The sequence below is a fragment of the Mesorhizobium sp. NZP2298 genome, assembly GCF_013170825.1.
Lineage (GTDB): Bacteria > Pseudomonadota > Alphaproteobacteria > Rhizobiales > Rhizobiaceae > Mesorhizobium.
This window is the reverse complement of record NZ_CP033365.1, coordinates 7,268,017-7,323,987: the sequence shown is the minus strand read 5'-3', so window position 1 is coordinate 7,323,987 and position 55,971 is coordinate 7,268,017. Positions and strand designations below refer to the sequence as shown.

The 55,971-nt window shown below is 60.4% G+C and carries 61 protein-coding genes and 3 tRNA genes (2 of these 64 cut by a window edge); 40 read left to right on the top strand and 24 right to left on the bottom strand.

Annotated elements, in window-relative coordinates:
- The 4 genes in view from EB231_RS34870 to EB231_RS34855 are tightly spaced (at most 29 nt apart) and all read left to right on the top strand, a layout consistent with a single transcriptional unit that may run on beyond the window.
- Window positions 1-362: the final stretch of an AAA family ATPase gene (locus EB231_RS34870; RefSeq protein WP_172352750.1), read on the top strand. 928 nt of this gene lie to the left of the window's left edge; only the last 362 of its 1,290 coding nucleotides appear in the window; its start codon lies beyond the left edge, outside the window; it ends in the stop codon at window positions 360-362.
- 23 nt (window positions 363-385) lie between these two features.
- Complete coding sequence (locus EB231_RS34865; protein ID WP_172352749.1) at window positions 386-1,891, top strand: CpaF family protein; 1,506 nt, start codon at window positions 386-388, stop codon at window positions 1,889-1,891.
- A 29-nt stretch (window positions 1,892-1,920) separates the two neighbouring features.
- The gene (locus tag EB231_RS34860; protein ID WP_172352748.1) at window positions 1,921-2,934 is read left to right on the top strand and encodes a type II secretion system F family protein; all 1,014 of its coding nucleotides are present in this window, start codon (window positions 1,921-1,923) and stop codon (window positions 2,932-2,934) included.
- 9 nt (window positions 2,935-2,943) lie between these two features.
- Window positions 2,944-3,969: a type II secretion system F family protein gene (locus tag EB231_RS34855; RefSeq protein ID WP_172352747.1), complete on the top strand. Its 1,026-nt coding sequence runs from the start codon at window positions 2,944-2,946 to the stop codon at window positions 3,967-3,969.
- An 80-nt stretch (window positions 3,970-4,049) separates the two neighbouring features.
- Here EB231_RS34855 and EB231_RS34850 read toward each other — a convergent pair whose 3' ends face one another.
- Window positions 4,050-4,871, bottom strand: a complete 822-nt coding sequence (locus EB231_RS34850) for a tetratricopeptide repeat protein (RefSeq protein WP_172352746.1) — start codon at window positions 4,869-4,871, stop codon at window positions 4,050-4,052.
- Window positions 4,872-5,002: 131 nt separating this feature from the next.
- Here EB231_RS34850 and EB231_RS34845 point away from each other — a divergent pair, with 131 nt between their 5' ends.
- From EB231_RS34845 to pdeM, 5 genes are all read left to right on the top strand, one after another.
- Complete coding sequence (locus EB231_RS34845) at window positions 5,003-6,367, top strand: leucyl aminopeptidase family protein (protein WP_172352745.1); 1,365 nt, start codon at window positions 5,003-5,005, stop codon at window positions 6,365-6,367.
- Between the two features lie 71 nt (window positions 6,368-6,438).
- Window positions 6,439-6,789 (top strand): MarR family winged helix-turn-helix transcriptional regulator, encoded by a 351-nt coding sequence (locus tag EB231_RS34840; RefSeq protein ID WP_095787293.1) that lies wholly within the window; start codon window positions 6,439-6,441, stop codon window positions 6,787-6,789.
- Between the two features lie 28 nt (window positions 6,790-6,817).
- Window positions 6,818-7,678: a C40 family peptidase gene (locus tag EB231_RS34835; RefSeq protein ID WP_172352744.1), complete on the top strand. Its 861-nt coding sequence runs from the start codon at window positions 6,818-6,820 to the stop codon at window positions 7,676-7,678.
- Between the two features lie 234 nt (window positions 7,679-7,912).
- Window positions 7,913-10,447 carry a ligase-associated DNA damage response DEXH box helicase gene (locus tag EB231_RS34830; protein WP_172353154.1) on the top strand — a complete coding sequence of 845 codons (2,535 nt, stop codon included), beginning with the start codon at window positions 7,913-7,915 and terminating at the stop codon, window positions 10,445-10,447.
- On the top strand, window positions 10,444-11,160 hold the full coding sequence (gene pdeM, locus EB231_RS34825) for a ligase-associated DNA damage response endonuclease PdeM (RefSeq protein ID WP_172352743.1): 717 nt from the start codon (window positions 10,444-10,446) through the stop codon (window positions 11,158-11,160). Before EB231_RS34830 ends, pdeM begins: the two co-directional genes overlap by 4 nt.
- A gap of 3 nt (window positions 11,161-11,163) precedes the next feature.
- On the opposite strand, the gene EB231_RS34820 is transcribed toward pdeM, so the two are convergent.
- Genes EB231_RS34820 through EB231_RS34810 form a run of 3 tightly spaced genes read right to left on the bottom strand, consistent with a single transcriptional unit; the run spans window position 11,164 to window position 15,766 of the window.
- Window positions 11,164-12,099, bottom strand: a complete 936-nt coding sequence (locus EB231_RS34820) for a dimethyl sulfoxide reductase anchor subunit family protein (protein WP_172352742.1) — start codon at window positions 12,097-12,099, stop codon at window positions 11,164-11,166.
- A gap of 5 nt (window positions 12,100-12,104) precedes the next feature.
- Entirely contained in the window at window positions 12,105-12,839 is a 735-nt protein-coding gene (locus tag EB231_RS34815; protein WP_172352741.1) for a 4Fe-4S dicluster domain-containing protein, read from the bottom strand.
- Window positions 12,836-15,766: a molybdopterin oxidoreductase family protein gene (locus tag EB231_RS34810; protein ID WP_172352740.1), complete on the bottom strand. Its 2,931-nt coding sequence runs from the start codon at window positions 15,764-15,766 to the stop codon at window positions 12,836-12,838. Before EB231_RS34810 ends, EB231_RS34815 begins: the two co-directional genes overlap by 4 nt.
- Before the next feature lie 278 nt (window positions 15,767-16,044).
- On the opposite strand from EB231_RS34810, the gene EB231_RS34805 reads away from it, so the two are divergent.
- Window positions 16,045-16,947, top strand: coding sequence for a LysR family transcriptional regulator (locus EB231_RS34805; protein ID WP_172352739.1), 903 nt, complete (start codon window positions 16,045-16,047; stop codon window positions 16,945-16,947).
- An 8-nt stretch (window positions 16,948-16,955) separates the two neighbouring features.
- Here the strand turns inward: EB231_RS34805 and EB231_RS34800 are convergent, their stop codons facing one another.
- The 20 genes from EB231_RS34800 to EB231_RS34705 all read right to left on the bottom strand — a co-directional run bounded on the left by EB231_RS34800 (window position 16,956) and on the right by EB231_RS34705 (window position 33,373).
- Entirely contained in the window at window positions 16,956-18,212 is a 1,257-nt protein-coding gene (locus EB231_RS34800) for an Hsp70 family protein (RefSeq protein ID WP_172352738.1), read from the bottom strand.
- 175 nt (window positions 18,213-18,387) lie between these two features.
- Window positions 18,388-19,179, bottom strand: a complete 792-nt coding sequence (locus tag EB231_RS34795) for a TIGR02186 family protein (RefSeq protein WP_172352737.1) — start codon at window positions 19,177-19,179, stop codon at window positions 18,388-18,390.
- Window positions 19,179-20,102 (bottom strand): sulfite exporter TauE/SafE family protein, encoded by a 924-nt coding sequence (locus EB231_RS34790; protein WP_140775455.1) that lies wholly within the window; start codon window positions 20,100-20,102, stop codon window positions 19,179-19,181. Before EB231_RS34790 ends, EB231_RS34795 begins: the two co-directional genes overlap by 1 nt.
- Before the next feature lie 193 nt (window positions 20,103-20,295).
- The gene (locus EB231_RS34785; RefSeq protein ID WP_172352736.1) at window positions 20,296-24,330 is read right to left on the bottom strand and encodes a peptidoglycan-binding protein; all 4,035 of its coding nucleotides are present in this window, start codon (window positions 24,328-24,330) and stop codon (window positions 20,296-20,298) included.
- 467 nt (window positions 24,331-24,797) lie between these two features.
- Window positions 24,798-24,986 (bottom strand): hypothetical protein, encoded by a 189-nt coding sequence (locus EB231_RS34780; RefSeq protein ID WP_172352735.1) that lies wholly within the window; start codon window positions 24,984-24,986, stop codon window positions 24,798-24,800.
- Window positions 24,983-25,246 carry a hypothetical protein gene (locus EB231_RS34775; protein ID WP_172352734.1) on the bottom strand — a complete coding sequence of 88 codons (264 nt, stop codon included), beginning with the start codon at window positions 25,244-25,246 and terminating at the stop codon, window positions 24,983-24,985. The genes EB231_RS34780 and EB231_RS34775 overlap by 4 nt, the downstream gene beginning before the upstream one ends.
- 171 nt (window positions 25,247-25,417) lie before the next feature.
- On the bottom strand, window positions 25,418-26,215 hold the full coding sequence (locus EB231_RS34770; protein ID WP_172352733.1) for a DNA-methyltransferase: 798 nt from the start codon (window positions 26,213-26,215) through the stop codon (window positions 25,418-25,420).
- Window positions 26,216-26,440: 225 nt separating this feature from the next.
- Window positions 26,441-27,709 carry an integrase gene (locus tag EB231_RS34765; RefSeq protein WP_172352732.1) on the bottom strand — a complete coding sequence of 423 codons (1,269 nt, stop codon included), beginning with the start codon at window positions 27,707-27,709 and terminating at the stop codon, window positions 26,441-26,443.
- On the bottom strand, window positions 27,679-27,984 hold the full coding sequence (locus tag EB231_RS34760) for a hypothetical protein (protein ID WP_246740847.1): 306 nt from the start codon (window positions 27,982-27,984) through the stop codon (window positions 27,679-27,681). The genes EB231_RS34765 and EB231_RS34760 overlap by 31 nt, the downstream gene beginning before the upstream one ends.
- Window positions 27,981-28,337 carry a hypothetical protein gene (locus EB231_RS34755; protein WP_172352731.1) on the bottom strand — a complete coding sequence of 119 codons (357 nt, stop codon included), beginning with the start codon at window positions 28,335-28,337 and terminating at the stop codon, window positions 27,981-27,983. Before EB231_RS34755 ends, EB231_RS34760 begins: the two co-directional genes overlap by 4 nt.
- On the bottom strand, window positions 28,334-28,534 hold the full coding sequence (locus EB231_RS34750) for a hypothetical protein (protein WP_172352730.1): 201 nt from the start codon (window positions 28,532-28,534) through the stop codon (window positions 28,334-28,336). The genes EB231_RS34755 and EB231_RS34750 overlap by 4 nt, the downstream gene beginning before the upstream one ends.
- Window positions 28,534-29,247: a hypothetical protein gene (locus EB231_RS34745; protein ID WP_172352729.1), complete on the bottom strand. Its 714-nt coding sequence runs from the start codon at window positions 29,245-29,247 to the stop codon at window positions 28,534-28,536. Before EB231_RS34745 ends, EB231_RS34750 begins: the two co-directional genes overlap by 1 nt.
- Complete coding sequence (locus EB231_RS34740) at window positions 29,244-29,747, bottom strand: hypothetical protein (RefSeq protein WP_172352728.1); 504 nt, start codon at window positions 29,745-29,747, stop codon at window positions 29,244-29,246. Before EB231_RS34740 ends, EB231_RS34745 begins: the two co-directional genes overlap by 4 nt.
- Window positions 29,740-29,925, bottom strand: a complete 186-nt coding sequence (locus EB231_RS34735; protein ID WP_172352727.1) for a hypothetical protein — start codon at window positions 29,923-29,925, stop codon at window positions 29,740-29,742. The genes EB231_RS34740 and EB231_RS34735 overlap by 8 nt, the downstream gene beginning before the upstream one ends.
- Window positions 29,922-31,037, bottom strand: a complete 1,116-nt coding sequence (locus tag EB231_RS34730) for an RNA ligase (RefSeq protein ID WP_172352726.1) — start codon at window positions 31,035-31,037, stop codon at window positions 29,922-29,924. Before EB231_RS34730 ends, EB231_RS34735 begins: the two co-directional genes overlap by 4 nt.
- The gene (locus EB231_RS34725; RefSeq protein ID WP_172352725.1) at window positions 31,034-31,969 is read right to left on the bottom strand and encodes a phosphatase domain-containing protein; all 936 of its coding nucleotides are present in this window, start codon (window positions 31,967-31,969) and stop codon (window positions 31,034-31,036) included. The genes EB231_RS34730 and EB231_RS34725 overlap by 4 nt, the downstream gene beginning before the upstream one ends.
- Window positions 31,970-31,980: 11 nt before the next feature.
- Complete coding sequence (locus EB231_RS34720) at window positions 31,981-32,181, bottom strand: hypothetical protein (RefSeq protein WP_172352724.1); 201 nt, start codon at window positions 32,179-32,181, stop codon at window positions 31,981-31,983.
- Window positions 32,181-32,366, bottom strand: coding sequence for a hypothetical protein (locus EB231_RS34715; RefSeq protein ID WP_172352723.1), 186 nt, complete (start codon window positions 32,364-32,366; stop codon window positions 32,181-32,183). The genes EB231_RS34720 and EB231_RS34715 overlap by 1 nt, the downstream gene beginning before the upstream one ends.
- Complete coding sequence (locus EB231_RS34710; RefSeq protein WP_172352722.1) at window positions 32,363-32,569, bottom strand: hypothetical protein; 207 nt, start codon at window positions 32,567-32,569, stop codon at window positions 32,363-32,365. Before EB231_RS34710 ends, EB231_RS34715 begins: the two co-directional genes overlap by 4 nt.
- 123 nt (window positions 32,570-32,692) lie before the next feature.
- A complete protein-coding gene (locus EB231_RS34705) occupies window positions 32,693-33,373 on the bottom strand; it encodes a helix-turn-helix domain-containing protein (RefSeq protein ID WP_172352721.1) in 681 nt (226 codons plus the stop codon).
- 488 nt (window positions 33,374-33,861) lie between these two features.
- On the opposite strand from EB231_RS34705, the gene EB231_RS34700 reads away from it, so the two are divergent.
- The 30 genes from EB231_RS34700 to EB231_RS34555 all read left to right on the top strand — a co-directional run.
- A complete protein-coding gene (locus EB231_RS34700) occupies window positions 33,862-34,044 on the top strand; it encodes a hypothetical protein (protein WP_172352720.1) in 183 nt (60 codons plus the stop codon).
- Window positions 34,041-34,250: a hypothetical protein gene (locus EB231_RS34695; RefSeq protein WP_172352719.1), complete on the top strand. Its 210-nt coding sequence runs from the start codon at window positions 34,041-34,043 to the stop codon at window positions 34,248-34,250. Before EB231_RS34700 ends, EB231_RS34695 begins: the two co-directional genes overlap by 4 nt.
- Window positions 34,247-35,158 carry a hypothetical protein gene (locus tag EB231_RS34690; protein ID WP_172352718.1) on the top strand — a complete coding sequence of 304 codons (912 nt, stop codon included), beginning with the start codon at window positions 34,247-34,249 and terminating at the stop codon, window positions 35,156-35,158. The genes EB231_RS34695 and EB231_RS34690 overlap by 4 nt, the downstream gene beginning before the upstream one ends.
- 67 nt (window positions 35,159-35,225) lie before the next feature.
- Window positions 35,226-35,435 (top strand): hypothetical protein, encoded by a 210-nt coding sequence (locus tag EB231_RS34685; protein WP_172352717.1) that lies wholly within the window; start codon window positions 35,226-35,228, stop codon window positions 35,433-35,435.
- Complete coding sequence (locus tag EB231_RS35585; protein ID WP_281411426.1) at window positions 35,432-35,566, top strand: hypothetical protein; 135 nt, start codon at window positions 35,432-35,434, stop codon at window positions 35,564-35,566. The genes EB231_RS34685 and EB231_RS35585 overlap by 4 nt, the downstream gene beginning before the upstream one ends.
- An 83-nt stretch (window positions 35,567-35,649) precedes the next feature.
- The gene (locus EB231_RS34680) at window positions 35,650-36,468 is read left to right on the top strand and encodes an ATP-binding protein (RefSeq protein WP_172352716.1); all 819 of its coding nucleotides are present in this window, start codon (window positions 35,650-35,652) and stop codon (window positions 36,466-36,468) included.
- 44 nt (window positions 36,469-36,512) lie between these two features.
- Window positions 36,513-37,076, top strand: coding sequence for a DUF669 domain-containing protein (locus tag EB231_RS34675; protein WP_172352715.1), 564 nt, complete (start codon window positions 36,513-36,515; stop codon window positions 37,074-37,076).
- A 119-nt stretch (window positions 37,077-37,195) separates the two neighbouring features.
- A complete protein-coding gene (locus tag EB231_RS34670; RefSeq protein WP_172352714.1) occupies window positions 37,196-37,612 on the top strand; it encodes a hypothetical protein in 417 nt (138 codons plus the stop codon).
- Between the two features lie 31 nt (window positions 37,613-37,643).
- Window positions 37,644-38,723 carry a DNA polymerase III subunit beta gene (dnaN, locus tag EB231_RS34665; RefSeq protein ID WP_172352713.1) on the top strand — a complete coding sequence of 360 codons (1,080 nt, stop codon included), beginning with the start codon at window positions 37,644-37,646 and terminating at the stop codon, window positions 38,721-38,723.
- A gap of 437 nt (window positions 38,724-39,160) precedes the next feature.
- Window positions 39,161-39,646 (top strand): hypothetical protein, encoded by a 486-nt coding sequence (locus tag EB231_RS34660; RefSeq protein ID WP_172352712.1) that lies wholly within the window; start codon window positions 39,161-39,163, stop codon window positions 39,644-39,646.
- The gene (locus tag EB231_RS34655; protein WP_172352711.1) at window positions 39,646-40,587 is read left to right on the top strand and encodes an oxidoreductase; all 942 of its coding nucleotides are present in this window, start codon (window positions 39,646-39,648) and stop codon (window positions 40,585-40,587) included. Before EB231_RS34660 ends, EB231_RS34655 begins: the two co-directional genes overlap by 1 nt.
- Window positions 40,584-41,081 (top strand): sigma-70 family RNA polymerase sigma factor, encoded by a 498-nt coding sequence (locus EB231_RS34650; RefSeq protein ID WP_172352710.1) that lies wholly within the window; start codon window positions 40,584-40,586, stop codon window positions 41,079-41,081. Before EB231_RS34655 ends, EB231_RS34650 begins: the two co-directional genes overlap by 4 nt.
- Before the next feature lies 1 nt (window position 41,082).
- Window positions 41,083-42,834, top strand: a complete 1,752-nt coding sequence (locus EB231_RS34645) for a DEAD/DEAH box helicase (protein WP_172352709.1) — start codon at window positions 41,083-41,085, stop codon at window positions 42,832-42,834.
- A 545-nt stretch (window positions 42,835-43,379) separates the two neighbouring features.
- Entirely contained in the window at window positions 43,380-43,607 is a 228-nt protein-coding gene (locus EB231_RS34640; RefSeq protein ID WP_172352708.1) for a hypothetical protein, read from the top strand.
- Window positions 43,604-44,341: a hypothetical protein gene (locus EB231_RS34635; RefSeq protein ID WP_172352707.1), complete on the top strand. Its 738-nt coding sequence runs from the start codon at window positions 43,604-43,606 to the stop codon at window positions 44,339-44,341. Before EB231_RS34640 ends, EB231_RS34635 begins: the two co-directional genes overlap by 4 nt.
- Entirely contained in the window at window positions 44,341-45,123 is a 783-nt protein-coding gene (locus tag EB231_RS34630; protein WP_172352706.1) for a DNA-methyltransferase, read from the top strand. Before EB231_RS34635 ends, EB231_RS34630 begins: the two co-directional genes overlap by 1 nt.
- Window positions 45,120-45,455, top strand: a complete 336-nt coding sequence (locus EB231_RS34625; protein ID WP_172352705.1) for a hypothetical protein — start codon at window positions 45,120-45,122, stop codon at window positions 45,453-45,455. Before EB231_RS34630 ends, EB231_RS34625 begins: the two co-directional genes overlap by 4 nt.
- Window positions 45,442-46,665, top strand: a complete 1,224-nt coding sequence (locus EB231_RS35865; RefSeq protein WP_172352704.1) for a DNA cytosine methyltransferase — start codon at window positions 45,442-45,444, stop codon at window positions 46,663-46,665. Before EB231_RS34625 ends, EB231_RS35865 begins: the two co-directional genes overlap by 14 nt.
- 223 nt (window positions 46,666-46,888) lie before the next feature.
- Window positions 46,889-49,012, top strand: coding sequence for an AAA family ATPase (locus tag EB231_RS34615; RefSeq protein ID WP_172352703.1), 2,124 nt, complete (start codon window positions 46,889-46,891; stop codon window positions 49,010-49,012).
- A gap of 380 nt (window positions 49,013-49,392) precedes the next feature.
- Window positions 49,393-50,058 (top strand): DNA polymerase III subunit epsilon, encoded by a 666-nt coding sequence (gene dnaQ / locus EB231_RS34610; RefSeq protein ID WP_172352702.1) that lies wholly within the window; start codon window positions 49,393-49,395, stop codon window positions 50,056-50,058.
- Window positions 50,055-50,582 carry a VRR-NUC domain-containing protein gene (locus EB231_RS34605; protein ID WP_172352701.1) on the top strand — a complete coding sequence of 176 codons (528 nt, stop codon included), beginning with the start codon at window positions 50,055-50,057 and terminating at the stop codon, window positions 50,580-50,582. Before dnaQ ends, EB231_RS34605 begins: the two co-directional genes overlap by 4 nt.
- Before the next feature lie 47 nt (window positions 50,583-50,629).
- Complete coding sequence (locus EB231_RS34600; protein WP_172352700.1) at window positions 50,630-51,340, top strand: hypothetical protein; 711 nt, start codon at window positions 50,630-50,632, stop codon at window positions 51,338-51,340.
- Window positions 51,341-51,632: 292 nt separating this feature from the next.
- Window positions 51,633-51,709, top strand: a tRNA-Met gene (locus EB231_RS34595).
- 44 nt (window positions 51,710-51,753) lie between these two features.
- Window positions 51,754-51,841 (top strand) — tRNA-Ser (locus EB231_RS34590).
- Between the two features lie 103 nt (window positions 51,842-51,944).
- Window positions 51,945-52,020: transfer RNA gene (locus EB231_RS34585), tRNA-Thr, on the top strand.
- Window positions 52,021-52,053: 33 nt separating this feature from the next.
- Complete coding sequence (locus EB231_RS34580; protein WP_172352699.1) at window positions 52,054-52,323, top strand: DUF2158 domain-containing protein; 270 nt, start codon at window positions 52,054-52,056, stop codon at window positions 52,321-52,323.
- 467 nt (window positions 52,324-52,790) lie between these two features.
- Window positions 52,791-53,438 (top strand): HNH endonuclease signature motif containing protein, encoded by a 648-nt coding sequence (locus EB231_RS34570; RefSeq protein ID WP_172352698.1) that lies wholly within the window; start codon window positions 52,791-52,793, stop codon window positions 53,436-53,438.
- Between the two features lie 6 nt (window positions 53,439-53,444).
- Window positions 53,445-53,876 carry a hypothetical protein gene (locus tag EB231_RS34565; protein WP_172352697.1) on the top strand — a complete coding sequence of 144 codons (432 nt, stop codon included), beginning with the start codon at window positions 53,445-53,447 and terminating at the stop codon, window positions 53,874-53,876.
- The gene (locus tag EB231_RS34560; protein ID WP_172352696.1) at window positions 53,857-55,422 is read left to right on the top strand and encodes a terminase large subunit; all 1,566 of its coding nucleotides are present in this window, start codon (window positions 53,857-53,859) and stop codon (window positions 55,420-55,422) included. Before EB231_RS34565 ends, EB231_RS34560 begins: the two co-directional genes overlap by 20 nt.
- A gap of 16 nt (window positions 55,423-55,438) precedes the next feature.
- Window positions 55,439-55,971, top strand: the 5' end (the start) of a protein-coding gene (locus EB231_RS34555; protein WP_172352695.1) for a phage portal protein. It continues 733 nt past the right edge of the window; the window shows 533 of its 1,266 coding nt (coding positions 1-533); it begins with the start codon at window positions 55,439-55,441; its stop codon lies beyond the right edge, outside the window.

Here is a 55,971-nt window from a genome sequence, read left to right as displayed (position 1 = left end):
AACTGGCCAATCTGCGCAACACCAAGAACCTGGTCGACATGCTGAAGCGGCTTCGTCCCAACGACCCGCCGCCGAAGCTCATCATCAACCAGGCCGGCGTCCCCAAGCGGCCGGAAATCTCGCCGTCCGATTTCGCCGAGCCGCTCGGCCTGACGCCGATGTCGGTCATCGGCTTTGACCCGTTGCTTTTTGGCAATGCAGCCAACAATGGGCGCATGCTCGGCGAGATGGATGCCAAGAATCCGGTTGTGGCCATGATCAATGAGATTGCTCATGTGTTGACCGGCCGCAGCGAGATCAGGACAAAAAAGAAGGTTGGCCTGGGCAGTCTGCTCGGCAAGCTCTCACGCAACAAGAAGTGACGCAGTGGGGTCGGTAGTCGATCATGTTCGGTAAAAGAGGCAACGACGACGGCAACCGGTTCACGCCGGAATTCCGCCAGCCAGCACCTGCGCCGGCCGCGCCGCCGCCCGCGGGTTCAGCGGATACGGCGGTTTTGGCCCGGCCCGCGGCACAGCCGCAGCCAGGCGCACCTGTCGCTCCGCCGGCTCGCCGCGCGGTCGAAGCGCCGCCCATCGCGCCGGAGGCGAAGCGGGGTCGCGAAAAGAGCGAAACCTACTACGACACAAAGAGCCAGGTTTTCTCGGCGCTCATCGACACGATCGACCTCTCGCAGCTCGCCAAGCTCGAACCCGAAAGCGCGCGCGAGGAAATCCGCGACATCGTCAACGATATCATCGCGATCAAGAACTTCGCGATGTCGATTGCCGAGCAGGAGGAACTGCTCGATGACATCTGCAACGACGTGCTTGGTTATGGGCCGCTCGAGCCATTGCTCGCACGCGACGACATCGCCGACATCATGGTCAACGGGTCGAAGAACGTCTATATCGAAGTCAACGGCAAGGTCGAACAGACCGGCATTCGCTTTCGCGACAACCAGCAGCTTCTCAACATCTGCCAGCGTATCGTCAGCCAGGTCGGCCGCCGTGTCGATGAATCCAGCCCGATCTGCGACGCACGCCTTCCCGACGGCTCCCGCGTCAACGTCATCGCGCCTCCGCTCTCCATCGATGGAGCCGCACTGACCATCCGAAAATTCAAGAAGGACAAGCTGACGCTCGATCAGCTGGTCAAGTTCGGCGCCATTTCCCCGCAGGGAGCCGAGGTTCTCAAGATCATCAGCCGCGTTCGCTGCAACATCGTCATCTCGGGCGGCACCGGCTCGGGCAAGACGACGCTGCTCAACTGCCTGACCAACTACATCGACCGTGAGGAGCGCGTCATCACTTGCGAGGACTCGGCCGAACTGCAGCTGCAGCAGCCGCATGTCGTGCGCCTGGAAACCCGCCCGCCCAACCTCGAGGGCGAAGGCGAAGTGACGATGCGCGATCTGGTCAAGAACTGCCTGCGCATGCGGCCCGAGCGCATCATCGTCGGCGAAGTGCGCGGACCCGAAGTGTTCGACCTTCTGCAGGCGATGAACACCGGCCATGACGGTTCGATGGGAACGATCCACTCGAACAGCCCGCGCGAATGCCTGAACCGTATTGAATCCATGATCGCCATGGGCGGTTATTCGCTGCCGCAGAAGACCGTGCGCGAGATCGTCGTCGGCTCCATCGACGTGATCATCCAGGCGGCGCGTCTGCGCGACGGATCGCGCCGCATCACCCACATCACCGAGGTGATCGGTATGGAAGGCGACGTCATCATCACCCAGGATATCGTCCTCTACAACATCAAGGGCGAGGACGCCAACGGCAGGCTGTTGGGCGAGCACGTCTCGACCGGCATCGGCCGCCCGCATTTCTGGGATCGAGCCCGTTACTACGGCGAGGAACAGCGCCTCGCCACTGCGCTCGAGGCGATGGAGAAACGTGCTGACTGACGTATCCGCCGGCGTGAAGGTTCTGGTCGATGTTTGGAATTGACGGCACCGTATTGGCTTTTGTCGTGCTCGCCGGCTTCAGCGCCGGCGCGGTCGCCTATGCGTTCCTGTTCAACCAGATCAGCAATGAGAAACAGGCCGGCAAGCGGCTTGAAACCATCAAGGCCGCGGAGACCGACCGTTCCATCGTCAAGGCCACGCGCGACCGCGCGGCGGATGCGGCCAAGCGCCGTAAATCGGTACAGGATTCGCTGAAGGACCTCGACGAGAAGCAGAGAACCAAGGACAACGCCGTCAAGAAGCCGCCGCTCAAAGCCCAGCTTCGCCAGGCCGGCATGAAGGTTTCGATCGAGCGCTTCTACATCTATTCCGCCATATGCGGCCTCGCGCTGACCGTGGTCGCCTTCATGGCCGGGGCGCCGATGCTTGTCCTGCCAGGCGTGCTGTTGGCCGGTGCGCTCGGCCTGCCGCGCTGGTTCGTCTCATTTCGCCGCGCCCGGCGCGTCAAGGCATTCCTCAACGAATTTCCAAATGCGCTCGACATCATCGTGCGCGCGGTCAAGTCCGGCCTGCCCCTGAATGATGCCGTGCGCCTGATCGCCAACGAATCCCCGGAGCCGGTGAAGACCGAGTTTCGTCGCATCGTCGATTCGCAGCAGATGGGCCTGTCGATCCCCGATGCGACCCTGCGTATGCCCGAAACCATGCCATGCACCGAGGCGAGTTTCTTCGGCATCGTCATCCAGATTCAGTCGCAGGCCGGCGGCAATCTGTCCGAAGCGCTGGGCAACCTCTCGCGCGTGCTTCGTGACCGCAAGAAGATGAAGGCCAAGGTCCAGGCGCTGTCCATGGAGGCGAAGGCGTCGGCCGCCATCATCGGCGCGCTGCCCTTCATCGTCGCCTTCCTGGTCTACCTATCGAGCCCGCTCTACCTGATGCCGCTGTTCAACACCAGTGTTGGCAATCTGATCCTCGGCGTTTCCGCCGTCTGGATGTCGATTGGCATCTTCGTGATGCGCAAGATGATGAACTTTGATGTCTAGGGCCGCGGCATGAGTGAACAAGTCGTCAAGTCTCTGACGGATCCGGCGTTTCTGATCGCGGTGCTGGTCGCCATCGCCGTGTTCGCGACCGTCTTTACACTGCTGCCGGCGCTTGGCGGCAACCAGCTCAAGGCGCGCATGAAGTCGGTCGCGCTGGAGCGCGACGAGCTTCGCGCCAAGCAGCGTGCTCGGCTTGCTAGCGATGCTGATCGCCGCCGCAAAGGCCTGCGCGAGCAACAGTCGGAAGGCATGCGCAACATTGTCGACCGGCTCGACCTGCGGCGCGCCCTGGCCGACGAGAACACCTTGCAGAAGCTCAAGGTCGCCGGCTTTCGCGGGCAGAACCCGCTGACGCGATTTCTCTTCTTTCGTCTCGTGCTGCCTTTTGTCGGCTTCGCGCTGGCCCTGGTCTACATATTCGTGCTTGGAGGGTTACCGGACAAACCATTGGTCGTGCGGCTGTTCGTCTGCGTCCTCGTTGCTTATGGCGGCTTCTACGCACCGGTCGTTTATGTCAACAACCGCGCCACCAAGCGCAAGCAGTCGATTCAGATGGCGTGGCCTGATGCGCTCGACCTGATGCTGATCTGCGTCGAGTCGGGCATGTCGGTGGAAGCCGCGCTGCGCAAGGTTGCCGACGAGATCGGCGCGCAGTCGGTGGCTCTGGCGGAAGAGTTCATCCTCACCAACGCCGAGCTCTCCTATCTGCAGGAACGCAAGCAGGCCTATGAGAATCTTGCCAGCCGCACCGGCCTGGAATCGGTCAAATCGGTCTCGCAGGCGCTCGTCCAGGCCGAACGTTACGGCACGCCCGTGGCGCACGCGTTGCGCGTGCTTGCCGCCGAAAGCCGCGACATGCGCATGAACGCCGCCGAGAAGAAGGCCGCCGCCTTGCCGCCCAAGCTCACCGTGCCGATGATCCTGTTCTTCCTGCCGGTGCTTTTCGCCATCATCCTGGGCCCCGCCGGCATCCAGGTCAGCCAGCGCGGCATCTTTGGCGATCATTCCGGGGCGCCAGCGTCGACCAGTCAGTAAAAGTCCGGCAGGTCCTCGCCCAAAGTCAAAAGCCGCGCTGCATGCAGCGCGGCTTTCAACGTCTGTCGGCGAAATCGTTGTCAGTTGGTTGCCGGCTTCGCCTTGTCCTGATCCTTGAGTTGGCTCCAGGCATTCTGCTGGGCCAGCATCTGCCTGAGATAGGCGACATTGGCCTGTGCCTGTTCGGGCGAAAGCTCCTGCGAGGCGATTTTCTCGGCTTCGTCGAAACGGCCCTGCAGGCCGACGACCAACGCCAGGTTCTGGCGTACACGGCTGTCGGCGCCGGGCTGCTGGGCGGCCGAGCGCATATAGGTCTCGGCGGTACGCAGATCCCCTTCCAGCACATAGGACATGCCGAGATTGGAGAGAACCGAGGGCTCATTCGGCTTGAGTTCGAGGGCTTTGCGGTAGAGCTGGCGCGCGTCGTCCTTCTGGCCGATCTGGTCAAGGATGGCCGCCTCCGCCGACACCAGCCTCCAGTCAGGATATTCCGGTGTCTGCGCGCGGCGCACGGCGTCGAGCGCTGCTTCGAACTGGCCATTGGCGGCCAACGCCTTGCCATAGGCGGCGAGCACGTCGCGGTCCTTGGGGTAGGCGATCGCCAGCTTGCGCATCACGGCAAGCGACTGGTCGGCATCGCCGTCCATCTGTAACGCGGCCGCGAAGTTGGTCGCGATTCGCTTGTCGTTGGGGTTCCTGGCGTAGGACTGGCCAAGGGCGGCCGTCGCACTGTGCAACTCTCCAGCCGACATGGTCGCAAGCGGCTTGCCGCCGGTGCGGCCGATCGAGCCGGTGGTGAGCTTGTCGGTTCCACAGCCGGCGACGCCCGCCGCGAGCGCCAGCATGAGGGCCGTGGTGACGAGCCGTTTTCCCCTGGCATTCACTGTGCGGTCGGTCGGCATCGCTACCCAAGCCTCCATTCATGCGCGCGGCCATTGCGTGGCCATCTTCCCTCCCGCAGAAATATTCTGTTAACCCTAACGGAGAGTTAAGAAACGCCGACTCGGTTTGGGTTCGGCATGGAGAACATCGAATGCCTGTCGAACTCGTCGAGAAGAAATTGGACGGCGCGTTGCCGGTGCACCTGGTGGCCAGGGACGGTCTGGAGGCCGCGGGCCTTGCGCCATCCACGATGGCCTGGGCCAGGGCCAACGGCTTTTCCGGCGAGGCAGGCAGGACGCTGGCGGTGCCCGGCCAAAACGGTGCGCTTGCCGGGGCCTTGTTCGGCATTGGAGACGGCGACGGCGCGTTGGCACTCGGTGTATTGTCCAAAAACCTGCCGGAAGGCGACTGGCATTTCGCCGCGACGCCGAACGAGCCGGAACTCGCGGCAATCGCACTGGCGCTCGGCGGCTATGTCTTTACCCGCTATGGCAAGAAGTCGGGCAAGGCGTTGCGCTTCCGTCTGCCGGCCGGTGTCGACGCAGGGCGTGTTCGCCGTATCGCCGATGGCGTCTTTCTGACACGCGACCTGGTCAACACGCCGACCAGCGACATGGGACCGGACGATCTGGAGAAGGCGGTGCGAACCTTGGCCGGTGTTCATAAGGCCGAAGTCTCTGTCATCAAGGGCGACGACCTGCTCGCCCAGAATTTCCCGATGATCCATGCCGTCGGCCGTGCCTCGACCGGCGCGCCGCGCCTGATCGACATGACATGGGGACCGAAGGCCGCGCCGAAGGTGACGCTGGTCGGCAAGGGTGTCTGTTTCGACACTGGCGGCCTCGACATCAAGCCGTCATCCGGCATGCTGCTGATGAAGAAGGACATGGGCGGCGCTGCCAACGTGCTTGGCCTGGCCTCCATGATCATGGCCGCCGGATTGAACGTGCGGTTGCGGGTGCTGATCCCCGCGGTCGAGAATTCGATCGCCGGCAATGCTTTTCGACCCGGCGACGTGCTGGCGAGCCGCAAGGGCATCACGGTCGAGATCGGCAACACGGACGCCGAAGGGAGGCTCGTGCTGGGCGACGCTCTGGCGCTCGCCGACGACGAGGAACCGCAGCTCCTGGTCGACATGGCCACGCTGACGGGAGCCGCCCGTGTCGCGCTTGGCCCCGATCTGCCGCCCTTCTACACCGGTGACGAGGCGCTGGCCTCGGATCTGGCCGCGGCTTCCGCCGCGGTCGAGGATCCGCTGTGGCGCATGCCGCTGTGGCGGCCTTACGATGCGAAACTGTCATCGAAGATCGCCGACATCAACAATGTCACCACGGACGGGTTCGCCGGCTCGATCACCGCTGCCCTGTTCCTCAAGCGCTTTGTCGAGAAGACCGAGAGCTGGGCGCATTTCGACATATTCGCCTGGAACCCCGCCGACCGCCCGCATGGCCCTGCTGGCGGCGAAGCCCAGGGTATCAGGGCTTTGGAGCGGGTCATTTCCAAGCGTTTCGGCTGAGCCGGCCAACAGAGCCGGCAAATCGCCGAAACTGAAACGGAACCGAAACAATTTGGTGTCATGCTTGTGCGATGTCGATTGCGATGCGCCCGAGCCAGGCCTTGCGACTGTGGCAGCAGGTGATGCTGTCGCAGGTGCGCGACGACGCACCCGACCTGACCATGCGCCAGACGGCGATCCTGTTCACCATCTATCTCGATCCGCCGCCGCATACGGTGCGTGGGCTCGCCGCTCGCCTCAACGTCACCAAGCCGGTCATCACCCGCGCGCTCGACACGATGGGCGCGCTGAAGCTGGTCTCGCGCCATCGCGACGAGCTCGACAAGCGCAATGTCCTGATCAAGCGAACGGTCGAGGGCGCGCTCTTTGTCGAGCGCTTCGGCGATGGTATCATCGCCAGGGCGCTCGAACTGCCCATCTGACCACTAGCCATTTGACCGGATTGCCGATTTGACCGCTCACGATGCCCGCCTTCACGCTTTCCGTTCCGACCTTGCCGACGCAAGGCTGAAGGGCGAGGTCCTCGCCGACCGTTTCGTCGCCGGCCGGCCGGCGCGGATTTCGGCCTCGGTGGCCGATATCCGCAAGGCGCCCAAGCCGGACGCGGGCATCAACACGCAGGCCCTGTTCGGTGACGATGTGCTGGTTTTCGAGGAAGCCGAAGGCTGGGCCTGGATCCAGGCCGAACGCGATAGCTATGTCGGCTACGTCAACGCATCCATGCTGGGCGGACGGGACCACGCGCCCACCCATATCGTCTCGGTGCCCCGCACCTTCCTCTACCCCGGTCCGGATCTGCGCTTTCCGATCGCTGGACGGCTATCAATGGGATCGATGGTGACCGTGGCGGGGAGCGCCGAAACGCGCGGTACGTACTATGCCGTCCTGCCCTCTGGCGAGGCGATCATCGCGGGCCATTTGCGGCCAATCGGCGAAGTCGCCGCCGACTATGTCGCGGTGGCCGAGACCTTTCTTGGAACACCGTATCTTTGGGGTGGCGCGTCCGGCTTCGGCATTGACTGTTCGGGCCTCGTGCAGCTGGCGATGCGCATGGCCGGCCGGGACGTGCTTCGCGATTCCGACATGCAGGCGGCAAGCATCGGCGAGCCGCTCGATCCGGGCCCGGACCATGCCGGATTGCGCCGGGGCGACCTCGTCTTCTGGAAAGGTCATGTCGCGGTCATGACCGATGCCGAGACCATGATCCATGCCAATGGCCACACCATGCTGGTCTCACGCGAAGGGCTGAAGGATGCCATCGCCCGCATCGGTTACCTCTATGGCGGCCCGACGGGGTTTCGGCGGCCGTAAGCTCCTTCCTTCTCCCGTTACTATACGGGGAGAAAGTGCCCGAAGGGCGGATGAGGGGCGGCGCGAGCCTGCAGGTGATCGCGCCAAAGTCAATTTGTGATCGCTGGCGCTGCCCCTTACCTGCCCTGCCGGCATCCTCTCGCCGTATAGCGACGGGAAGGGGAGCGCTCTCCTCGATCCCCTTTTGTTCCGATTTTCCTTGGCGATTGCCCGTGGCCGCGCTACCTCTTGCCCGTGACAGTTGAGCCGCGCCTTGCCGAACAGAATGCCACTGTGGCCCTGCCCGAGCCATTCCTCAGATGGTTCGGCGAGAAAGGCTGGTCGCCGCGCGCCCATCAGATCGAATTGTTGGCGAAGGCTCAAAGCGGGCAATCGGTGCTGCTGATCGCGCCGACCGGGGCTGGCAAGACGCTGGCCGGCTTCCTGCCCTCGCTGACCGAACTGGCCATCAGGCCAAGGCGAAAGCCGGGGCAGGCGCATCGCGGCATACACACGCTCTACATCTCGCCGCTCAAGGCGCTGGCCGTCGACATCGAGCGCAATCTTGGCAAGCCGGTCGAGGAGATCGGGTTGCCGATCAGCATCGAGACGCGCACCGGCGACACGCCGTCGCACAAGCGCCAGCGGCAGAAGCTGGTGCCGCCCGATATTCTGCTGACCACGCCCGAGCAACTGGCGTTGCTGATAGCGGCCGGCGATGCCGGGCGCTTCTTCGAAGACCTGCGCTATGTCGTGCTCGACGAGCTGCATTCGCTGGTGACGTCGAAACGCGGCCATCTGCTGGCGCTCGGCCTGGCGCGGCTGCGCAGCTTTGTGCCTGGCCTGCAGACAATCGGCCTGTCGGCGACGGTGGCCGAACCGGACGAACTGCGACGCTGGCTGGTCAGCCAGAATCCACCCGGCGACATGTCCGAATTGATCGTCGTCACGGGTGGCGCCAAGCCCGAGATCTCCATCCTCGACTCCGAAGAGCGCGTGCCATGGGCAGGGCATTCGGCCCGCTACGCCACGCCGGAGATTTATCGCGAGATCAAGCGCCACAAGACGACGCTGCTGTTCGTCAACACCCGCAGCCAGGCGGAACTGCTGTTCCAGGAATTGTGGCGGGTCAACGAGGACACCTTGCCGATCGCGCTTCATCACGGCTCACTCGATGTCGCCCAGCGCCGGCGCGTAGAGAAGGCGATGGGCGAGAACGCGCTGCGTGCCATCGTCGCCACCTCGACGCTCGATCTCGGCATCGACTGGGGTGATGTCGATCTGGTCGTGCATGTCGGCGCGCCGAAGGGGGCGAGCCGGCTGGCGCAGCGCATCGGCCGCGCCAACCACCGCATGGACGAACCGTCAAAGGCGATCCTCATCCCCGCCAATCGCTTCGAGGTGCTGGAATGCCGGGCCGCTCTCGACGCCAACTATCTCGGTGCACAGGATACACCGCCGCTGGTCGATGGCGGTCTCGATGTGCTGGCCCAACATGTGCTCGGCTGCGCCTGTGGCGCACCCTTCCGCGCCGATGATCTGTTCGAGGAAGTGCGAACGGCGGCACCCTATGCCAGCCTCGATCGGCCGACCTTCGACCGCGTCATCGATTTCGTCGCCACTGGCGGCTACGCGCTGAAGAACTATGAGCGATACGCCCGGATCCGCCTGAACAAGGATGGCCTTTGGCGGGTTTCCAATCCGCGCGTTGCCCAGCAATACAGGCTCAATGTCGGCACCATCATCGAAGTGCCGGCGCTCAACGTGCGTTACGTCAAGGCTGGCAGCAAAGGCTCGGCTACGCGCGGCGGCAGCGTTCTCGGCAAGATCGAGGAGGCCTTCCTCGAAACGCTGACGCATGGCGACACCTTCATGTTCGCTGGCAAGGTGCTGCGCTTCGAAGGCATTCGCGAGAACGAATGCTTTGTGTCGAACGCGCCCGGCAGCGATGCCAAGGTGCCCTACTATGGTGGCGGCAAGTTCCCGCTTTCGACCTATCTCGCCGAACAGGTCCGCATCATGCTTGACGATCCGCAGCGCTGGAAGAAGCTGCCCGAGCAGGTGGCCGACTGGCTGCGATTCCAGGCCGACAAGTCGGTGCTGCCCAAACGCGATGACCTGCTGATCGAGACCTTTCCGCGCGGCAACCGCCATTATCTGGTCGCCTATCCCTTCGAGGGCAGGCTCGCCCACCAGACGCTCGGCATGTTGCTCACCCGCCGCCTCGACAGGGCAGGCGCCAGGCCGCTCGGCTTCGTCGCCACCGACTATGCGCTGGCCATATGGTCGCTGGGTGACATGGGCGCCATGTTCAAGGCTCGAAAACCGTCGCTCGGCGCGCTGTTCGACCAGGACATGCTGGGCGACGATCTCGAAGCCTGGCTGGCCGACAGCTGGCTTCTCAAGCGCACCTTCCGCAACTGCGCGCTGATTTCGGGACTGATCGAGAAACGCCATCCGGGTCAGGAGAAAAGCGGTCGCCAGGTCACCGTGTCGACTGATCTGATCTACGACGTGCTGCGCAGCCATGAGCCCGACCACATCCTGCTGCAGGCGACGCGCGCCGATGCGGCAGCCGGTCTGCTCGATGTCAGCAGACTTGCCGACATGCTCTCGCGCATCCAGGGTCGAATCATGCATAAGAATCTGGAGCAGATTTCGCCACTCGCCGTGCCCATCATGCTCGAGATCGGCAAGATGCCGGTGAACGGCGAAGCCGACGAAACACTGTTGATGGATGCGGCGACATTGGTCGAGGAGGCCATGGGGCCGGAGATGGTCGAGGAATGAATTTTTCGCTTGCACGCGCATCGCTGATTGGCGAGGCCGAGATGATCGGCATCGCCGGCGAGCGCGCGGTCTGCGATCCGCGCGGCGTGCTCTATTTTCCCGAGTTCAGGCTTCTGGCCGTTTCCGACCTGCACTTGGAAAAGGGCTCGTCGCTGGCACGGCGCGGGATGCTGATCCCGCCCTACGACACCGGTGCGACCTTGCTCAGATTGCAGGCGGTCATATCGGACTACCAGCCGTCGATCGTCATCAGCCTGGGCGATAGCTTCCATGATGGCGGTGGCGCCGAGCGCATGCATGCAAGCTTTCGCGAGCGGCTGGAAGCGCTGATGGCAGGCCGTGACTGGTTCTGGGTCGCCGGCAATCATGATCCGGAAGCGCCGGCCGATCTACCCGGTGAAACCGTGCGGGAACTGGCCATAGGTTCGCTGCTGTTCCGGCATGAACCGTCCAAGCTGCGCGTCGAGGGCGAGGTATCAGGCCATCTGCACCCTTGCGCGCGGATCGTGCAACAAGGCCGCTCGGTGCGTAGGCGCTGCTTTGCCGGCGATGGCGGCCGCATGATAATGCCGGCCTTCGGCGCTTATACCGGTTCGCTCAATGTGCTCGACCGCGCCTATGCCGGCCTGTTCCGGCTGGAAACGCTGATGGCTTACATGCTTGGCACCCAGCGCATCTTTGCGATTTCCGGTTCGATGCTGCGGCCTGGCTGACTGTCAACGTCCGTAGTAAAGGGTGACCGTGTGCTTTGCCTCGGCGAAGAATAGCCAGCGCTCGACCAGCATGCCGGCAAACTGGACGATCGCGGCGAGCACCGACGGCGCCGCCGCAAAGGGCCAGGGCAGGGCGAAGGTGGCGATGAGCAGCAGGACGGGCAGAGCGAAGGCCAGCAGCTGCGTGATCCGGCGCAGCTTCGCACTGTGCTTGCGCGCGATGCGGAAGCCCATTTCCTTGAGCAGGTAGTTTTCCTCGGTATGCGGCCATTCCAGCGACCGCACCGTCCCGCCGGCCAGACCGGTCGCGGTGTTGGCGGTGGTTGGGATCTCGAGCCGGTCATTGTAGCGCCACGTCGCGAGTTTCCAGCCCCAGCCGACAAGGCTGGCAAGCATCGACAGCGCAAGCATGGCTCTTGAGCCGATGCCGAAGCCCTGCAGCAGCGCGTTCAACAGAATGCTGCCGGTCATGGTCGCGAAGATCAGATAGGCTGGCAAGGTGTAGCGGCTGTGCCATTGGGCAATCGGCTTCAGTGACGCATAGATCATCCCAGTGGTGCAGACGGTGACGATCGCACCGATGGCGGCCAGCAACCCGGCAATGGCCACCCAGCCATCAGTGTGGCCGAAGAACACCCAGCCTATGCCGAACAGTCCCGCCGGGATGAAGGTGATGATCGACGACACGCCCTCGCGCGACAGCCAGGAACTGCGCCACTGCGAGAACGCCCGCCATGCGCGTTCGGGCCGGCCGAGATGACCGGTCGAGGACAACAATCCCGCCGCGACCAGGCCGAGCGCCAGCGCCAGGCCGATGAGGCCGAGCCAGAAATCGGGCGGGATGATCTGGAGCCCACCGAGCACGCCAAGCAGCGCGAGCAGGCCGTAGCCGGCACCAGTGGCGGTGGTGAAGAAGACAACGGAGAGGGCTGGATGCATGGATGTCAGTTCGAAAGCATGCGGTCGACCCAGCCGAGGAAACCCCCTTCGGCCCGCACCGGCTCCAGCGCGGGAGCGGTGACCGATGCGGCGCGCTGCGTATGCGCGCGCGGGGGCAGATATTTGTTGGTCGGCCGATAGCCGAGTTCCGGCATCAGGTCGACCCCGCCGCGCTCCACCACCAGTTGCGAGACGGCCGAGAGGGGATCGCCGAGATCGCCGAAGTGCCGCGCGCTTGTCGGGCAGGCGGCGACGCAGGCCGGCACGCGGTCTTCCTCAGCCAGATTGTCGTTGTAGATGCGGTCGACGCAGAGCGTGCATTTCTTCATGACGCCGACATCGGTGTCGAATTCGCGCGCGCCATAGGGACAGGCCCAGCTGCACAATTTGCAGCCGATACACTTGTCTTCGTCGATCAGCACGATGCCGTCCGAGGCCCTCTTGTAGGAGGCGCCGGTCGGGCAGACGGTGACACAGGCCGGCGTCTCGCAATGCAGGCAGGAGCGCGGAAAATTGACCGTACGCCCGCCCATCTCGGTGGTGTGCTCATAGCTGTGCACGCGGTTGAACCAGACCCCATCGACATGGCCGCCATAGGGGTCGATGTCGGTCAGCGGCGCCATGTGTCCGCCGGTGTTCCATTCCTTGCAGGCGGTGACGCAGGCCTGGCAGCCGACGCAGGTGTCGAGATCGATGACCAGACCGAGCTTCTTATCCGTATGAGAGGGAAGGCAGGTCATTCCGCGGCCTCTCTTGCCCGGCGAAATTCGGCGCCGAAAGTCAGCTTGTCGGGCGAGGGCTCGAAATGCGGCGGCTGGTGGAAACGCTCAAATTGCGGCTCGGTGAAGCCGGCTTCCTCATCAGCGCATTTGACGATTCGCACGCGAAGATCGAACCATGCCGCCTGGCCGGTGACCGGGTCGGAATTCGAATAACGTTTGCCCTGCGCGTCGGCCGAGGTCTGGTCGCCGATGACGTGGTTGAGCAGGAAGCCGCGATTGCTCTCGGCGGCGTCATCCTTCAGCCCCCAGCTGCCGCGACGCTTGCCGATCGCGTTCCAGGTCCAGACCGTGCTTTCGTTCACCCCGTCGATCAGCTTGATCTGCCCCTTCACCCTGCCATTGATGCTTTCGATCCAGACCCAGTCGTCGTCGACGAGGCCGAGGCCGGCAGCGGTGCGGTGGTGCACGAACAGCCGGTTCTGGCTGGTGATCTGCCGCAGCCAGGCATTTTGCGAGCCCCAGGAATGATACATGTGCATCGGCCGCTGCGTCAGCGCATGCAGCGGATATTTATCGAGGTCGACGGCCGCTTCCTCGAAGGGCATGTACCAGAACGGCAGCGGGTCCATGTAGGTCTCGATGCGCTGACGCTCGCCCTCCGGCGGCTGGACACGGCCATGGCCACGCGCGGCCAGCCGAAAGCGCTGCATCGGCTCGGAATAGAGCTGGAAAACGATCGGATCGGCCTTGGGGATAAAACCCATCTGCACCGCGAAATCGAGATAGGAGCGGTTGGCCATCTTGTAGTAGCGCTGGTCGTTGGCAAAGTCGTGATGCCAGAAGCCGCCATTGTCGATGTAGCGCTGCAACTGATCCGGATTGGCCTCGCCCCTGCCGATCGACGTCCCGTTCTTGCCGCGCCAGCCGGCCAGCGGACCGATGCCGGGCGAGCGCTCGTGGTTGACGATGTAGTCAGCATAGTCGGCATATTTGGCCGCTCCGTCGTCATTGACGAAGCCGGGGAGTCCCAGCCGCGCACCCAACTCGATCAGCACCGACTGGAACGGCCTGACGTCACGGTCCGGCTCGACGACGGGATGGCGGATGGCGTCACCCGGCCCGTCGGCGTGGCTGATCGGCCGGTCGAGCAGGCTGATGCAGTCATGGCGTTCGAGATAGGTGGTGTCGGGTAGCACCAGATCCGCGAACGGGACGGTCTCGGAGTAATAGGCGTCGGAATAGATGATGAAAGGGATCTTGTAGTTGCCCACCTCGTCATGGTCGGTCAGCATGGCAATCGTCTCGACGGTGTTCATCGAGGAATTCCAGGCCATGTTCGACATGTACATCATCAGCGTGTCGATCGGGTAGGGATCGCCGGCCCAGGCATTGCGGATGACGGTGTGCATCAGTCCGTGTGCCGCCAGCGGAGCGTCCCAGGAATAGGCCTTGTCGATGCGAAGCGGCGTGCCGGCCTCATCGACCAGCAGATCGTCCGGCCCACAGACAAAGCCGAGCGGCATGCCGTCGAGCGGCGTCATCGGCTTGACGGTCTTGCCGGCGGGTTTCGGGCCAGGCGGCGCCGATCTGGGGTAGGGCGGCTTGAAGCGGAAGCCGCCGGGAACGTCCACCGTGCCCAGCAGCACCTGCAGCAGGTGGATGGCGCGGCAGGTGTGAAAACCGTTCGAATGGGAGGAGATGCCACGCATGGCATGCATCGACACGGGCCGCCCCTTGATCGTCGCGTGCCGGCGTCCGGCCCAGTCGGTCCAGGCCACCGGCAGTTCGATCGTCTGTTCGAAGGCGACATGGGCGAGTTCGGCGGCGATCCGGCGGATCGTATCGGCGGCAATGCCGCAACGCTCGGCGACCGCATCGGGGGCGTAGCTCTCGTCAAGATATCGGTCGGCGATCAGCTGGAACACCGGCGTGCAGCGGCGTCCGTCGATTTCAAGGCTGCCGGTCAGCGCCGGCTTTGCCTCCGGGTCGATGGCCTTGACGGCGGTCTTCGCCACCCTGTCCCAGGCCAGCGGGTTGCCGTCGGCATCCCTAACGAACAGCCCGTCGTCGGAGGCGCCAGGCTCCTGCACGACGAGGATATGGGCGTTGGTGTAGCGGAGCAAATAATCGAGATCGACGCGGCCAGCCTTCAGCAGTTCGTGGATGAGGGCGAAGACGAACAGGCCGTCGGTGCCGGGCCGGATGCCGATCCAGTCGTCGGCGATCGCATTGTAGCCGGTCCGGCACGGATTGATCGAGACCACCTTGGCGCCGCGCGCCTTGAGTTTGCCGAGGCCGATCTTGATCGGGTTGGAATCATGATCCTCGGCGACGCCGAACAGCATGAAATATCGCGTGTTGTCCCAGTCGGGCTCGCCGAACTCCCAGAACGAGCCGCCGATCGAGTAAAGGCCGCCGGCCGCCATGTTGACTGAACAGAAGCCACCATGGGCGGCGAAATTCGGCGTGCCGAACTGGCTCGCCCACCAGCCGGTGAGAGACTGCGATTGATCGCGGCCGGTGAAGAAGGCGAGTTTCTTCGGATCGTTCCGGCGGATGGCGGACAGCCGTTCGGTGGCGATCGCAAACGCTTCTTCCCACTCGATCTCGCGGAACTCGCCCGAGCCGCGCGGGCCGGTGCGCAGCAATGGCTTCTTCAGCCGGGCCGGGCTGTAGTGCTGCATGATGCCGGAACTGCCCTTGCCGCAGATCACGCCGCGATTGACCGGATGGTCCTTGTTGCCGTTGATGTAGCGGACCTTGCCGTCCTTGATGTGTACGTCGATGCCGCACCGGCAGGCACACATGTAGCAGGTGGTCTTGGCGATGCTGTCCGAAACGCTTGGCGAGGTGTCGACGCCGTCACCCTCATCGGGCGCGCGCGTGTCGGCAAGCGGGCGTTGCGATGGTGCCGAATTCGCGCCGCGCGGCGGACCGTGGATCATGGGCTGGTTGTGCCCGCACGGCCGGCGGCTTTGGCCCGCGTCTTCGGCCCCGGGCCGCGCATGTAATGTTCTTCCGGGTGATAGCGATCGCCGGCCAGCCGCCGCCTTATGCCACGGGCCCAATGGGCAAACAGGGATCTGAACCGCCCGATCATTTTATGCGCTGCGACCTGAAGGCCAATTTTTTCTAACTTCGCCTGAAAAAGTAGAATAAAGCCATCGATCCGTCTAATCAGTTGTTCTTGTAAATTCGATCGATATTGGTTCTTAATGCGTCCATGACCCTGGAGCAGTTGCGCATTTTCGTTGCCGTCGCCGAGCGCGGCCACATGACCAAGGCGGCGGAGCTTTTGGGTATCTCCCAGTCGGCGGCTTCGGCCGCCATCCGCGCGCTCGAAGAGCAGCACGGCGTCCATCTGTTCAACCGCGTCGGCCGCAACATCGAGCTTGCCCAGACGGGCCACCGGTTCCTGCCAGAAGCCAAGGCCGTGCTGGAGCGGGCCGCCGCCGCCCGCAATGTGCTGGAACATGTCTCGCAGACGGTCGCCGGCAGCCTCTCCATCGCCGCCAGCCTGACCATCGCCAGCTACTGGCTGCCGCGCCGGCTGGCGTCCTTCCACGAGGCCTATCCGGCGGTGCGGCTGAGCGTCAGCATCGGCAACACAAGGCAGGTCGAGGCCAGCGTGCTGGACGGAACCGCCGATCTCGGCCTGGTCGAGGGGCGCACCGAGTCCGACATATTGCGCCGCGCCAAGGTCGATACCGACCGGTTGATGCTGGTTGTTGCCGCGTCACATCCCGAGATCGTCGAAACCGCGCCGGGCCGGCCAGACATCAGGGGCCTGCGCTGGATCATCCGCGAGGGCGGCTCGGGCACGCGCGAGGTGCTGGAGGACCTTGCGCGGCGCGAGGGCATTTCGCTTGCCGATTTGCAGATCTTCCTGGTGCTGCCCAGCAACGAAGCCGTCCGCCAGGCGGTGGAGGCGGGTGCCGGCGCCACCATCATCTCGGAACTCGTCGTCGGACGCGCCGTGGCTGAGGGCAGTCTGAGAGCCGTGCCGATTGAACTGCCGAAGCGCGACTTCGCCATGATCACGCACCGCGATCGGCAGGCAAGCCTGGCCCAGATGGCGCTGAAGGCACATCTGGCTACAGAGATGAACGGGTCTGCGCCAGGGTAGGGTTCGGGTCAGCCGAACTTGCGCTGGGCATCCAGCGCCAGGCCAAGCCCGACCGAGCCGAACATGTCGCCGTCGATGACGGAAGCGTGCGGCACCAGCGACAGGATTTCCCGTCTTGCCAGCGGGATCGCGGTCGAGCCGCCGGTCAGGAACACCGCCGTGATGTCGGACGGCCTGACCTGCGCGTCGCGGATGGTCTCGGCCACCGTTGCGGTGACGCGCTCGATGTCCCTGGCGATCGTGGCGTCCAGCCCGTTGCGTGTGATCTCGGCGGCAAACTCCACGTCAGATAGCCTCACCGCGACTTCCGCCGACGACAGGTCGGTCAGCTCGATCTTGGCCTTTTCGACCAATGCCGCCAGCGCGTGCCCGTAGCGGTGCTCGACGATGTGGATGAAGCGGTCGACCAGATCGGCGCGCGCGGCCTCGTAACGGATCTGGCGCAGATGCGTCATCGCCTTGGCGGTGTAGACCAGATTGATGCGCTGCCATGTCGCGAGATCGATGAAATAGCTGGCCGGCAGATTGCGTTTGCCGTCCTTGGTCGGAGTTAGATAGCCGAGCTGCGGCATGACATGGGCGATGCTGAGCAGCCGGTCGAAATCCGTACCGCCGATATGGACACCTCGGCTGGCCAGGATGTCGTCCTTGCGGTCCGGCGATCGGGCGCGCTCGGGCGAGACGCGCACGACCGAAAAATCCGATGTGCCGCCGCCCATGTCGATGATCAGCGCCAGCTCCTCGCGCGTCACCCTCTGCTCATAGTCGAGCGCCGCCGCGATCGGCTCGAACTGGAAGGCGATGTGCTTGAAGCCCTGGGCGTGCGCGGCCTTTTCCAGGTCGCTCTGGGCATTGGCGTCGGCTTGCGCATCGTCATCGACGAATTGCACCGGGCGGCCGAGCACCACGGTCTCCACCTGGTCGCCGCCATCCTCCTCCAGCCTTTTCCTGAGATGCCCGAGGAACAGGCCTATGATCTCCATGAAGCCGATCGAGCGCGCCTTGATGCGTGTCTTTTCATGCGCCAGCGAGCTGCCGAGCACGCTCTTCAGCGAACGCATCAGCCGGCCTTCCACGCTGTCGGTGTAGTTGGCGATCGCTTGGCGGCCAAAGAAGATGCGGCCATCCTCGAAATTGAAGAACACGGCGCTCGGCAGCGTGACCTGGCCGTCCTCAAGCGTGACGAGACGGGGTTGCCCGTTGCGGACCACGCCGACAGTGGAGTTCGAAGTGCCGAAGTCGATACCGGCGAATGCTGGTCGCAAGGCAGCCTCCTGTCATTGGCGCCAGGCAGTGGATCGGCGCTCGCAGGAGAAGCGTGCGCTGCGGTTTCGGGCGACCGAACCACTTTGCCGAATTGAATTGTGCGTGCTTGCCCGGTGGGCGGGGAGGTGCGGTCTATAGCATGAGGCGGGAAAGGGAAACCCCCTTTGGGATGGCTCAGTCCTTGCGGAAGACCAGCCTGCCGAGCCAGCCCGTCAGCATGGCCAGCGATATGGCGAAGACGCCATAGAGGAAGGAGTAGTCGTGGGCGACCCGGAAGATCGACTGTTCGAATCCGGACTTGCGGATTTCGAGCTGGGCCGAACTCTCCTTGATGAACAGGCCGCTCCTGAACAGGAAGGCGCGCGCCTTGTGGGTGCCGACCGGCACATTCGGCGCCAGCCTGACGGTGGCGCGGAACAGGTTCTGCGACAGGAATTGCACACCGCCGACATTTTCGCTGTAGAGGCCGGTCGCGGCCTTGCGTTCGCGTAATGCCGCGGTGAATTCCTCGATCGTCGCCGGACTGTCGCCGGCGTCGGCGGGCTGCATATAGAGGTTGGAGGCGCCGAGCGACAGCTGTCTGTAGCTGTTCGGTTCGGTGATATCCTGCAGCGGCCGCGTCGTTGCCACCGAATAGGACATCGGCACGTTCTCGAAGGTTTCGGAATCGAGATTGACCCACACGCCAAGCACCCGGTCCTTGCGGCGCACCACCACCGGTCGCGGCGGGCCTTCGAGCACGACGATGACATCGTAGCGGTTCTGACGGGCTATAAGCGGGTCGGGGTTTTCCAGCGAGCCGAAGATGGTCAGGTCGGCGCCGGAAAAGCCGGCGGTGATCGAGACATTGTCGGTGGAGAGCCCGATCTGGATGCCTTCCGGCAGCGGCGACTGTGCCTTCGCCGGTGCGGCGGCCGCAAGCAGTGACAGGAGGATGGCGGCTGCGAACGCTTTCGGGCCCGTCATCAGTTGAGGCCCACGCTGGACAGCGAATAGAGATTGGGCGGGGTGACGAAAAGATCGATGGCGAGCCTGATCGCCACGGCCAGCACCAGCAAGGCCAGCAACGCCCTGAGTTGCTCGCCGCGCAGCCTCTGGCCGGCCTTGGCGCCATATTGCGCGCCGGCCACGCCACCCGCCATCAACAGGAAGGCCAGCACGACATCGACCGTCTGGTTGGTGGTGGCATGGACCAGCGTCGTATAGGCCGACGTGAAGATGATCTGGAACAGTGAGGTGCCGATAACGACATTGGTCGGCACCTTGAGCAGATAGATCAGCGCCGGCACCATGATGAAGCCGCCGCCGACGCCCATGATCGACGACAGGAAGCCGATGCCGGCGCCAAGGCCAAGCACAGGGATGACGCTGACGAACAGCTTCGACGCCCTGAAGCGCATCTTCAGCGGCAGCCGGTGAATCCAGTTGTGCTGGCCGGATTTCTTCAGCACCGGGGCGGCACCGCTGCGTGTTGCGCGCAGTGCATTGATGCTCTCGACCAGCATCAGTCCGCCGACCGTGCCGAGCAGCACGACATAAAGCAGCGAGATGAACAGGTCGAGCTGGCCAAGCCGGCGCAGGAAGGCGAAGACGTAGATGCCGGCGGTGGAGCCGACGATGCCGCCGGCCAGAAGCACGCCGCCCAGCTTGAAGTCGAGCGTGCCTCGCTTCATGTGAGAAAGCACGCCGGAGACTGAAGAGGCGATGACCTGGTTGGCGCCCGTGGCAACCGCGATCGCCGGGGGGATGTTGTAGAAAATCAAGAGTGGCGTGATGAGGAACCCGCCACCGACGCCGAACATGCCCGACAGGAAGCCCACCGCCGCCCCCATGGCCAGCAGCACGAAGACGTTGACGGAAATTTCCGCAATCGGGAGATAGATGCCCACCCGTCAGTCTCGATCAGTTTGCCTGTCGGCGAAATACAGCCGCTATGAGCAGTCTCGCACCGAAAAGCCAATTTTTCCTTGCGCCGACGCGGCGGCGGGGTCAAACCCCGTCGCCGCGCCGAAACAAAAAATATCTCAATCAGTTAACAGGCAAATGTATGGCAGTAGCGTCGTGGAAACGACGCTTGTTCTGTTATTTGCGCGCCAGCAGCGCCCGGACCAGTTTCTCATCGACGGCGCCGGTCGCCGGCAGCTTGTTGTCGGTCTGGAAAGCGATGATCGCGTTCTTGGTCTTGTCGCCCATGACGCCGTCGGCGCCGCCGGCGTCATAGCCGTTCTTGTTGAGGATGAGCTGGATGTTCTTGACCGCCTTCTTCATGTCGATGCCGGCGGTCGTCTGCGGCGTACCCTCTTGCCAGGACTCGGGAATGTCGGCCGAATTGGATGCCGCGTTGAGCGGCTTGGCCTTCCACAATTCGGTCGCGGCGCGTGCCCGCTCGAGCTGCTCGGGCCGCAGCGCGTTGGCAATCTCGTCGCGCTTGGCGGCCGCGTCCTTGTCGCCCGTCTTGGCGACGAGCGCGAACCATTTGTAGGATTCCTCGAGGTTCTGCTTCATGCCGACGCCCTTGGCGGCGAGGATGCCGAGATTGAACTGGCTGTCCTTGACGCCGAGGTCGGCTGCCTCCTGGAACCAGTGCGCGGCCGATTCATTGTCGGTCACGCCATCGGCGGCCATGGCGAACAGCACGGCCAGATTGTGCATGGCGCTGGCGTTGCCCTGTTCGGCGGCGAGCTGGTACCAGGTCTTCGACTTCTTGATGTCGCGCGCGACGCCGATGCCTTTTTCGTAGAAATTGCCGATGCGGTATTCGGCCGGCGCGAAACCGAGTTCGGCCGATTTCTCGTACCATTTGGCCGCTGCCGCCATGTCTTCCTTGACGCCGCGCGACTCGGCGTAGCGCGAGCCGATCTCGAACAGCGCCTTGGCGTCGCCATTGGCGGCGGCATCGCGCAATGCGGCTGGGCCGGCATCGGCCGGAATGTCGAACTTGGTCGTGGCTGCCGGTGCATCCGTCGGCGCAACGGCACCGGTGGTGAGTTTGGCCGTGGTCTCATGGACCGCCGTCGGGGCAGCCGCGACCGGCTGGGCATCGGTATCCGTCGCTTGCGCGCCGCCGGTGATGGCGGTCGGAACTGACGCCGTCGCATCCGGGGTCACGGCAACGGGCGCGGCTGGTGCCGGAGCCATCGCGTCGGAGGCGGCAGCGCTCGGGCCGGAAGAGGCGGCCGAAGCCGCGGGCGCCGCAACCGGCGCTGTATCCGCCGTTGCATCCATGTCTGACGGCATCGCCAGGGCGGTCTGCGTCACCATGTCGTCCTTGGTCGCGGACGCGGATGGTTCTGCCTGCCTGACGGCGCGGGCCGGCGCACTGTCCGTTGCCGCCGACTGAACTTCCGCCTTCGGCTGGCTCGTCGTGTCGACGGACGCCGTTTGTACTGGTTTCGCGTCGACGATCGGTGCCGCGTCATTGCCTGCCACCTGGGCGGGATCCGAGAGAAACGCCTTGCCGAGCTGCAGGCCGGCAAGCGCCAGCATGATCGCCGCCGCCGCCATCAGGATCGGCTTGCGCCGCGCCTTGAGCAGGTCGCCGATCCTGAGCGCCTTCACCGGTCCCTTCATCGTTGACTGGCGCTTCAAGGCGTCGGCCTCGGCCGCGGCGGCCTGGGCTGCGCGCCGTGCGGCGGCGATGAAGTCTGATTTCGCGGCGTCGCTTTCGCTGAGCTTGGCCGGCTGACCACGCTCGTCGCGCACCCGCTTCATGATGGCATTGAGGTCCGGCGCACCGGAGCCGGGCTCCAGTGGGCGATTGGCCACTTTCGGGTCGAGGGGCTCGTCGAGATCAACACTCGGGATATCGCTGCTCGGCGTCGAACCGGCCAGCGGCGGAACATCCGCCGCCTTCTTGCCCTTGAAGGCACGTGCCAGCCCGCCGAACATCGATTTGCGGCCTGTCGGCTGGTCCTTCTCGGCGATGGTGTCGGACCCGAGGGCCGCGATGGCGGCAGCCGCGGCGGCTTCCGCGGGCGTGCGCGTACCCAGGTCGCCACGCGCACCGTGCTCGTTGCGCAAGATGGCGGCGGCGCGGCCATCGAGATCGGCCATGTCGCCGGTCAGCGGCGTCGGCTCGTCGATATCCAGGGACGGCGCCTCGACAGCCATCTTGGCGGTCCGCGCGCGGCGCTTGCCGACGGCCTCGTCCTGGCGCGTGTCCAGAAGCTCGCTTACCGCTTCGGGCGGTTCGCTGGTCTCCAGCGAACCAAGCCTGTCGACGATCTTGAGCAATGTGTCGTGGATGGCCTCGAAGGTTCGCGAATTGCGCTCGTCGGAACGCCGCGTCAGTGTTTCCAGCGTCTTCAGGTCCTGGGCGAGGCCGGAAACGGCCGTCGTGTTGGCGCTCGACCCGGCCAGCGAACGCACCGCGTTCTCGGCCGCTTCGCGTGCGGCGCCGAGGATGGAATCGCGGGTGCCGGCCAGCGCCTTCTCGATTTCGTCGAGGCGCGGGCTGATGTCCTCGAATTCCGGCAGTGGGGTGCTCGGCCTGGAAAGATGGGCGGACAGGCCGGCGACCTGCGCTTCCAGGCTGCGGATCAGCGCCGGGTCGATGCCGGCCACCTGGGCCGCCGATGCGTCGAGCCGGCTGGAAATGTCATCGAGCCGGCTTTCCAGTCCACGGATCGCCGCTTCGCCGGCGGGATCGGGCGCGCGCGTCTCCATGCGCGTTGCGAGCGCGGTGAAGCGTGCGTCGATGGCTTCCATGATGCCGGCGCTGTCGACTTGCGGCACGAAGCGCTGGTCGAGCCGGTCGGCAACCTCGTCCAGGCGGCGCTCGAGATCGCGAAACAGCATGTTGCCCTGTTCGATGGCGTCGCCCTGCCGGCGTTCCATCATGCCGGATAGCACGTCGAAGCGCTGCTCGAGCCCCTGGAAGATATAGTCGGCGTCGGGCATGGCAGGCGCCTGGTCGATCTTGTCGGCGATGAGCGTGATCTGCTTGGCCAGCCGTTCCATCGCCTGTTCGGGAAGGTTGGCGCGGCCGGCAAGTTCGTCGACCCGGTTCGATAGCGTGCCCAGCCGATCCATGACCGCGTCGCCAGGGCGATCCTGTGCCACTTCCTCGATCTGCCGGGCGAGCGAGTCGATGCGCTTCTCGATGCGGTCGAAGGCTTCGTGGTCGACCGAATTGGCCTGTGCCGCGACGGTCGAGGCAACGATGGCGCGGGAAATCTCGTCCAGCCGCTCGTCGATCATGGCAAGCGTGTCACCGCCGCGATTGTCCTGCTGGCTGGCGAAGTGATCGACAGCGCCGGCCAGGGTACGGACCTTTTCCTCGAGCGAGCGCAGCGACAGCGATTCGGGCAGGTTGTTGACGGCGTTGCTGATCTGCTCCAGCCGGCCGGTCAGCGCCGCAAGGGCGGGATCGTCGGAACGTTTGCGCTGGTCGGCGTCGACGCGGTCTTCGAAAGCCGCCCAGCGGCGGTCGAATTCGTCCCAGCGGCGGTCGACCTTCTGCACGCTCTCCTCGCGCGCCAGCGTGTCGAGCGCGGCCTTGACCTGCTCGAGCTCGAGCCGCAGCAGATTGACGCTTCTGTCGTCGCTCTTCTCCGACAGCGACTTGATGGCGCCGGAAAGCCGTTCGAACTCGACGCCGAGTTCGGCGCTGCCCTTGCCCGCTGCGCCGGGCTTGGCGTTCGCCTGGAAGGCGCGGTCGATGTCCTTGCGCAGTGCATCGAATTCTCGCTGCAGGCCTGCCGTCATCTGGTGGCGCAGTTCCTCGCGCATGCCGCGCAACTCGCCGGCGATCTTGCCGACCATGGCGACACTGTCTTCCTGGCCGCGCACACGGTCGATGTCGCGGGCGATGGCTTGGTAATTTTGCTCGAATGAAGGGGCTGGCGCCGGGCTCTGCGGGCGTGGTGCCGGTTGCGGATCCTCGTACCAGCGCTGCTGGCCGGTTGGCTGCGCGGCGGGATAGCGCGGGTCCGTGGCGGGATAACGTGGGTCGGCGCCGTATTGGCGGGGAGCCGGACGTGCCGTCACCTCCTCGCGGGTCTGCCCCAATCGCTGCTCCAGCGTCTCCAGCGAGCGGTTCAGTTGCTCGAGCGTGGTCTGCGGCCTGCGCTGCCTGCCGGCGTTGAGTGTATCGAGGTAGGACCGCTTGCTGTTCATCGGTGCGTCCGTCTTTCAGATTGGCCGGCTTGCGGCCGGCTCCCCAAGTCCCTGCCGGAACGAAGGCGACCGCGCTTCCATGCCACGGTGGAAGACAAGCTTCCCGGGGGTTCACCCGCGCTCCGAAAAACCGTGAAAAATTCGATACAGGATAAACACGGGTAGCCGACGCGCCCACATTTCCCTCAACGTGGTAAACAACGCGTTAACTCGGAAACTAATAGAATCAATGGCCGCGTTATTCCGAACGTGGGGGCGTTACGTGTTTCGTTCCGGTTTCGTGCTGGGCCAATCAGGTGGCCTGTAGCCGTCTAGGTAGGCTTTTATCAGCCGCTCTATCGTGGCTGGAACCGCCAAGTCGCCCCTAATGTAGCGGCGGCAAGTGCGGCCATCGATCCCCAATAGCCGCGCTGCGGCTAATTGGGATATCCCTAAGTTCTCAATCGTTGCCCTGAAGGCGGCGGGCGTCATGCCAAGTAGAACCACGCATCGCCTACGCGCACACCCATGACGCTGTCGCCGCGTCCGTTCTTCTTGATGGCGTAGGCGTCGATCGACTTGGAGTCGAGAAGTCGTTGCGCATCGCCCACCAAGGCGTGCATTCCAAGCGGGAATGGATACGCCTTGGCTTCTTCAATGTTCAGCGTCGTTTTCATGACGCACCCGCCATTCCGTAGAATTCGTCAAGCGCACGCTCAGCAGCCGCCTTTGTCTCGAAACCGCCGTACCGCGTAGTGGCACCGGGCAGATGGCGAACACGCGGATACCCCTGCGCCCTGATTTCCGGCATCCAATGGCCAAAAGAGCCATCGTAGTAAACGTCGAACGCCGTACGGGGCAGCGTGCTCACGGAATGAAAGCGTTGCGGATAGCCGTTGCCGCCTGTGTCAATGAACTTTTCTGGAGTCTGGTTCATGGCGAATCTCCTTGTTTCGATGAACCATATATAGGGCGAGCAGCCCTAGGTCGTCAAGCCCTAACTGCAACTATCTTTGTGGCCCAGAACCACCCCGGTAACGCTCAATAACGCGGCTCAATCATATCAAGGGCTTGCGGTCGAACAGGCCGGTTATTGCTTGCGCAATAACTATGCAGCCTCTGCGAATAGGTCTGGCGCGCGATTGTCGTTGGCTGCTTCGATTCGTGCTCGCGCTATGCCTGCATACTCGTCGCTTATTTCGATGCCGATGAACTTGCGACCAAGTTGCGCGGCCATCTTACCAGTTGTCCCGCTTCCGAGAAACGGATCTAGGATGGTGTCGCCAGGATTTGACCATGAGACGATGTGGTCGCGGGCTAGCTGCTCGGGGAACCTGGCGGGATGCTTCGTGTTGTCGTTTGATGCAAAAGGGTGGATATCCCAAACATTTTGCCTTATTGAGTATTCGGGATTAACTCGAAGTCGTGCGTCTTTTTTTACACCATCCTTATTGAACCGACCAAACGAGCTTACCCGGCCAGCGCTTGTGTTTTTATGATCGGCTATGCGGTTGACAGCCTTCGGCTTCCCTTTTGACAGAACGAACATATATTCGTGAGCCTGCCAGTAGGCGAGATTGCTGCCGCAGGCCCCCGTACCTGTCTTTCGGTAAATCATAGTGTCGTGCAGATTGAAGCCACACTCGTCCTTGAAGAACAGCGCTTGCCGAAACGACGTTCCGGTCTCGCTTCCATTGACTGTGGCGTCTCCGACATTCCACACGACAACTCCGCCGACCGCCGTCACGCGATAGATTTCACTGGCTATCGCCTCGAAGTCGAATGCGAATCCGTTATATGTGCGCAGATTGTCGTAAGGCGGGCTGGTGACTGTTAGGTCGACACTATCCGATGGCAACGTCGCTAGCACTTTGGCGCTATCGCCAATTAGCAAATCACATGTCACCGTCGGCTTCCCCTCTGCGCCCAAAACTGTAGTTTAGAGATCCAACCACTTCGCCGCATCTGACGTTTAGGACAACAGCAGAGCAGTGCAGGTTGCTCTTGGTGTTGGCGTCGCGGCACGCTTCATCGATGTCGCTGTGTTCAGCCTCGCAGTACGCGCCAGTCTTCTTGTCAGTCCATGTCACTTGGTACGCCATCACAATTCCTCCGTTTGCCGTAGTTCCATTCACCCGTTCCTCTTCTTCGTCCTGGCATCCGCAAATCGCTCTGACGCCTCGAGCGTAGCGCGGTCGTACACGGCGGCCGTCGTCTTGGTCGACGCATGGCCGGCAACCTTCGCGGCATCGTCTGTAGACGCCCCGCTGGCGCGGCCTTCCGTAATCCCTGACGCTCGCAAGTCGCGCGCCCATATGTTCGCAGGCAGGCCGACAGCCTCTCTGTCCTTCCGCCAGAACTCACCGAAGTAGTTAGACGAATACGGCAAGCCAGTACCGTCTGCGACTATCATCGGCCCCGTCCTTTTCTCGACAGGCCAATGCGCAAGCTCTTCCATCACCATTGGCGCCTTAGCCAGCGGGAAGGTGACGGACAGCCCTGTCTTGGCGCTCGTCTTGGACGGCATGTAGCGTAGCACCAAGTCAGGCCCGACATCTTCCCACCTCAGCCCGAACCATTTTTTAGCCTCGCGCATGGAGGTATGTGGTGACATGACTACGTCGCTTATCAGCGGCGCGTCCATTGGCCACCACTGGCCGATAACGTCCCACAGGCGCAACGTGGTCTCAAACACCATTGCGTACACCAGTGCGCAGGCGGGTCGGTTGTCCGCATGTGCCGCAGCACGCAACGCCACTACCTGGTCAGCGGTAACGATCGACTCGCGGCGCTTCGGATTGGGTATCTTGCGGCTTGCCGTCTTCAGTATCTCGCGCAATTCAGACGCGGCGCGAAACTCTGGCGTGCCAGCCTTTGAACTCATGATTGTAAACGCAATGGCAGCGTCCAGCACGGCACGCATCATCTTAGATGCGGCAAGCTTTTCGCCGCCAGCAGACCAGCGTTCGTGCCAGCGCTTCAGGTCGACGCCACTAACCTCGTCAACGCGCAGTTCACCAAGCTCATATTCAAGGCGTTTGGCGTAGAACTCATAGGGGTGGCGCGAGCCAGGCCGCAGCGCCTTAAACGAGCTGTCCTCGTCGTTGAGGTACTTCTTGATGATCTGGCCGAACGTACCGTCGAATGAGCCTATGTGGCCACGCACGCCTGCCTTCCACGCAAGCGCTTCGGATTGCAACGACTGGCAGCGCGCGATTAGTTGGTCTGGCATGCCGGCTAGCGGCGACAGGTTGATATGCGCGGCCTTCTCGTTGTTCGGAAGATACCACTCTGGCGGGCGCCAATACGGAGTATGCCCAGCACGGCGTTTAATCCACACTAGGCCAGGCGCATCGATGTCGGGACGCACTAGGCCGATCGCTTTTTCTTCGGCTGCCATATCTTCTCCTCGCCGCCAGGCTTCGCCATTGCAAAGCCCGCGGTAATGCCAAAATAGTCCTCATAGAACTTGCGTACCAGTGGCACAGCGCGGCCAGCATGAAGCGGATCCTGAGCCGGGAATCCGCGACGCTCTAGTGTCGGCAGGACCGCGGTCAGCCAGTACTTTGCCGTAGTGCGCCCAACTACTGCAACGGCAATCTCTTTGTCGGTTGCGAATAGCGGGAGCGCGTCAAGAGATTTAAAGGGCAGACGGTTATCATTTGCCGCGCTCACCGCTCTTCTCCCTCATCCTGGGATGCGGCGCGGGCGGCGGCACGGAGATGCGCGACAACCAACTGCGTTGCGGGGCCGCCACCCCAGCCCTCGGTCAGTGGCTCTGTGTCATCATAACCGACCCAGGCTTCGGCTTCTCTAGCAAACGGCTCCAGCGCCTTCTTCACCCGCTCCAGTTCCGCCCTCATCTCCGCTAGGGCTGTGTCCTTGGCGGCGAGGGCGGCGGCGGAATAGCATGGCTCAACGGTGTAGCCAGGCCATTTCGCCACCTCGGTCGGAAAGTTCTTCTGGACCGTCCATTTTGCGCCCTTGGCATTGCTGATGAAGCGCCAAGCTATAGGTTCGTCGCTCATCGTCCACCTCCCTCAGAAGCGAGAGCGGTGCGGCCAGATTCGGTGATGGCTAAGAAATCCCCGTACTTGCCGTCAATCCACCGGGCAAGCCCAAGCTCAACGAGTTTACGCGCCGGAGCGTAGGTTGAAGAAGCCGAGCATGATGTGTCTGCAAGGTCCGCCAGCAATTCAATTTGCGGCTTGGTCAGCTTGGCCATCACCTTCCTCCTTGCGGGGAAGCGGGAAGCGGGCGCCAATGCGTAAACGGAGGGCTTGGCGGGCTCATGACGACGGCAAAGACCCATTCTCCGAACTCGCTATCGAAGCGAGTCGCTAGCACATGACAAGCATGTGGCGCGCTGCCCATTGTCTGCCAGCCGTCCATCTCCCCCACAGGGGTAGAGGAAAGAGCGCTCAGGACGCGGGATCCGTAATCTTGCTGGGCGGCTGCTTTGGCGGCTTCGAACGAGGTGTGAATAGTGGTCTTGCCATCTGGCAGATCGAGGCACACTTGCGCTCCAGAGCGGTAGCAGATGTAGTCGTCTCCAAACCCGCCAGGCGCTCGGGCTTCAACCTGTGACACAGCCTCCCATTCGAGATCGCGCACCTTCACCGCCCCCATATCTCCAGCTTGCGGGGTGGAGAATGCCGCGGCAAGGATCGAATGTGCGTCCTCTACGGCCTTCTCGACGCCATGCGTGGCCTGATACTGGCCGCCGTCGCGATGAATGATCGCCAGCAGTTCGCCGAGCCATTTGTCCGTGCCTGGAGCGGGTACCGATAGAGCGGCGATCGCAGCTTTCAGTTTCGTGATGGTGATAACGACTTCATGCGTGCTGGCTTCTGCCCCTGGCAACGCCTCAGCAACTAGAGCCTCCAGCCAAGTGCACGCCTCGACCATCGCCTCAGATATCTTACCGGAGGGGCTCATGCTGCGTCTCCGTCTGCATATGGTGATGGTTGTGGGGTGGAGAGACGGTCAAGGCGCTCGATTTCAGCGACGATGAGGGCGCCGGCCTTGACGAGATCGCGTCGGCGGGACGTTGGCTTGAACCACGACTTATCCCACGGCCAATAGTGGTCCATGAGGCCGCCAAGGATCGTTCCGAGATTATAGCCGCCAGTTGCGTTCCGGTAATTAGTGAGATTGCTTCCGGCGATCAGCGCATAGATGCCCGCTGCGCGCGCCATCTCGCCGTCTTTGTGCTTGTCATCATGCTCGGGCGTCCAGCCTTCGGACTCCACCTGGCGGCTACGTTCTGTCGCGATATCGGACAGTGCATTCACCACCTCCGCTTCCTGCGAAGCCTTGAGGGAGGCGCGGAGAAACGGCATCAAAGCTTCTGCGAGCTGGCTAGCGCCAAGATTGTGACCGCCATCTACGCGGCGGATTTCTTGAGCGAGCGCGTCGACATCGAGCTTCTCATCCATGGCTGGCATCATTCGCCGCAACCCGCAACCTACGCGCCATGCCAGCCGACCAGACTTCGCCCTTGGCGCCGTAGTAGTTGGCGATGTTACGCGCTGTCTGCGGGTCGATATCGTCGGCAATGATGTTGAAGTTGCCGCCTTCGACGTAAGGGCCAACGCCGTTATAATCGTCGTTCATGATAGTCTCCATGTTGCGTTGTGAAGCGGTCGACATTCCTCAACTTGCGCAGAGGAATTGCAGTTGGCAGCGATACGAGCGCGGATGCACTCGGTTGGCGATTGTCCAGAACGCACCTGAAAGGCTAGCGTGCGCAATGGTCCGTCAAGCTTAAGCGCAACACCAAGCGCGAAATCCTTCTGCGTCATTGATGCGCCTTGGGCGACAATGTCGGTCACTACAGATGCCGTCCGCCGCACGCCGGCCTCTACGCTTGCGTCGTATGCGCTGGCCGCGTCTGCGTCTGGCGCGTCAAGCAGCGGCAAGACATCGTCCAGACCGCCGCTAAGGACTAGTGCCAGGATGTTCTTTTCCTGCAGGATGGAGTCCTTTGCCCTGTGCTTCAAGACATAGTCGTCGCCCTTGGCCTTGACCCATAGTCCGTTGTCGAATTTTACGACGAAGCCTTCCGCGCCTTGGATTGCTCGCGCGTAGGCAAGGAAGTCTGCTGCGTCTGTGTGCTGCGGATTGTGATAGGTGACCAGCGGGACGCCTATCAAGCGAGATAGCGACCATAGCCACGACGCAGGCAGATAGGAGCCGGTCGTGTTGTAGCGGGCAGCCAATAGTGTCAGCGCCGACTTCTCATAGCGAACGACGATGCGATTGTCTGGCGCGGTCCACTCAAATATTGGCGTGATGCCATTGCTCATATTGTAGCGCAGTCCGTCAATCATTGCTGGCGTCAAATGTCGCTCCGCCTTGCGCGCAACATCAGTGCGACCCATGCGCGTCATGAACACTACTTCGCCATTTACGATGGCTGGATGGATCATGGATCCGTCTAACTTCTCCATGATCGTGTGAGGCAGGCTGAAGTCGATGCGGTCAGGCTGCGTTTCTGGCGTCTGGCCGATGTTCATGAACTTGTGAAGAGGACGCGCCAGGATTGATCCGTCTGGCGCAAACTTGAGTCCGCGGCATTCAACTCGAGCCGGATGCGCGAAGGTGTCGTCGCCGGCAAAGACGTAGTCGATGACCTTGTAATCACATTTGTCGGCAATCACGAAGTCATTGCGACCCTCAACGAACGGCAGTACGTCATCGATGTGGTTGATGTGAAAGTGGGTCATGCCGCCACCCGCACATCTACGTGGCGCAGGTCTTCAACCTTGACGTTCTGCAATCCGTCGCCAGCCAGGATATCGCGCAAGGCTGAGCGGAAGCGGTCGTGATGCACTTCGACCAGCGTTTTATCGCCGATCTTGACGTCATTGCGCCACCCGCCTGTCTGGATTTTCAACGCCAGAGGTCGGTCGATAACGACGTAGCGGACAGAAGAACCGACAGGCGCCAATGCCGCGCAGGCCAGTCTATCCCGACGCCGCAGGTTGGTCGCATCAACGATGACGGGCAGCCCACAATCCAGTCGGGCCTTAGCCAAGCGATGCAGCGCCACAAACACGTCTTCGTTGCGCGACTGGTCTTGGATTGAGCCTGTGTAGGCAAGGCGGAGCGCGTCACTGGATAGGACACCATCCTGCCGCTCGCACCACTTCGACTTGCCCGCGCCAGACGGTCCAACCATAAGCGTCAGCAGCGGACCATCCGAAACTGGCGCAATGACTCGGCCTTCTTCTTCCCAGTTTGCGCAAACCTGAAAGCACGGAATGCCTTCCGCGCGCCACATGTCGACCACGCGCTGACGGTCGTCGTAAATCAGGTCAGGCTTGATGTGTTCTTGCGACAGCCAGTAGCGTTTAAGTTCGACGTCCGGTGTGCTGTCTCCGTCGGCGCGCATATGCTGCAAGCGCCAAGGGTCGATGCCGTACGCTGCGAGCCAGGCTTCGGTCTCAGTGCGCACCACGTCGCTACGTGCCGACCAGATGCGCACTGCATGGCCTGCGGCGACGTGCGCCTTAAGCGTGTCGACAACCTCGACGTTCGGCATGTCGTCAACGCACGCCGCGAAGAACGATTTCCAGTCGCGCTTGCCGTTGCGGACGAAGTGCACACGATGGTTGATGTCGGCAAGCGTGCCGTCAAGATCGAATATGACGAACATGTTATCCCCCCTCAAACTGGCAACGCCTGTGCGGCAGGCATCTCAAACCGGTGACCGTTAAACCAGCCAACGATGTGACGCTCGCCGACATCTACGGCATAGAACCCCAAGTCGGTGAGCCGCTCCTGTGCGGACAGCGCAGCGACAGTGCCTGTACGCCAAAGATTGGCAATGCGATCGGCGCTGTTGATGGTTTCGATTATGTTGGCCATTAGGAGAGGCCAACAGCAAGACAGAGAACGCCAGCCACGAAGCAGGCGATGCAGATGCCCATAAGCAGAGCCTGCTCAAACGATACCGCTGGCTCAATCTTGCGGCTCATCTCGCGGCGATACGCTGCGCCGTTGACGAGGATGGAACGGCGCGGGTCGTGGCGTGTGGTGACTTGGAGGTTCATGATTGCACCTGTGTAGCAAGTGCAACGGCCCTTTTTGAGGGTCCAACATCAGCGGAGACGACGCGGCTTTCGGCGTTGTAATGAGTCTGGAGCAGGAAATTGCGGTTGATTAGGTCAACCCAGTCGCCGGTCGTGTGACCCCAGCCGGGCAGCATGTCGAGATCTACCTCGAACTCCATGACGATCTTGGCGCGTTTAAACATTCCCGTAACTCCCTTCAGGAGCCAGGCCGCACGTGGCGGCTACAGGAATCACACTAGGCGTTTTCACAAGTTATGTCAAACAAAAAATGCGCAAACGCCTAGCGCCGCGCATTTTCCTGAAACCTAAAACAAAGACTCTGTGATCTGCGACAGGGCCACGATCCCGGTGATTGTCACTTCTTCCGTGTCACCATTCTTGTAGGCGATCGGCTCTTGAAACTGCGGATCCGTTGAGCGCGGCCAGAGCCAGACCTTGCCGTCCTTGTCAATTACGTACTCTTTCAACGTCGCCTCATACAGCCCGTCCTTGTTCAGCCTCGAGACCAAGACCTTGCTGCCGTTCTTAGGAGAGATGCCATTGGCGATGGTAGACGCCACGATGACGTGCGTTCCTGATGGATAGTACATGTTCATCGACGGCCCGCGAACCACGTAGGCGCTCATGACCAGATTGCGGTATTCTGGCGGTGTGATTACGGGGATTTCGTCCTGATCGTCAGGCGCCCACTCAATCGCTTCCCGCCAGACGCCGGCCTGCACCTCTCCAACGACACGAATCAGGCGCATGTTTTTATTGCCGACCGGGACAACCTCGTCGCCGGTCTGCAGGTATTGAACCGACACGCCGAGAACGCCAGCCAGGGCAACGGCATTATCAAGCGTGATTCCCTGTTCATCGCGCTCCCACCTGGATATAGAAGACTCGTCCGTTGGAATCTGCTTGGCAAGCTGCTTCTGAGTAAGCCCCTTGGCTTTTCTTGCCGCACGAATGCGCGAGCCCACGGTGTCTTCAACGGCGTCCATAAAAATGTTCCCTCGCGAATCAATGGAATGCGCTTACGCCTATTTTGAGCTTGCGTCAACGCCTAGTTTAATTCTTTGTTAACCTGCCAGACGAGACGTTAGTAGAACGTTGCGTGTAGGCGTCTACACAATTCGAACTTGACAAAAAATGTGAAAACGCCTATTCCTTGGATTGCGATTAACGAGTCGGCGCTGGGTCTGGTTCCATCCTTCTCGTAAAAATCTTAGGTAACAAGGACACAGCCCATGAAACGTCAAGAGCGTGCCCGCGCAATGCGGGCAGCGGGGACTTCCTTTGACCGCATAGCCGAGCAAACGGGGCTATCGGTCGGCTACATCCGAAACTTCTGTGGCGATGTCGAGCGCGTAGTGAAAGAGACAGCCGCTACGGTTGTCCGCTACGGCGCGCACAATGGCGGCTGCTCTAGTTTGAGCGGAATGCAGCCAATCAGCATGCCGAGGATCACGACTCTCCATGGGGTGTTGGCATGAAGAAAATAGAACTTGGTGCATTGGTGCGTGTGCAGTTGGAAGGCCGCGTCGTTGCCCGTGATGAAATGGGCGACAATGGCTACTTGGTTGAGCATGGGCCGGAAGGCGACGTGAAGCAGGACTGGATACCGCCCGAAATTATCGAGGCGGTCACGGTGGCAGACGGAGGCGGCATATGATCGGCTCGCGCGTTAGACTAGTCGGCACAACGCTTGACGGCATGCTGGTCGGCAAGAGCAGCTACATCGACCGCATGGACCGCTTTACCGTCCGCTACATGGACGCGGTTGGCAGCCCGCAAGAGCGCGAGTTCACGGCCAGTGAGATTTCATTCGACGGCCGTGAGGCTTTGGACAACGTTGTGGATTTTAGGAGGGTTGGATGAATATGCATGTTGAGCACAAGGAACCTACCGTTGAGCAAGCCATTGAGGCGCTTGGCGGAAGCAGATTGTCGTCTGCCTTCGTGTGGGAATGGACGCCGCAAGGGCATGGCTTCTGGGAAAAGCAAAACGAGAAAGGCGAGCTTTCGCGAGAGGGTCGAGCCTATCTTGAGTCGGTTGTCCGCGCCGGTTCCGCCCCCAAGTTCGCCGTCGGCGACAAGGTGCGGGTGGTGAAGGATGGCAAAGATAGCAGATCATGCCACGGAGCAAATGCAGGAGACGCCGATACTGTCCTCTCTGTAGAGGACGATGGCGTCACTGGAAAGCTATGGTCCTACTACAACGATGAAGTCGAACTCATCCCCACCAACGTCACCTCCTGCGCCGCAGCCGAAGTCGACAATCTGGCCGACGAGTATGGCGGGCGTGCCGGTCTGAAGATTGTCGCTGGCCGCCATTACAAGACGCGCGACGGTCGCAAGGTCGGGCCTATGGAATGGCGCAACGTCGGAACGAAGGAGTTCCCGTGGCAAGGTGACATTCCTGGCGGATGTCACGATGGCTGCAAGACTGGATTTATCTTCAGGCTTGACGGCACCAACTACGAACACACCAATCTCGACCTCATTGCCGAATGGTCCGACAGCGTTCCGCTGCGTGGCGTTTCGCCCATCGTGGCTGTTGCTCCCGCAACAACCACTGCGAAGTCGGAAGAGATCACGATGGCTGACATCGTGCGGCGGCTTGAGAGGCTTGAAGGTGCCAGCATCGAAGAGCCGATTAAGGTCGGTGACTACGTGACCCTTAAAGTGCCTGCGCGCGTAACGGGTATCGACAAGCAGAACGCCAACCTCATCATGGGTGGCGGCGGAAGCTTCGTTCTTCCCGTCACCGACTTGGTTGCCGCATAACCACACACACACCGCAACCACCAATCACTTATTGCCGGCAGCGCTCGGCAATAAGAAGGAGGGACTTATGACTGCAATCCATGGAACTCTGCGCAACGCGCGCATGATCTTTGACGGCGACCCGCGCTGCCCTTGCCTGCGCGGCGAGGTGTATGGCGACACCAAGGGGCGCTTTATGGACGGCGACGTCATCACGACCAGCCGCCTTAAGGCACAGGAGGACGGCCTTGTCTTCCGCACTACGTACAGCGTCTACAAGGTGGAGTCTTGGGCATGACCTACCACGACGAACATGACCCCGACTTGCACCCCGAAGAAATTCCGCCTGCCGCAGCCCGCTATGCAGCGGTGTGGATTACGCTCGGCATCGTTCTCTTGCCGCTTATCGCCTGGTCACTTCTCAAATGACCACGCCGGATCCTCGCCCGCTAATGTTCTGGGGTTCGGTACTCGTACTAGCCGCACTATTCGCTACAAGGATGCTGATGTAGATGGCAATTCCATTGAAAAACTTGACGACCACCAAGCGCACGCACCCGCCTGTGCTTTCCGTTTACGGGACAGGGGGCATTGGGAAGACGACGCTGGCCGCAGAGTTTCCCTCGCCGCTGTACCTGTTTACTGAAGGCGAGGAGCCGCCAACCGATATTGAGTTGCCCACCCTAACCGGCGAAGACGGTGAGCCGAAGCCGATCACGTCATACACGGAAATGCTCGACGTGTTCGAACAGTTGCTTACCGAAGAGCACGACTTCAAAACCGTCATAATCGACAGCCTGGATTCGTTTGAACGTTTTGTGTGGGCGCACACATGCCAGACGAAAGGCTTCGATACGATCGACAGCAACGACAAGGGATCCCCGACTGCGTTTGGCAAGGGATACCTCGCCGCCGATGAGTATTGGAACGACTACATGGCTGCGGCCAAGGCGCTTGCCAGAAGCGGCCTGCACGTCGTGCAAATCCTGCACAACAAGACCAAGCAATTCAACGACCCGCTCGTAGACGCCTACGACCGGTACCGGCCAAAACTGCAGGACCGCGCGACCGATATCATCATGGAAAAGAGCGAAGCTCTCCTGTTCATGACAAAGCGCACATCTGTCAAGCAGGTCGACAAGGGCTTCGGCAAGAAGGAGGCAAAGGCCGAAGGCATGTCTGGCGCCGAACGCATCATCTACACAGACGAGCGCGCTGGGTTTTTGGCCAAGAATAGGCTCAACATGCCGGCATCTATCCCATATCGAAAGGGCAATGGCTTCGCTGAATTGTCCAGGTACTTCTACGCTCCATTCAAGACCGCAGCCTAACCAGCACTTACTAGCCTATCTAAACACCACCAGGAGAATTCACCTTGGCAGCACTTGGTAAAAAGTTCGACGCGACTGCTCACGATACGACGCAGCGCGAAGGATATGACGAATTGCCTAACGGCACGTATCGCATGGAGATCGAGGCGTCTGAGGTGAAGCCCACCAAGGACGAGAGCGGCACGCTGCTCAAGGTGACGTGCAGCGTCATCGACCCGGAAGACCTTCGCGGCCGCAAGCTGTTCAACTCCTACAACCTGGAGAACAAGTCGGCGCAGGCCCAAGAAATCGGCCAGAAGCAGTTTGCCGCACTGTGCCGCGCGATCGGCGTTGCCGAGGTGGATGATTCCGAGGACTTGCACTTCAAGGCGTTCACCGTGAAGGTTGGCCTTGGCAAGCCGTCGAAGGACGGCCAGTACCCGGCTCGAGCCGAGATTAAGCGTTACTACTTCGAAGATGAAGGCGACCTGCCCGAACCGGCCATTGATGAAGTGCAGCCAGTAGCCAAGCCAGTTGCTGCCAACAACAACCAGCGACCTGCCGCCAACCAGAACACGCCTGCGGCAAAGCCGGCGGCTACTGGCAGCAGGCCTTGGGCGAAGAAATGAGTTGGCCGGATGCATTCGCAAATGTCGGCGGCGCTATAGCGTTCGTCGCAGTCGTCTGGATTCTGTTCCGCTGAACTAACGGCGGGCTTCGGCCCGCCAGCAACCTTGAGGAGAGAGACATGGGCGACGGTAATTTCAAGTGGTATGCGGCGGGCGGAAAAGACCCGGAGCGCTATGCGATCGTAGAGGACACTCGCGAAGCCGCAATCCAGGCTGCCCGCAATGACGAACTCGACGGCGAGTACTACAACGGCTTCACCATCGTAGAGGCTGACAAAGCCGTGGCTGGCATTCCAGACGCCGATAGGTTCCTCGAAATGTTCTTCGAACAGAACGAGGAACTAGGCGATGCCGACGGCGATGGATTTGGCGCAGACTACAGCGGTACGCGAGAGCAAGAGAAAGAGCTTACCGCCGACCTGGCGCGAGTCTTTAGCAACTGGATGAATAAGCACAAACTCTGGCCGGACACGTGGCAATTCGGCACGCAGCGGAATGAGGAATATTTTCCGCCTGCTGTAAAGAGCGTAGCCTAACCCACCTCCCCTCACAATCCGGAGACTTAGCGTGAAAATCACACTTCCACGCGCCGACTTGGCGCGCCTACTCTCCAGTACGATTAAGGTGGTCGAGAGCCGCAACAGCATCCCGATCCTCTCCACCGTGCGCCTGGTAGCGGATGGCGGCAAGCTTACAGCAACGGCTACGGACCTCGATATTGAAATCACGTCGGCGGTAGTGGCCGAAACCGAAGAAGACGGCGCGCTCTGCGTGTCGGCTGCGCTCTTGGACAGCATCGTCAAGAAGCTGCCGCCCATTCAGGATGTGACGCTCACGGCCGAAGACAACACGCTTACCGTCAAGGCTGGCCGCTACATCTCTCGCCTGCAGGTATTGCCAGTCGAAGACTTCCCGTCGTTTTCAGCGGATGGCTTCACGGCGCATTTCGAGGTTGACCTGGCCAGCGTGGTTGCGCCTGTCCGCTTCGCTATCTCGACAGAGGAGACTCGGTTTTATCTGAATGGCGTTTATCTGATCGGCAAGACCGGACAGATTACCGCAGTGGCAACCGACGGACATCGGCTTTCCAGGCACATTGTTGACCAGCCCGTCAGCGCTCCCGCCTGTGAATTTAGCGGTGTCATCCTGCCACGTAAGTTCGTCGGTCTTATCCCGGCTGGCGGAGTTGCCGTCGACTTGTCCGACACCAAGGTCCGCGTCACGTCTGGCGAAACAGTCATCACATCGAAGCTGATCGATGGGACGTTCCCGGACTATGACCGAGTCATTCCTACCGGAAACGACAAGGTTGTAACGTTCGACTCCGCGGCAATGGCCAAGGCTGCAGATCGTGTGTCGATTGTTTCCAGTGAACGTGGCCGCGCCGTTCGGCTGAGCCTTATTGACGGCCAGGCAACACTTGTCGTCAACAACCCGGATAGCGGCAATGCCACAGAAGAAATCGCGGTGTCTTACGAGGGCGAGCCAATCGATATCGGCTTTGACTGCTCGTACCTGACCGAGCTTATCGGGCAGTTCCCGTCCGGCGACATTCGACTGGCACTGAACGATGGCGGCTCGCCGGCTGTGTTTACGTCGGACAAGGCACCGGGATTGCTTGCCGTGCTCATGCCTCGTCGGGTGTGAGGCGATGGGCGGGACCGACGGACGCATATTGTGGAGGCCAAAAACCACGCATGAGATGGCGTCGTTTCAGTCGGAGGTGTGCGCCCATTGCCTAGATCGTAACGGCGATGGCGAGTGGGAAGATGAGTTCGGCAATGATGTTCCTGGCGAGTGCGTTTTGGCCCACTACGCTTTCTCCGGTCCCACCCTCCACTGGACGATAAAAGACGGCAAGCGTGACTGCTCGGAATTCAGAGAAGATCCAGCCTGCCCCGCGCGCTGCCCGCATACATTGGAGTTGTTCGCATGACCACACCAACCACCCAACTAGAGATCGCGGCGCATTGGCTGCGTGAGGCGGCAATTGACGTAACAGACAGCGCTCTTAAGCGGACACTTAGCCGCGTTGCGGATGAGTGCGAACGCACCGCTCGCAACAGCAGTGTAGGAGCAGACAAGTGACCTGCCTGGCCGCGCTCATCCACAACGGCAAGACCTACATTGGCGGCGACAGTGCCGCCAGTGTGGACGACAAGATTGAGGTGCGCCTTAACCGCAAGGTGTTCCGCAACGGTGCTTATGTGATTGGCTTTACGGGATCGTTCCGTGTCGGGCAGCTGCTGCAGTTTGCCAAGCTTCCGGCAATCAAGGGCGATCTCCTGGCGCACCTCATTACGGCAGTCGTTCCAGTGATTAAGGACATAGCAGGCAAGGAGGTTGACGAGCTTCTTATCGGTACGGCTGGCCGCTTGTTCAAGGTGTCGTCTGACTACAGCGTTGCGGAGTACCCACACTACGCCGCAGCGGGCACTGGTGAGCTTGTGGCGCTCGGGCGGCTGCATGGTTCGCTTGGCGCGCCGGAACAGCGTGTGGTGGCAGCGCTTGAGGCGGCACAGGCGCATTGTTCTTCGGTGCGGGCGCCGTTCTTTGTGGAGATTGCATAGTGGCGCCTTTGCCGAAGCCAACCGCCAGCACCGTCCGCGCGATCTACAAGGCTTATGAGGACGCAAACGAGCATTACGACTCATTGGGCATATCCGTCGGCGAGATAGGCACGGAATGCGATAGGGCGCTTTGGTACACCTTCAGGTGGGCATCGCGGCCGGAGGAGATTGACGGCCGCAAACTGTCGATCTTCCGCACTGGCGATCGTTGGGAAGAAGTAATGGTCTCCGACCTTGAGCGCATCGGCGTTGAGGTGTGGGGGCAGCAAGACCGCATTCGCCTGGTGCACGGTTTTGTGCGCGGCAAGTGCGACGGCAAGGCGATCGGTATTCCAGAGGCGCCCAAGACCGAACACCTCTGTGAGTTCAAATCGTCCAACGACAAAGGCTTCAAGGAGATTATCAAGAAGGGCTGCAAGGTCGCCAAGCCATTGCATTTTGCCCAGTGCCAGATCGGGATGCATGCCTTCGGTCTGTCGCGGTGCCTCTATTACGTGACAAACAAGAACGACGATGCGCGCTACACGGAGAGACTTGAATACGATGTTGAATATTGCCTGCGCCAATTGGCTCGAGCCGAACGCATCGTGTTCTCGGATGAGCCGCCATCTCGGATATCAGAGGATCCAGAATTCTTCGGATGCATGTTCTGTCGGCATAAAGACGTCTGCCACGAAGGCATAATGCCGCGCGTGACATGCCGCTCTTGTCTGCACAGCCAGCCGGAGCAGGGGGGCGACTGCCATTGGAGTTGCGCACGGTTTTCGAAGCCATTGGGAATCGATGAACAGAAGGCAGCGTGTCCCGCGCATCTCCATCTGCCTGGATTGGTACCGGGCGAGCTTATCGATAGCGATGAAGAGGCAGAGACGATTACCTACAAGCTCCGCAGCGGCCGCATCTGGGTCGACGGCGCGAACGACAACGAGGAAGCAGCATGAACCGTCCCGCATCTTTCGACGCGCGTGTCCTCGCCTACATGCCAGCCCTCAAAAGCCTTACCCGCAAGTACGTGCCCGCAGGCGAGCGCGAGGAACTAATCCAAGACACGCTGGTGCAAATCTTTGCATCATGGGAGAACTTCCGCGGCGATGACTACAGCGTTGGGGGCGGCTTCTACAATTGGCTTGCATGTCAAATGCGCGGCGTCGCCGCCAACAAGCGCACCAAGAAGTCTGTGCCGGTTGTTTACGACCAAGACAACAAATACTCAGCAATCATCGGCAAGCCAGCCGACCAGGAGCGAGCGCTTATCGCCAAGGACATGCTTGCGCGGGCAACTGGTCGTGACGGTGCAATCCTCCTGCGTCGCGGCATGGGCTTCGGCCTGGTGGAGATTGGATCTGACATGGGTATAAAGCGCGAACGCGTGCGTCAACTCGAGGTGCGCGGGCGTGCTTCGCTGCGCAAGGCTTGCGGCATGGTGGCTGCTTAGGATGCTGCAACTGCGCGAGTATCAGGAGCAAGCCGAAGCCGCTATCTTCGACTATTGGTCGGAGGAGTCGGGAAATCCGCTCGTGGTCAAAGCCACAGGCACCGGCAAGAGCTTGACCATGGCGTCGCTTATCAAGCGCCTGGTAGGCGGCTGGCCGGATATGCGCGTGATGGTCGCAACTCACGTCGCGGAATTGATTGAGCAGAACTATCTCGAGCTGCTTGGCGTGTGGCCATTCGCGCCTGCCGGCATCTATTCGGCGGGCCTAAACCGTCGCGACGCCAAGGCGCAAATCATCTTCGCTGGCATTCAGACGGTCCACAACAAGGCCAAGCAAATTGGCCACATCGACGTGCTTCTGGTGGATGAGTGCCACCTCATTCCGATGGCTGACAACACCATGTATCGCCGCTTCATTGAGGCGCTGTTGGCCATCAATCCAGACATGAAGATTGTTGGCCTGACAGCCACGCCATTCCGCCTGGACAGCGGCAGGCTGGACGAAGGCGAAGACGCGCTGTTTGACCGCGTGGTGTTTGAGTACGGCATTGCCGACGGCATCCGCGACGGCTACCTCTGCCGTCTGTCCAGTCTACCAACCGCTACGGAGTACGACCTGCGAGGCGTTGGAAAGCTTGGCGGCGACTACAAACAGAACGCGCTGTATACCGCCGTAGACAAGCCAGACACTACAAAGTCGGCGGTTGCCGAGACCGTTGCAAAGGGCGCTGATCGCCGCTCGTGGTTGCTGTTCTGCTCTGGCGTCGATCACGCCTTTCACGTCCGCGACGAGATCCGCGCGCATGGCATCACATGCGAGACCATCACTGGCGAAACGCCGAAGGACGAACGGCGCCGCATCATTGAGGATTTCAAGGCCTACCGCATTCGCGCCGTCACCAATAATTCAGTGCTGACCACAGGCTTCAATCACAAGGGCGTCGACCTGATTGCAGCCATGCGGCCTACGAAAAGCGCTGCCTTGTATATCCAGATGATGGGGCGCGGGACGCGTCCGCTCTACGCGCCAGGCATGCCGCTAGATACGGTAGAGCAGCGGCTACACGCTATCGCGGCTGGACCGAAGCCTAACTGCCTTGTTCTCGACTTCGCCAAGCTGGTAGACGAACACGGCCCGGTCGACATGGTTGAGCCTAGGACGCCAGGCAAGGGAGACGGCGAAGCGCCAATTAAAATCTGCCCGCAGGAGATCGCTGACGCTAACGGGCATTTCGGATGTGGCGAAAAACTGCACGCCAGCGTGCGTGTCTGCCCCGGTTGCGGCTATCAGTTTCCGGAGCCGGAAAAGAAGGTTACTGCGACGGCCAGCGGTGCGCCGATATTGTCCACCGATGATGCCAAGTGGCGCCCTGTAACCAGCCGCACATTTAGGTTCCATGAGGCCAAGAGCGCCGACAAGATTGACAGCGTCAAGGTTACGTACATGCTCGGTATGACTGCCGTTAATGAATGGCTTGGGCCAGGACATAGCGGCAGGTTTAAGTCCAAGACAGACCGGTTCTGGGTTGACCATGGCGGCCAACGACCCTTTCCAAAGTCACCGCTTGAGTGGTTGGAAAGGCAGAACGAGCTTTTGTCAACACAAGAAATCAACATCGCGCCAGAAGGCCGGTACTACAAGGTTCTTGGCTACAAGCCTGGAGCCACCAAGGCCGTAAACGACAACGAGCCAGCCAACAACGATAATGGCATAGGTCATGCGAAGTGGGATGAATTGGAGGTTCCGTTTTGAAAACACCAACCGAAGTGCTTACCGCCAGTTTGCGCGGCTGTTGTGATGCCTACCCTGGTGCGCCTGCGCTAGCGGCGCAGTTGGTAGGCGCACTGAAGGCGGCTGGCTACATCATCGTTACGGCGGATGCTATCCGGCTGGCGCAGGCCATGTCCGCAGAGCAGGCGCGGGAGGATATACGCGAAGCCGCATAAAGCCAGAATATACGCACATGCGTATTGTTGCGCATGGCGCAACAAGCTGCAGGTTCAAAGGTTTGAGGAGAATAGCATGCGGTGTGCACGATACGTTATAAATTGGAAGCGCGAGTTTCGTAGCTTCACTTACGGCTATGAGATTGAACTACTGGAGGGCGTTCTTGTCACTGAGGAAGTCTACACATCGCACAAGTTTGACATAACCGAGTTCCGGTGTGGCGCGCGGAAGTTCTCCACCTACAACATTTACGAGTCTTATGACGCGGCCGAGACGTATGCCAAGGATGTGGTCGCCAAGAGCAAGGCGCAATGGATCGAACTTGGCAAGCTATTTGAGGAACATGCATCATGAGTGACCACGAAGGCGATAAGTCAAAGCAACCGCCAGAATGCGTATCCGTATTCATTCCGCATCCACCAGAGATGACGGAACGCGAACGCATCATCCTTGGCGGCTCAGGACGCTGGACCAAATGCGCAAACATCAAAGAAGTCGGCGGCGACTTCGACACAGAGCGTTATGCGTGTGCCGTCTGCGGTAAGTCCTACACACTCTACTATGAGGATATGGCGTGATCGACACAGCAGCCAACACCACCTATTACGACCTCCCGCCCAAGACGCACAATCAGCCGACGGTTGACCCCGTTGAGGTGGCGCTTGCCCTCGTTCAAGACCTGTACGATGAGGCCAAAAACTTCGCCGACGGTGAGCCAATTGACAGCGCCACCATGCACGACACGGTGACGGCGCTTTATGACCAAATCCATGAGGCCGGCAAGGCTGCGGACGCACTGCGGGTTGAGGCAAAGAAGCCACTGGACGAGAAGATTGATGCCATCCAGAAGCAGTTCAATCCGTACATCCAACCCAAGAAGGGCAAGGTCGATCTGGCCAAGGCGTCGCTGGGCGAGATGCTAGCCGTATGGCGCAAGCGGGAAGCCGACGAGAAAGCACGAATCGCGCGGGAAGCCGCCATTGAGGCGGAACGGCTGGCCGCGATTGCCCGTGAGGCAATGGCCACCAGCCAAGGCAACCTGGCTGCGCGCGAAGATGCCGAACTGCTGGTCAAGGAAGCCGCTGCGGTTAGCCGGTTTGCCAAGGCTGCAACGAAGGGACCGACCGGGCTGCGAAGTGTGTGGAAGGCTTCGCTCGAAGATGAAGAGAGGGCGCTTGATTGGGCATACGCGCGCGATCCTGATGCTTTCCGTGCCCTAGTGCAGTCGGCTGCCGACGCGGTCGTGCGCAGCGGTATGCGGATGGTTCCGGGGTTTCGGGTTTGGGAAGACAAGGTTATGGGAGGCGCGTGATGCGGGTTGAAACCATAGGCGATTGTACTTTGTACAATGGTGACATGCGGGACATTGTGCCCACGTTGTCATCTGTCGACTGCATAGTCAGCGACGCGCCATATCTTGTTTCAAAAGGCGGGTTCGCGGCCAACCTTCAACTCGAGGGAGGTTTCGGCGGGTGGATGAAGGACTATGGCAACGGAGGCGATATAGTTAAGTGTGACATCAAGTGGAGCGACTGGCTACCTATCGTGTATGCCGCGCTGAAGGATGACCGGCAAGCCTATTTCATGTCCAATGGAAAGAACTTGAAGGCGGCATGGGCTGCAGCGGAGGCTGCGGGCTTTGACCTCCACACCATCCTAACTTGGGACAAGCGTTCCGCCCTGCCTAACAAGTACTACCAAAACGTCACTGAATTCACGCTATTCATGCGCAAGGGCAAGGCGTTCACAATCCGCAATCCGGCATCGAAGAGTTTGGTTAGCATCTTCCAGAGAGACGAGTCGTCTCATCCAACGGAAAAACCTACCGAACTTATGTCGCTCTACATTGAGAACTCAACCTGGTCGGATTGGGTGGTGCTGGATCCGTTTATGGGTTCCGGCACCACTGGCGTTTCCTGCGTTCAATCTGGTCGACCGTTCATAGGGATCGAGTTGGACGAGACCTATTTCGACATGTCTTGCCGGCGCATCGAGGCGGCATCAAGGAAGCCAAACATGTTCCGCCCTAAGAACGACAATACCCCGCCCGCCGATATGTTCGCCCCCGCTACGCCAGTTGCAGGTGCAGCATGAGTCAACACGATCCGGCCGAATGCTCGTTCTGCGGAGACAGGGCAATAGGCATTGGCATGGGCTTCACCAGTCCAAGAGACAAAGACCCCAAGTTCCTGTGTGTGGATTGCAGCTTCATGATTGACAACATCCAACGACTAAAGCGACCGGATGCCTACAAGCTGAAGGCGCGTGCGGGCGGTATGGATGCCGCGGGCCCACTGGTGGAGGAATACGGGTCCGACCTTGGCGAATGGACAGAAGAACAGGTGCTTATCTTCTGTGGACGCATTTGGGACGGCTGCACCAAGCGGTTGCGTCAACTTGTGAGGAGCGGCGATGCACCATTCTGATGGCCCCCGCGTCCTAGACCTATTCAGCGCTGCAGCGGGCGGCTGGTCACTCGGCATGCATCGCGCAGGCTACCGCACCATAGCCGCCTGCGAAGTCATCCCGTGGCGTCGCGTCCTTTACAGCCAGAACAACCCCGGAGTCCCAGTTTATGACGACGTCACCACCCTTACCGCAGACAGACTTGTTCGGGACGGTCATGGACTTCCCGACATCATCGTCGGCAGCCCACCGTGCCAGGACATCAGCAGCGCCAACACTAAAGGTAAAGGCGTCGACGGCGAGCGCTCCGGCCTCTACTTCGAAGCTGTCCGGCTCATTGACGAATGCAGACCTCGTTGGTTCGCTCTTGAGAATAGCGCTAATCTCAGAACTAGAGGCGCAGACCGGGTCATCGATGCATTGGAGGCAATCGGCTACACCTGCTGGCCGTTCGTGGTCAGTGCTGGAGACATCGGCGCGAACCACGAGCGCAAGCGAAGCTGGCTTATTGGATTCTCGCTTGCCGACGCCAATGGCATCGGACGGGATGCAGGACGGCAAGGGCGGTGGGGCGGGTTCGACCTATCCGTTTCGGATGATCCTATCGACGCCACGAGCGAGCGACATGAAAGCGGGAGGACATGGCGATACGGGCAGGATGGGGACCGTGCGACATCAATTGCACCAAGCGATGATGCCAACGCCGCGAGCGAGCGACGCGAACCACGGGCCGGAGATAGCGAAGGCGACGAGCGACAAGACGACAGGCGTGTCGCTTGTAACGACAATGGCAATGGGCGAGCGTCAACTAGAAACCCTGCCAACTCCTACCAAGAGGGACAAACGGCTGGACTCCTGGAGTCCAGCCCACGACCGTCGCCACTCTCCAGCACTGGATGCGGTGATAGACGGCTCGATGACGGGGAAAGCGTCGGACAAGTGGATAGGCGCTCGCCTCTTGGCAACTCTCCTGCAGAGCCATGGGCTAACTGGAACGGCGGCCTTGCCCATCACTTACGGGTGGATGATGGGTTATCCGGCTGGGTGGCTCAGTCGCGCATTGCAATCGGCGGTCCAAGAGGGACGGTTGCAGCAAGTCTCATTGTCGAAGCCTTCGGCGACGCGGTCTGCCCGCAAATCCCCGAAGCAATCGGACGAGCCATTAGTCGCGTAGAGCGTGCTTTGGCTGTGGTAAACGACAACACGCCCGCCAGAATGGCCGCCGCATGACCAGATTCCACGACACAATGCAGTGCTATGTCCGCAGCGTCGCCTATGACTTTTACACTGGTGTTGGCACCGTATTTATGGAGGAGGACAGTTGCACGGACATGTCTGGCTGCATTGACGTCTTCGAGCGGATGGATTCCAAAGTGCGCAGAATTGAGACCTATGCAGGCGCACGACAAGACACCACCTACATAAAAGTTAATTGCGAATGGATTGCCTCGTAATGGCCAAAATCAATTTCAAGGTACCGCAGGCAACCACCAGCGCATATGACGTGGCGCGTTCATTCATATCGGCAGGCATAAGCGTTTTCCCGTGCCATGAGACAGAGGTCGATGAGGTCGACCCGGCAACCGGCGAGATCATCACTAGGCCGGAGAAATCACCAAAAACCAGTAACGGTCTAAAGGGCGCCACACGCTCCGAGCGGATCGTTGGCATCTGGTTTAACGAACGCCACCCGACTGCACTGATAGGCGTACCTACTGGCGAGCCGCTAGGGGCTTGGGTGCTAGACTTAGACAAGCACGGCGATCGCGACGGGCATGCTTGGCTTGCCGCAATGGAAGCTCTGCATGGTCCATTGCCGGAGACGGCCAGGGCGCGAACTGCGAATGGCGGGACGCACGTCTTCTTTAAGAACGTTGACGGTATCCGTAATCGGGCTGCTATTGCACCTGGCGTGGATACGAGAGGCCAGGACGGCTATATCGTCGGTCCCGGATCCATGATGGCCGACGGGCGCAAATACGAATGGATTGACACGGACGGACAGCCATACGATCCGATCGGCATTCCAGACTTCGCCGACACGCCCGAATGGCTGCTCGAGTTGTTGCTCCCCAAGAATGAGCCGGAACCACAACGGCACGACTATACGTACACGGCTCGCGACCTGGCGCCATATGTCAACGTGGCGCTAGAATCGGAAATCACCAAACTGGCCACAGCAGCGGTAGGTAACCGCGGCGCGCAGCTGAACGCATCCGCATATGCGCTCGGTCAACTGGTGGGTGCGGGTGTCCTATCCAGAGATATTGCGGAGGGCGAGCTTTACCATGGCGCATCGGCCAATGGTGTTCTGCAAAAGGATGGCGACAAGCAGACGCGCGCTCGCATTAAGCGTGGCCTTGACGATGGCATGAGGTCGCCGCGCGTCATCAAAGAACGCGAGCATCAGAACGACAATACCAAGCTTGTCGACACCTCAAAGCTGCTCAAGAAGAAGGAAGTCAACACGGAGGTTGACGCCCCAGCGCAGGATGTAAACGCAGAGGTTGACATGCCAGCAGCGCCGAAAAAGCGCGAACGTTTCGAGCGGACGTGGTTTGACGACATCGTAGAAGGCGAGCCGAAAGAGACGTTCATTAAGGGCGTACTTGGCGCTCGAGAGTTCACAACAGTCTCTGGTCTGCCTGGAACGGGAAAGTCGGTAATCGTAACGGATGCAGCATGCCACGTTGCCGCCGGCATGGAGTGGCATGGGCGCAAGGTCAAGCCAGGTCTGGTAATCTATGTGGCGGCTGAACGCAAGAAGCTGACAGAACGTCGCATGATGGCTTTCCGTAAGCGGCATAAGATAGAAAATGTGCCGCTCTTGATCATCGGTGGAAGGCTCGATTTCACCAAGGATCTGAAGGACGCCAAAGAGCTTATAGCCGAAATCAAAAGCGCTGAGGTTGAGACCGGCCTTCAATGCGTGTGGGTCATCATCGATACACTGACGCGAGTCTTCGGCGCTGGCGACCAGAACGCATCAAAGGACATGGGTCGCTTCGTCAATTCATGTGACGAGATACTGGTAGAGACATCGGCACACGTTACCGCAATCCACCACAGCGCTTGGACAGGCGAGCGTGGCAAAGGCGCTATCGACTTGGACGGAGCTGTTGACGCTAGCTTCATGGTCAAGAAAGACCATGGAAAATACAAGCTTGTCTGTGATGGAACCAATGACGGCGAAGAAGGTGAGATATTGGCGTTCACCATGGACTCCGTTGAAATTGGCGTCGATGAGGACGGCGAGCCGACAACGGCACCCGTGGTGGTTCAAGTCAAAGAGACCAAGCTGACATCTGGGTCGCTCAAGGGCTACAAGGGCGACGTCCTCAAGGCGCTTGCCGCGGCTATCGAGAGGAACGGCATTGAGCCTGAAGGGGACGCATTCCCGGAGGATATCCTTGTGGTTGACGAGGCAACCTGGCGGGCAGAGTTTTATGCTAGCCGCGACACCACAACCAATCCCGCAGCCGCGGAGACCGCCCGCAAGCAGTTTCAGCGGGCACCAGATGCACTGGTCAAGGAGGGTCACGTCAATAACATTGGTCTATGGTACTGGCCGGCATAAAAACACCTTTGTCCCGTTGTCCCGCCTTGTCCCGGTTTAATATCAATAGCTTACAGTGCTGCGGGACAAAATGCCGGGACAAGATTTCACCGCTAGGTTGCACAACCATCAGCGCAACCTAGCGGGACAAAACGACTTGTCCCGCAGCATGTGTTTGTCCCGCTGTTTTGTCCCGCTAAAAATCGACTTACGGGACAAGGCGGGACAAAACGCCAAAAACCATCATCAATAAAATCAATAACTTAGAACGTATTTTGTCCCGCTTGTCCCGCTTGTCCCGTTAATTTGTCCCACGAGCATCCAGCGGGACAACATATTCCCCCCTCTTTAGAGGGGGAATTTGTCCCGGTGCTTAGAAATTGGTTTTAGGTAGTAAGAAAATGACCCGCCAGCCCACCCGCCAAATCGTCATCGACACCGAGACCACTGGCGTCGACATCCGTGCCGATCGGGTGGCTGAGATTGGCGCCGTGGAACTTTACGACATGCTGCCTACGGGCCGCACGTTTCACGCCTACGTCAATCCCGGTGTGCCGATGCCGGCAGACGCTACCGCGGTGCACGGCATCACCGATGCGATGCTGGCTGGTGCGGCCAGCTTTGCAGACACAGCGGCTGGCCTGCTGGACTTCATCGGCAACGCTCCGCTGGTGGCTCACAACGCCAGCTTTGACGTTGGCATCCTGAACGCCGAACTCACGCGAGCCGGTATGCCAGTCTTGGCCAACCATGTCATAGACACGCTGGCAATGGCGCGCACAAAGCATCCTGGCTCACCGGCTAGCCTTGACGCGCTGTGTAGGCGGTATGGCATATCCACAGCAGCCCGCACAACACACGGCGCACTCATCGACGCGCAATTGCTAGCCGAAGTCTATGTGGAGTTGGTCGGTAGGCAGGTTGGGTTGGAATTGGCGTTTAGCGAGCGCACCACGGAAATAGGAGCGCTGCCAGTTCGGCTAGTAGCGCTGCCCGGCAGGTTGACCACGGAAGAACTGGCTGCGCATGCGGCTATGATGATTGAACTTAGGGAAAAGCGCATATGACCCGCACACAGCAGACGGTAAAGATCGGCGGCAAGCGTACGCGGCTGATAACCAAGGATGGCAAGATTACTATTGAGGCAGCCCCTGTTCTCGAGTGGGAATTGCAAGCCGAGGCTGTGCGTCGATTGCGGGCACTACCGGAATGCGCGACTAAGGCAAGCGATGTTAAGCCAGGGACGTTCACATTCGCGGCTGATTTTGCGGCTGGCAAGAGAGACGCCACGAAAGCAAAAGCTACCGGTGTGATGGCTGGCGACCCAGACCTGCGCATCTACGCGTCAAGCGGCAGGCTACTGCTTATCGAGTATAAGAATGCTGAAGGGTCGCTAAGCAAGGACAAGATCATCAAGGGCAAGAAGCGCGGTGGTCAGGTTGAGCGTCACGCACTGTTGCGCGCCCTTGGCTATCGCGTCGAGGTGATTAAGGCTGCGACACCCGATGAGTGCGCCACTGCCAGCGTTGCGCTAGTGCGCGGCTGGCTTGCGGCTAACGACAATGGCAGCATGGAAAAAATGGCTGCATAAAACTATATACGTTGTACGGGACTGCCTAACTGGATTTGGGGACTCGCATGAACGACAATACGCCAGACGAGCGCGCAGCTACTCGCCTAATGCTAGCCGAACGTGCTGAGGAGCAAAAGAGAGCCATGCGTCGCTTCAAGGTCCGTATCGGAAAGCGCCAAGCAATCGGCAAGGATTGGGACGGCAAGGCTGATAATGACAATATCGCTTGGCCGTTGGCCAAGGCGCTGTTGGCTGAAGGCTCTGGCGACCTACTCGCCTACGCTATGAAGTATCGCAAGATATACGATACGGCCAAGGCTGAGGTTGCGCTAGGCTTCAAGGCCACGCCACCACCTGAGATGACCATCGTCCACAAGAACCGGATTGATGAGAGTTCAGGCCGCATCATTTATGGCGGTGAGTTCGTGCTTAAGTCCGCGCCGACCGATATTCCTGCAACTATGAAGTCGCCAACCAACGCAGACAGCAAAAAGAACGCAGCGCCTGTGCCTAAGCCGTGGAACGGCGATATGGAGATTATCAATGCGCTGGATGCACGTTCACTACTGGCGCACCTCCAAAGGCGCTTAGGGCTTCTCGTGGAGCCGTTCGAAATGGCCGTTGTGGACTGCGCTACGCTAGCTGAGGTTGGCAATGCGGCGGGCATAGCGAACCGTGCTGGGTCAATGGGCGCCGGACGCGCTTTAGTACACACAGGCTTGTTTACGGTTCGGGACGCATTGGGTGCACTGACGAGGAAGGATATCGCTGCTTAGCGCGTTGGTTATAACCAGTTCACTCTCCCGCGCCTTATAGGTAGGAAGGCAAAGAGCCATCCAACCCTTTAGGGCAACGGTGCTTCCGGCAGTACGCTACGGCTTGCAAGTGAAAGTGCGACTGATCCCTAATCCCATCACTGGCGCGTCCTCCTCCGCGACGGTGATTGCCCGCTCCTGCTGTTTGCCCGTAAGGGCGTGGCGGTGAGCGGGCTACTGATTAACGGTTGCTGTATGTGCGTCGCACCGCAGCAATAGCCAAGACGCGAAAGCGCGCCGTTCCTTTTTATCCAGCGGGGTGGAGCAGCCCGGTAGCTCGTTAGGCTCATAACCTAAAGGTCAGCGGTTCGAATCCGCTTCCCGCAACCAAATAAAAGGAAATACCCTATGTCGTCGTCCAGTACCGCCAATCAGGAGAGGTGACAGAGCGGTAATGTGCCTGTTTGCTAAACAGTAGCCAACCGAAAGGTTGCGTGGGTTCGATCCCCATACTCTCCGCCAATTTCGCAGTTTGGAGGGTGCCGCTGAATGGCCGGCAACTGGTCTTGAAAACCAGGGTATCCGAAAGGTTAAGGGTTCGATTCCTTCACCCTCCGCCAATTAAGCCGGCATAGCTCAGTAGGTAGAGCGGTGCTTTTGTAAAGCGATGGTCGTTGGTTCAATTCCGACTGCCGGCTCCATTTCGTAGTGCATGCCAACAGAGGAGAATGAGCATGGACGGATCACCTTGGTATATGGCCACGGATGGCATGGGCAATAGCGAGTCCATTGGTGACTACTTCGTTAGAGAGCCTGCCGCACCTACTGCATGGCACGACTACAGCATTGGCGACCATGTAGAGCTTACCACTGGTGGGCCTACCATGGTGGTCCTGGACGTATGCGGTGAGTGTGGCGACATCGACGTGGCGTGGTTCAACGGCACGACGATGGAGATCGTCACGCTGCCGTCTGTTGCGGTGTGGCATGCATACGATGATTAAGCGCCTCCTAGACAAGGTGCGCACCACGCTAGGCGATTGGTACATGCGTGACGCAGTACCAGCCTAACCGGCCTTGGAAGGGCTGGTATAAGCTTGCTGCCTGGGAGGCTAGGCGGCAAGCACTGTTCGCGGTCGAGCCTCTGTGCCGTATGTGCATTCAGCGCGAAGAGGTAACGATAGCTACCACTGCTGACCACGTTGTCCCTCATCGCGGCGACCCCGAACTGTTCTGGCATGGGGAACTACAGCCGCTGTGCGCATCGTGTCACTCGAGCCAGAAGCAGGCCGAGGAGAGAACCGGCATCGTTCGAGGCGTCGACGGCGATGGATGGCCCGAGTGGCGAAAAGGCCAATGAAAACAACCACATGACGGGGTAGGACAAAAGTCCTAGGCCGTCGACCCTAGGACCGGCGTGGGCCAAGAGTTGTGCTAAACCTGTATTTTTTTTGTTTATGGCGGGGATTAAATGTTTGCCTGCGATGCGCCAATTGCTGCAAACGACAATAGTGCTGCCGAGGGTGTAAAATTCTGCAACAAATGCAGTCTTTCAAAATCGTACAGCGACTTCACACGTAGCAAATCAACCCTAGACGGACTTGGCACTTATTGCAAGTCCTGCGCTAAAGCATATCAGAAAAAGTGGCGTCAAGAGAATCCGGTAAAGTGGCTCGCGTCGGTTTATGGGTGGCGGAAAAACAACCCAGACAAGCATCGTGTGCGTCAGCGCATAGACACGGCTAAGAAGACTTCAACGCCCCGCGGCAAGATTGAGAGCAACTTCAGAGCGCGCATCTTTCAAACTATCAAGCGTGGTTCCAAAGGGTCAGGCGGACACACATTCGATATTCTTGGCTACACATCGGAAGATTTGCGCGTCCACATTGAGAGGCAGTTTGAGCCTTGGATGACGTGGGAAAATTATCGCCATGACACGTGGCACATCGACCACATCATCCCTCTATCGGCCTTCAATTACGAAACGCCTTATGACATCGACTTCAAGAAAGCCTGGGCGCTATCGAATCTTAGGCCGCTAGCGGCGAATGACAACATGAAGAAGGGCGATAGACTATTATCGCCGTTTCAGCCGAGTTTGGCACTAGCGGTAGGGTGAGAATTTATGGCTGTGCGCGGACGAAAGTCGGCGGCAAGCACTGAAATTACAATAACCTCTTCTGTGGAGGTTGTACAGCGCCCATTACCGCCAAGTGAATTAACGCCAGAACAATCTGACGAGTGGTGCGCGGTTGTTGACCGTATGCCTGCGGACTGGTTTCCGCGCGAGACGCAAGCGCTGCTTACGCAATATTGCCGGCACGTTGTTGCAGCCCGCCGTATCGCTCAACTGATCTCAAAGGCTGAGAAAGCAAAGGCTTTTGATGTCGACGCCTATGACAAGCTTCTGAAAATGCAGGAGCGCGAGGGGCGGGCAATTTCTTCGTTGTCGACGCGCATGCGCATCACGCAGCAGGCGACAGTTAGAGCGGAGCAGGCTCGCAAGCCGGGGCAAATAATTGCGCCATGGGAAGAAGATGGCGAAGAAGACGATTAGCCGTGCCGAGCGGAATATCCGTTGGCTAGAAAAGCATATTCGCATCCCAGAAGGGCGCTTCGTTGGTCAGCCACTAAAGTTGGCTGAGTTCATGAAGGAAGACCTTCGGGCTATTTACGACAACCCAAACGGGACACGTCGAGCTATCATCAGCCGTGGGCGAAAGAACGCCAAGACAACCGAATCGGCCATGATCCTCTTGCTGCACCTGTGCGGCCCGGAGGCGAAGCGGAATGCGCAATTGTATAGCGCAGCGCAGTCACGCGAGCAGGCCGCAATCTTGTTCGAACTTGCCGCCAAGATGATCCGCATGTCGCCTGTATTGAAGGCGTATGCATTCCCGAAGGACAGCGGCAAGCGCATTGTCTGCCCCGACTTGGGCACCGTCTACCGGGCGCTCTCTGCAGACGCATCTACGGCTTACGGCCTTTCGCCATCGTTGACTGTTCACGATGAGCTTGGCCAGGTCAAAGGTCCGCGGTCATCGCTGTATGATGCGCTCGAGACTGCCACCGCAGCGCAGAGCGAGCCGCTATCTATCATCATCTCGACGCAGGCGCCGACAGAGAACGACCTTCTGTCCATCCTGATTGACGATGCCGCTAAGGCGCGCGACCCGCGCACGGTGTTGCGGTTTCAGACCGCGCCAGAGGACATGGATCCTTTCACCGAGGCGGCTATCCGAGCGGCAAATCCCGCATTCGATCTGTTCATGAACCAAGAGGAAGTCTTAGGTATGATGGAAGATGCGCGCAATATGCCAGCGCGCGCTTCTGAGTTCGAAAACCTTGTCCTTAACCGGCGCGTCGAGACGAGCAATCCGTTCGTGTCGCGCAAGGTGTGGATGGAGAACGCCGCCGAGCCGAACCGAAACTTCAAAGGCAGGCCGGTTTACGGCGGGCTTGATTTGTCCGAAACGACGGACTTAACGGCCTTGGTGCTGGTGGCGCCGGAAACTGTCGATGGCGTTGTTGTGTGGGATGTGCGCCCGCACTTCTGGCTGCCAGGTGTCGGCCTTGATATCAAGGCGCGATTGGACCGCGTGGAATACGATGTTTGGGCGCGAGACGGGCTTCTTGATGCTGTGGCTGGTTCAAAGAGCATCGAGTACGAGTTCGTTGCGGAGTACCTGCGGGAAGTCTGCGATGACTATGACGTCAGGCAGATTGCCTTCGACAGATCGTATTTCAAGCACCTACGCCCTTGGCTAGCAAAGAAGGGTTTTGGCGACGAAGAGATAGAGGCAAAGTTCGTAGAGTTCGGCCAGGGCTTTGTGTCTATGTCGCCTGCTTTGCAAACGGCTGAAACTTTGCTTCTCAACAACCGCATTCGCCACGGAGACCACAAGGTTTTAACTATGTGCGCCGGTAACGCAGTCGTCAAAAAGGATGATGCGGGCAACCGCAAGCTGACCAAGGCGGGCAGCCGGGGTCGCATAGATGGCATGGTTAGTTTGGTGATGGCACTGGCCGTGGCCGAACAGCATTTGCCCGATGAAACCAACCTGGACGACTTCGTAAACAACATGATCACCGTCACTTGGTGATGAAACAGGAGCGGCCATGGGCCTATTCGATAGATGGCTTGGCCGCCCTATCGACCTGAATGCCGAGAGCGCGCCTTTCTGGCGCGGATTCTTTGGCTTGGGTACGACTAGCGGCGAGACGGTTACGTTTGACACAGCCATGCAGCTTGATGCTGTGTGGGCTTGTGTGAGGCTTATTGGCAATTCGGTAAGAACGCTCCCATGCCTTGTCTACAAGGACGACGGCGTAACGGTCGATAAGGAAAATCCGCTTTACGAACTAATGCACGACATGCCCAACATGGACAACACGGCGTCCGAGTTCTGGGGCATGGTTGCGCTGTGCCTGTGTCTTGACGGAAACTTCTTCGCAGAGAAGAAGATGTCTGGATCCAGACTGGTATCGCTGGAACCGTTTCACCCTCTCTGCGTCGATGTGAAGCGCGACGAGCGCAACAACCGTTACTACGAAGTGACGGAACGCATGACGGCCAATGGGAAGAAGGGCGGCAAGAGGCGCATTAACGAAGACAGGATGTTCCACGTCAGGGGCGAGTTGCTCCCCGGATG

Bases quoted from the DNA above. Each gene is read 5' to 3' on its own strand.
- EB231_RS34725 (WP_172352725.1), bottom strand. From the start codon at position 31,969: ATGTTCGTCATATTCGATCTTGACGGCACGCTTGCCGACATCAACCAT.
- dnaQ (WP_172352702.1), top strand. From the start codon at position 49,393: ATGACCCGCCAGCCCACCCGCCAAATCGTCATCGACACCGAGACCACT.
- EB231_RS34695 (WP_172352719.1), top strand. From the start codon at position 34,041: ATGATCGGCTCGCGCGTTAGACTAGTCGGCACAACGCTTGACGGCATG.
- EB231_RS34740 (WP_172352728.1), bottom strand. From the start codon at position 29,747: ATGGATGAGAAGCTCGATGTCGACGCGCTCGCTCAAGAAATCCGCCGC.
- EB231_RS34775 (WP_172352734.1), bottom strand. From the start codon at position 25,246: ATGAACCAGACTCCAGAAAAGTTCATTGACACAGGCGGCAACGGCTAT.
- EB231_RS34645 (WP_172352709.1), top strand. From the start codon at position 41,083: ATGCTGCAACTGCGCGAGTATCAGGAGCAAGCCGAAGCCGCTATCTTC.
- EB231_RS34570 (WP_172352698.1), top strand. From the start codon at position 52,791: ATGTTTGCCTGCGATGCGCCAATTGCTGCAAACGACAATAGTGCTGCC.
- EB231_RS35865 (WP_172352704.1), top strand. From the start codon at position 45,442: ATGCACCATTCTGATGGCCCCCGCGTCCTAGACCTATTCAGCGCTGCA.
- EB231_RS34815 (WP_172352741.1), bottom strand. From the start codon at position 12,839: ATGACCTGCCTTCCCTCTCATACGGATAAGAAGCTCGGTCTGGTCATC.
- EB231_RS34715 (WP_172352723.1), bottom strand. From the start codon at position 32,366: ATGAACCTCCAAGTCACCACACGCCACGACCCGCGCCGTTCCATCCTC.
- EB231_RS34705 (WP_172352721.1), bottom strand. From the start codon at position 33,373: ATGGACGCCGTTGAAGACACCGTGGGCTCGCGCATTCGTGCGGCAAGA.
- EB231_RS34640 (WP_172352708.1), top strand. From the start codon at position 43,380: ATGAGTGACCACGAAGGCGATAAGTCAAAGCAACCGCCAGAATGCGTA.
- EB231_RS34680 (WP_172352716.1), top strand. From the start codon at position 35,650: ATGGCAATTCCATTGAAAAACTTGACGACCACCAAGCGCACGCACCCG.
- EB231_RS34865 (WP_172352749.1), top strand. From the start codon at position 386: ATGTTCGGTAAAAGAGGCAACGACGACGGCAACCGGTTCACGCCGGAA.
- EB231_RS34745 (WP_172352729.1), bottom strand. From the start codon at position 29,247: ATGAGCCCCTCCGGTAAGATATCTGAGGCGATGGTCGAGGCGTGCACT.
- EB231_RS34850 (WP_172352746.1), bottom strand. From the start codon at position 4,871: ATGCCGACCGACCGCACAGTGAATGCCAGGGGAAAACGGCTCGTCACC.
- EB231_RS35585 (WP_281411426.1), top strand. From the start codon at position 35,432: ATGACCTACCACGACGAACATGACCCCGACTTGCACCCCGAAGAAATT.
- EB231_RS34670 (WP_172352714.1), top strand. From the start codon at position 37,196: ATGGGCGACGGTAATTTCAAGTGGTATGCGGCGGGCGGAAAAGACCCG.
- EB231_RS34810 (WP_172352740.1), bottom strand. From the start codon at position 15,766: ATGATCCACGGTCCGCCGCGCGGCGCGAATTCGGCACCATCGCAACGC.
- EB231_RS34565 (WP_172352697.1), top strand. From the start codon at position 53,445: ATGGCTGTGCGCGGACGAAAGTCGGCGGCAAGCACTGAAATTACAATA.
- EB231_RS34755 (WP_172352731.1), bottom strand. From the start codon at position 28,337: ATGAGCGACGAACCTATAGCTTGGCGCTTCATCAGCAATGCCAAGGGC.
- EB231_RS34615 (WP_172352703.1), top strand. From the start codon at position 46,889: ATGGCCAAAATCAATTTCAAGGTACCGCAGGCAACCACCAGCGCATAT.
- EB231_RS34805 (WP_172352739.1), top strand. From the start codon at position 16,045: ATGACCCTGGAGCAGTTGCGCATTTTCGTTGCCGTCGCCGAGCGCGGC.
- EB231_RS34650 (WP_172352710.1), top strand. From the start codon at position 40,584: ATGAACCGTCCCGCATCTTTCGACGCGCGTGTCCTCGCCTACATGCCA.
- EB231_RS34780 (WP_172352735.1), bottom strand. From the start codon at position 24,986: ATGAAAACGACGCTGAACATTGAAGAAGCCAAGGCGTATCCATTCCCG.
- EB231_RS34735 (WP_172352727.1), bottom strand. From the start codon at position 29,925: ATGAACGACGATTATAACGGCGTTGGCCCTTACGTCGAAGGCGGCAAC.
- EB231_RS34765 (WP_172352732.1), bottom strand. From the start codon at position 27,709: ATGGCAGCCGAAGAAAAAGCGATCGGCCTAGTGCGTCCCGACATCGAT.
- EB231_RS34730 (WP_172352726.1), bottom strand. From the start codon at position 31,037: ATGACCCACTTTCACATCAACCACATCGATGACGTACTGCCGTTCGTT.
- EB231_RS34700 (WP_172352720.1), top strand. From the start codon at position 33,862: ATGAAGAAAATAGAACTTGGTGCATTGGTGCGTGTGCAGTTGGAAGGC.
- EB231_RS34820 (WP_172352742.1), bottom strand. From the start codon at position 12,099: ATGCATCCAGCCCTCTCCGTTGTCTTCTTCACCACCGCCACTGGTGCC.
- EB231_RS34600 (WP_172352700.1), top strand. From the start codon at position 50,630: ATGAACGACAATACGCCAGACGAGCGCGCAGCTACTCGCCTAATGCTA.
- EB231_RS34785 (WP_172352736.1), bottom strand. From the start codon at position 24,330: ATGAACAGCAAGCGGTCCTACCTCGATACACTCAACGCCGGCAGGCAG.
- EB231_RS34750 (WP_172352730.1), bottom strand. From the start codon at position 28,534: ATGGCCAAGCTGACCAAGCCGCAAATTGAATTGCTGGCGGACCTTGCA.
- pdeM (WP_172352743.1), top strand. From the start codon at position 10,444: ATGAATTTTTCGCTTGCACGCGCATCGCTGATTGGCGAGGCCGAGATG.
- EB231_RS34560 (WP_172352696.1), top strand. From the start codon at position 53,857: ATGGCGAAGAAGACGATTAGCCGTGCCGAGCGGAATATCCGTTGGCTA.
- EB231_RS34855 (WP_172352747.1), top strand. From the start codon at position 2,944: ATGAGTGAACAAGTCGTCAAGTCTCTGACGGATCCGGCGTTTCTGATC.
- EB231_RS34605 (WP_172352701.1), top strand. From the start codon at position 50,055: ATGACCCGCACACAGCAGACGGTAAAGATCGGCGGCAAGCGTACGCGG.
- EB231_RS34840 (WP_095787293.1), top strand. From the start codon at position 6,439: ATGTCGATTGCGATGCGCCCGAGCCAGGCCTTGCGACTGTGGCAGCAG.
- EB231_RS34690 (WP_172352718.1), top strand. From the start codon at position 34,247: ATGAATATGCATGTTGAGCACAAGGAACCTACCGTTGAGCAAGCCATT.
- EB231_RS34580 (WP_172352699.1), top strand. From the start codon at position 52,054: ATGGACGGATCACCTTGGTATATGGCCACGGATGGCATGGGCAATAGC.
- EB231_RS34625 (WP_172352705.1), top strand. From the start codon at position 45,120: ATGAGTCAACACGATCCGGCCGAATGCTCGTTCTGCGGAGACAGGGCA.
- EB231_RS34845 (WP_172352745.1), top strand. From the start codon at position 5,003: ATGCCTGTCGAACTCGTCGAGAAGAAATTGGACGGCGCGTTGCCGGTG.
- EB231_RS34710 (WP_172352722.1), bottom strand. From the start codon at position 32,569: ATGTTTAAACGCGCCAAGATCGTCATGGAGTTCGAGGTAGATCTCGAC.
- EB231_RS34795 (WP_172352737.1), bottom strand. From the start codon at position 19,179: ATGACGGGCCCGAAAGCGTTCGCAGCCGCCATCCTCCTGTCACTGCTT.
- EB231_RS34860 (WP_172352748.1), top strand. From the start codon at position 1,921: ATGTTTGGAATTGACGGCACCGTATTGGCTTTTGTCGTGCTCGCCGGC.
- EB231_RS34720 (WP_172352724.1), bottom strand. From the start codon at position 32,181: ATGGCCAACATAATCGAAACCATCAACAGCGCCGATCGCATTGCCAAT.
- EB231_RS34685 (WP_172352717.1), top strand. From the start codon at position 35,226: ATGACTGCAATCCATGGAACTCTGCGCAACGCGCGCATGATCTTTGAC.
- EB231_RS34630 (WP_172352706.1), top strand. From the start codon at position 44,341: ATGCGGGTTGAAACCATAGGCGATTGTACTTTGTACAATGGTGACATG.